The sequence below is a fragment of the Paenibacillus durus genome (assembly GCF_000756615.1).
Classification (GTDB): Bacteria; Bacillota; Bacilli; order Paenibacillales; family Paenibacillaceae; genus Paenibacillus_AQ; species Paenibacillus_AQ durus.
In genome coordinates this window covers 5,531,525-5,589,195 of sequence record NZ_CP009288.1, presented here as the reverse complement: position 1 = coordinate 5,589,195, position 57,671 = coordinate 5,531,525, and the positions used below count along the sequence as shown (strand labels likewise).

The 57,671-nt window shown below is 54.2% G+C and carries 56 protein-coding genes and 1 riboswitch (2 of these 57 running past the window's edge); of the genes, 50 read left to right on the top strand and 6 right to left on the bottom strand.

The features are described 5' to 3' along the window. The 7 genes from PDUR_RS24660 to PDUR_RS24630 form a co-directional block, all read left to right on the top strand. Positions 1–546, top strand: the 3' portion of a protein-coding gene (locus PDUR_RS24660; RefSeq protein WP_042208588.1) for an LLM class flavin-dependent oxidoreductase. 477 nt of this gene lie to the left of the window's left edge; only the last 546 of its 1,023 coding nucleotides appear in the window; its start codon lies beyond the left edge, outside the window; its stop codon occupies positions 544–546. 391 nt (positions 547–937) lie between these two features. Then, a complete protein-coding gene (locus PDUR_RS24655) occupies positions 938–2,572 on the top strand; it encodes a formate--tetrahydrofolate ligase (protein WP_042208587.1) in 1,635 nt (544 codons plus the stop codon). 337 nt (positions 2,573–2,909) lie between these two features. Further along, on the top strand, positions 2,910–4,274 hold the full coding sequence (locus PDUR_RS24650; protein ID WP_042209695.1) for an FAD-dependent oxidoreductase: 1,365 nt from the start codon (positions 2,910–2,912) through the stop codon (positions 4,272–4,274). 281 nt (positions 4,275–4,555) lie between these two features. Then, positions 4,556–5,383: a formate/nitrite transporter family protein gene (locus PDUR_RS24645; RefSeq protein WP_042208586.1), complete on the top strand. Its 828-nt coding sequence runs from the start codon at positions 4,556–4,558 to the stop codon at positions 5,381–5,383. 314 nt (positions 5,384–5,697) lie between these two features. Then, entirely contained in the window at positions 5,698–7,764 is a 2,067-nt protein-coding gene (locus PDUR_RS24640; protein WP_081949643.1) for a molybdopterin-containing oxidoreductase family protein, read from the top strand. 214 nt (positions 7,765–7,978) lie between these two features. After that, a complete protein-coding gene (locus PDUR_RS24635) occupies positions 7,979–8,479 on the top strand; it encodes a GNAT family N-acetyltransferase (RefSeq protein ID WP_042208585.1) in 501 nt (166 codons plus the stop codon). A 39-nt stretch (positions 8,480–8,518) separates the two neighbouring features. Beyond that, positions 8,519–9,160 carry an MOSC domain-containing protein gene (locus PDUR_RS24630; protein ID WP_081949960.1) on the top strand — a complete coding sequence of 214 codons (642 nt, stop codon included), beginning with the start codon at positions 8,519–8,521 and terminating at the stop codon, positions 9,158–9,160. Positions 9,161–9,353: 193 nt separating this feature from the next. Here the strand turns inward: PDUR_RS24630 and PDUR_RS24625 are convergent, their stop codons facing one another. Continuing rightward, positions 9,354–9,902 (bottom strand): GNAT family N-acetyltransferase, encoded by a 549-nt coding sequence (locus PDUR_RS24625; RefSeq protein ID WP_042209689.1) that lies wholly within the window; start codon positions 9,900–9,902, stop codon positions 9,354–9,356. 55 nt (positions 9,903–9,957) lie between these two features. After that, positions 9,958–10,206: a DUF2164 domain-containing protein gene (locus PDUR_RS24620; RefSeq protein ID WP_042208584.1), complete on the bottom strand. Its 249-nt coding sequence runs from the start codon at positions 10,204–10,206 to the stop codon at positions 9,958–9,960. A gap of 178 nt (positions 10,207–10,384) precedes the next feature. Between PDUR_RS24620 and PDUR_RS24615 the strand changes: the two genes are divergently transcribed. Beyond that, positions 10,385–12,088, top strand: a complete 1,704-nt coding sequence (locus tag PDUR_RS24615; RefSeq protein WP_042209687.1) for a glutamine--tRNA ligase/YqeY domain fusion protein — start codon at positions 10,385–10,387, stop codon at positions 12,086–12,088. Positions 12,089–12,158: 70 nt separating this feature from the next. Here PDUR_RS24615 and PDUR_RS24610 read toward each other — a convergent pair whose 3' ends face one another. Then, positions 12,159–13,382: an MFS transporter gene (locus PDUR_RS24610; protein ID WP_042208583.1), complete on the bottom strand. Its 1,224-nt coding sequence runs from the start codon at positions 13,380–13,382 to the stop codon at positions 12,159–12,161. A gap of 187 nt (positions 13,383–13,569) precedes the next feature. Between PDUR_RS24610 and mobA the strand changes: the two genes are divergently transcribed. From mobA to PDUR_RS24590, 4 genes are read left to right on the top strand one after another with little or no spacing between them, the layout of a single operon-like run. Then, positions 13,570–14,319 carry a molybdenum cofactor guanylyltransferase gene (mobA, locus tag PDUR_RS24605; RefSeq protein ID WP_042208582.1) on the top strand — a complete coding sequence of 250 codons (750 nt, stop codon included), beginning with the start codon at positions 13,570–13,572 and terminating at the stop codon, positions 14,317–14,319. A gap of 59 nt (positions 14,320–14,378) precedes the next feature. Further along, positions 14,379–16,241 (top strand): ABC transporter ATP-binding protein, encoded by a 1,863-nt coding sequence (locus PDUR_RS24600; RefSeq protein ID WP_042208581.1) that lies wholly within the window; start codon positions 14,379–14,381, stop codon positions 16,239–16,241. Further along, a complete protein-coding gene (locus tag PDUR_RS24595) occupies positions 16,171–16,845 on the top strand; it encodes a response regulator transcription factor (protein ID WP_042208580.1) in 675 nt (224 codons plus the stop codon). The genes PDUR_RS24600 and PDUR_RS24595 overlap by 71 nt, the downstream gene beginning before the upstream one ends. After that, positions 16,842–18,017 (top strand): sensor histidine kinase, encoded by a 1,176-nt coding sequence (locus PDUR_RS24590; protein ID WP_233277428.1) that lies wholly within the window; start codon positions 16,842–16,844, stop codon positions 18,015–18,017. The genes PDUR_RS24595 and PDUR_RS24590 overlap by 4 nt, the downstream gene beginning before the upstream one ends. Before the next feature lie 81 nt (positions 18,018–18,098). Here the strand turns inward: PDUR_RS24590 and PDUR_RS24585 are convergent, their stop codons facing one another. After that, a complete protein-coding gene (locus PDUR_RS24585) occupies positions 18,099–19,604 on the bottom strand; it encodes an aminotransferase-like domain-containing protein (protein ID WP_042208579.1) in 1,506 nt (501 codons plus the stop codon). 203 nt (positions 19,605–19,807) lie between these two features. Between PDUR_RS24585 and PDUR_RS24580 the strand changes: the two genes are divergently transcribed. Next, entirely contained in the window at positions 19,808–20,422 is a 615-nt protein-coding gene (locus PDUR_RS24580; RefSeq protein ID WP_330217226.1) for a LysE/ArgO family amino acid transporter, read from the top strand. Here PDUR_RS24580 and moaA read toward each other — a convergent pair. Then, entirely contained in the window at positions 20,419–21,420 is a 1,002-nt protein-coding gene (moaA, locus tag PDUR_RS24575) for a GTP 3',8-cyclase MoaA (RefSeq protein WP_042208577.1), read from the bottom strand. The two genes, PDUR_RS24580 and moaA, sit on opposite strands and share 4 nt — an antisense overlap. A 348-nt stretch (positions 21,421–21,768) precedes the next feature. Here moaA and PDUR_RS24570 point away from each other — a divergent pair, with 348 nt between their 5' ends. From PDUR_RS24570 to PDUR_RS24530, 8 genes are all read left to right on the top strand, one after another. Beyond that, on the top strand, positions 21,769–22,461 hold the full coding sequence (locus PDUR_RS24570; RefSeq protein ID WP_042208576.1) for a TorD/DmsD family molecular chaperone: 693 nt from the start codon (positions 21,769–21,771) through the stop codon (positions 22,459–22,461). A gap of 406 nt (positions 22,462–22,867) precedes the next feature. Then, positions 22,868–24,376 (top strand): cardiolipin synthase, encoded by a 1,509-nt coding sequence (cls, locus tag PDUR_RS24565; protein ID WP_042208575.1) that lies wholly within the window; start codon positions 22,868–22,870, stop codon positions 24,374–24,376. 215 nt (positions 24,377–24,591) lie between these two features. Then, positions 24,592–25,662, top strand: coding sequence for a type 2 isopentenyl-diphosphate Delta-isomerase (gene fni / locus PDUR_RS24560; RefSeq protein WP_042209685.1), 1,071 nt, complete (start codon positions 24,592–24,594; stop codon positions 25,660–25,662). A 121-nt stretch (positions 25,663–25,783) separates the two neighbouring features. Continuing rightward, positions 25,784–26,254, top strand: coding sequence for a GNAT family N-acetyltransferase (locus tag PDUR_RS24555; protein ID WP_036598516.1), 471 nt, complete (start codon positions 25,784–25,786; stop codon positions 26,252–26,254). Positions 26,255–27,079: 825 nt separating this feature from the next. Beyond that, positions 27,080–28,180 (top strand): redox-regulated ATPase YchF, encoded by a 1,101-nt coding sequence (gene ychF / locus PDUR_RS24545; protein WP_042208573.1) that lies wholly within the window; start codon positions 27,080–27,082, stop codon positions 28,178–28,180. Between the two features lie 228 nt (positions 28,181–28,408). Continuing rightward, on the top strand, positions 28,409–29,476 hold the full coding sequence (gene prfA, locus PDUR_RS24540; RefSeq protein ID WP_042208572.1) for a peptide chain release factor 1: 1,068 nt from the start codon (positions 28,409–28,411) through the stop codon (positions 29,474–29,476). Between the two features lie 4 nt (positions 29,477–29,480). Then, entirely contained in the window at positions 29,481–30,425 is a 945-nt protein-coding gene (gene prmC / locus PDUR_RS24535) for a peptide chain release factor N(5)-glutamine methyltransferase (RefSeq protein ID WP_042208571.1), read from the top strand. 111 nt (positions 30,426–30,536) lie between these two features. Beyond that, positions 30,537–31,718 (top strand): FtsW/RodA/SpoVE family cell cycle protein, encoded by a 1,182-nt coding sequence (locus PDUR_RS24530; RefSeq protein ID WP_042208570.1) that lies wholly within the window; start codon positions 30,537–30,539, stop codon positions 31,716–31,718. Between the two features lie 372 nt (positions 31,719–32,090). Here the strand turns inward: PDUR_RS24530 and PDUR_RS24525 are convergent, their stop codons facing one another. Further along, a complete protein-coding gene (locus tag PDUR_RS24525) occupies positions 32,091–32,852 on the bottom strand; it encodes a DUF4878 domain-containing protein (protein ID WP_042208569.1) in 762 nt (253 codons plus the stop codon). Between the two features lie 322 nt (positions 32,853–33,174). On the opposite strand from PDUR_RS24525, the gene spoIIR reads away from it, so the two are divergent. The 29 genes from spoIIR to PDUR_RS24380 all read left to right on the top strand — a co-directional run. Continuing rightward, a complete protein-coding gene (spoIIR, locus tag PDUR_RS24520; protein ID WP_042208568.1) occupies positions 33,175–33,936 on the top strand; it encodes a stage II sporulation protein R in 762 nt (253 codons plus the stop codon). A gap of 187 nt (positions 33,937–34,123) precedes the next feature. Further along, positions 34,124–35,293: an L-threonylcarbamoyladenylate synthase gene (locus PDUR_RS24515; protein WP_081949642.1), complete on the top strand. Its 1,170-nt coding sequence runs from the start codon at positions 34,124–34,126 to the stop codon at positions 35,291–35,293. A 93-nt stretch (positions 35,294–35,386) separates the two neighbouring features. Further along, entirely contained in the window at positions 35,387–35,956 is a 570-nt protein-coding gene (locus PDUR_RS24510) for a manganese efflux pump MntP (RefSeq protein ID WP_081949957.1), read from the top strand. A 41-nt stretch (positions 35,957–35,997) separates the two neighbouring features. Next, positions 35,998–36,585, top strand: a complete 588-nt coding sequence (locus PDUR_RS24505; RefSeq protein WP_042208566.1) for a low molecular weight protein arginine phosphatase — start codon at positions 35,998–36,000, stop codon at positions 36,583–36,585. Between the two features lie 87 nt (positions 36,586–36,672). Next, positions 36,673–36,754: riboswitch (ZMP/ZTP riboswitch) on the top strand. Between the two features lie 170 nt (positions 36,755–36,924). Then, positions 36,925–37,524, top strand: a complete 600-nt coding sequence (locus tag PDUR_RS24500) for a TIGR01440 family protein (RefSeq protein ID WP_042209683.1) — start codon at positions 36,925–36,927, stop codon at positions 37,522–37,524. A 50-nt stretch (positions 37,525–37,574) separates the two neighbouring features. After that, the gene (locus PDUR_RS24495; protein WP_042208565.1) at positions 37,575–38,822 is read left to right on the top strand and encodes a serine hydroxymethyltransferase; all 1,248 of its coding nucleotides are present in this window, start codon (positions 37,575–37,577) and stop codon (positions 38,820–38,822) included. Between the two features lie 359 nt (positions 38,823–39,181). Next, on the top strand, positions 39,182–39,811 hold the full coding sequence (gene upp / locus PDUR_RS24490) for a uracil phosphoribosyltransferase (RefSeq protein ID WP_025688634.1): 630 nt from the start codon (positions 39,182–39,184) through the stop codon (positions 39,809–39,811). Between the two features lie 34 nt (positions 39,812–39,845). Continuing rightward, on the top strand, positions 39,846–41,015 hold the full coding sequence (wecB, locus tag PDUR_RS24485; protein ID WP_042208564.1) for a non-hydrolyzing UDP-N-acetylglucosamine 2-epimerase: 1,170 nt from the start codon (positions 39,846–39,848) through the stop codon (positions 41,013–41,015). Between the two features lie 179 nt (positions 41,016–41,194). Next, on the top strand, positions 41,195–41,449 hold the full coding sequence (locus PDUR_RS24480) for an AtpZ/AtpI family protein (RefSeq protein ID WP_042208562.1): 255 nt from the start codon (positions 41,195–41,197) through the stop codon (positions 41,447–41,449). Next, on the top strand, positions 41,442–41,843 hold the full coding sequence (locus tag PDUR_RS24475) for an ATP synthase subunit I (protein ID WP_042208560.1): 402 nt from the start codon (positions 41,442–41,444) through the stop codon (positions 41,841–41,843). The genes PDUR_RS24480 and PDUR_RS24475 overlap by 8 nt, the downstream gene beginning before the upstream one ends. Before the next feature lie 5 nt (positions 41,844–41,848). Beyond that, entirely contained in the window at positions 41,849–42,667 is an 819-nt protein-coding gene (gene atpB, locus PDUR_RS24470) for a F0F1 ATP synthase subunit A (RefSeq protein ID WP_042208559.1), read from the top strand. 84 nt (positions 42,668–42,751) lie between these two features. Further along, positions 42,752–42,982, top strand: a complete 231-nt coding sequence (atpE, locus tag PDUR_RS24465) for a F0F1 ATP synthase subunit C (RefSeq protein WP_042208557.1) — start codon at positions 42,752–42,754, stop codon at positions 42,980–42,982. A 113-nt stretch (positions 42,983–43,095) separates the two neighbouring features. Further along, a complete protein-coding gene (gene atpF / locus PDUR_RS24460; protein ID WP_042208556.1) occupies positions 43,096–43,584 on the top strand; it encodes a F0F1 ATP synthase subunit B in 489 nt (162 codons plus the stop codon). After that, complete coding sequence (locus PDUR_RS24455) at positions 43,581–44,132, top strand: F0F1 ATP synthase subunit delta (RefSeq protein ID WP_042208555.1); 552 nt, start codon at positions 43,581–43,583, stop codon at positions 44,130–44,132. Before atpF ends, PDUR_RS24455 begins: the two co-directional genes overlap by 4 nt. Before the next feature lie 12 nt (positions 44,133–44,144). Beyond that, positions 44,145–45,656 (top strand): F0F1 ATP synthase subunit alpha, encoded by a 1,512-nt coding sequence (gene atpA, locus PDUR_RS24450; protein ID WP_042208554.1) that lies wholly within the window; start codon positions 44,145–44,147, stop codon positions 45,654–45,656. 168 nt (positions 45,657–45,824) lie between these two features. Then, complete coding sequence (gene atpG, locus PDUR_RS24445) at positions 45,825–46,703, top strand: ATP synthase F1 subunit gamma (RefSeq protein WP_042208553.1); 879 nt, start codon at positions 45,825–45,827, stop codon at positions 46,701–46,703. 224 nt (positions 46,704–46,927) lie between these two features. Then, positions 46,928–48,328 carry a F0F1 ATP synthase subunit beta gene (atpD, locus tag PDUR_RS24440; RefSeq protein ID WP_042208552.1) on the top strand — a complete coding sequence of 467 codons (1,401 nt, stop codon included), beginning with the start codon at positions 46,928–46,930 and terminating at the stop codon, positions 48,326–48,328. A 26-nt stretch (positions 48,329–48,354) separates the two neighbouring features. After that, positions 48,355–48,771, top strand: coding sequence for a F0F1 ATP synthase subunit epsilon (locus PDUR_RS24435; RefSeq protein WP_025688599.1), 417 nt, complete (start codon positions 48,355–48,357; stop codon positions 48,769–48,771). Between the two features lie 239 nt (positions 48,772–49,010). Then, positions 49,011–49,271: a DUF1146 family protein gene (locus tag PDUR_RS24430; protein ID WP_179945171.1), complete on the top strand. Its 261-nt coding sequence runs from the start codon at positions 49,011–49,013 to the stop codon at positions 49,269–49,271. A gap of 195 nt (positions 49,272–49,466) precedes the next feature. Continuing rightward, complete coding sequence (gene murA, locus PDUR_RS24425) at positions 49,467–50,843, top strand: UDP-N-acetylglucosamine 1-carboxyvinyltransferase (RefSeq protein WP_042208551.1); 1,377 nt, start codon at positions 49,467–49,469, stop codon at positions 50,841–50,843. Positions 50,844–51,043: 200 nt separating this feature from the next. Further along, the gene (gene spoIID / locus PDUR_RS24420) at positions 51,044–52,249 is read left to right on the top strand and encodes a stage II sporulation protein D (RefSeq protein ID WP_042208550.1); all 1,206 of its coding nucleotides are present in this window, start codon (positions 51,044–51,046) and stop codon (positions 52,247–52,249) included. Positions 52,250–52,309: 60 nt separating this feature from the next. Continuing rightward, positions 52,310–53,065 carry a M23 family metallopeptidase gene (locus PDUR_RS24415; protein WP_042208549.1) on the top strand — a complete coding sequence of 252 codons (756 nt, stop codon included), beginning with the start codon at positions 52,310–52,312 and terminating at the stop codon, positions 53,063–53,065. A 205-nt stretch (positions 53,066–53,270) separates the two neighbouring features. Continuing rightward, positions 53,271–53,558: a sporulation transcriptional regulator SpoIIID gene (gene spoIIID / locus PDUR_RS24410; RefSeq protein ID WP_042208548.1), complete on the top strand. Its 288-nt coding sequence runs from the start codon at positions 53,271–53,273 to the stop codon at positions 53,556–53,558. A 96-nt stretch (positions 53,559–53,654) separates the two neighbouring features. Continuing rightward, positions 53,655–54,653 (top strand): rod shape-determining protein MreB, encoded by a 999-nt coding sequence (mreB, locus tag PDUR_RS24405; protein WP_042208547.1) that lies wholly within the window; start codon positions 53,655–53,657, stop codon positions 54,651–54,653. A gap of 72 nt (positions 54,654–54,725) precedes the next feature. After that, entirely contained in the window at positions 54,726–55,598 is an 873-nt protein-coding gene (locus tag PDUR_RS24400; protein WP_042208546.1) for a flagellar hook-basal body protein, read from the top strand. A 12-nt stretch (positions 55,599–55,610) separates the two neighbouring features. Next, on the top strand, positions 55,611–56,432 hold the full coding sequence (locus tag PDUR_RS24395; RefSeq protein WP_042208545.1) for a flagellar hook-basal body protein: 822 nt from the start codon (positions 55,611–55,613) through the stop codon (positions 56,430–56,432). An 8-nt stretch (positions 56,433–56,440) separates the two neighbouring features. Further along, on the top strand, positions 56,441–56,680 hold the full coding sequence (locus PDUR_RS24390) for a DNA-directed RNA polymerase subunit beta (protein ID WP_042208544.1): 240 nt from the start codon (positions 56,441–56,443) through the stop codon (positions 56,678–56,680). A 284-nt stretch (positions 56,681–56,964) separates the two neighbouring features. Further along, positions 56,965–57,387, top strand: a complete 423-nt coding sequence (fabZ, locus tag PDUR_RS24385) for a 3-hydroxyacyl-ACP dehydratase FabZ (protein ID WP_042208543.1) — start codon at positions 56,965–56,967, stop codon at positions 57,385–57,387. Between the two features lie 27 nt (positions 57,388–57,414). Continuing rightward, on the top strand, positions 57,415–57,671 hold the 5' portion of the coding sequence (locus tag PDUR_RS24380) for a phospho-sugar mutase (RefSeq protein ID WP_042208542.1). 1,468 nt of this gene lie beyond the right edge of the window; 257 of the gene's 1,725 nt are visible here — the first part of the coding sequence; it begins with the start codon at positions 57,415–57,417; the stop codon falls past the right edge of the window.

The following is a 57,671-nucleotide window of genomic DNA, read 5'->3' as shown; positions in this document are numbered from 1 at the left end:
ACCGGCAGTTCAGCGCCGGAGATTTGGCTGCTCGGTTCAAGCAAGGACAGCGCATTATTGGCCGCCGGGCTTGGAACGGGATTTGCTTTTGCCCGCTTTATTAACGCTCATGATGGCGAGGAGGCGATGGCATCCTACCGCAGCCGTTTTTGCCCATCGCCATTGTCACTGAAGCCCCAGGGAATGTTCGCCGTGTTCGCGGCCTGCGCGGAGACAACGGAAGAGGCGGACCGGCTCGCCTCAAGTATGGACCTCTCGGCGGTTCTGCTGGACAAGACGCATGTGTCTGCGCCGACCCCCTCCGTGGAGCACGCGCTGTCCTATCCGTATACGCCTTACGAAAAGCATATCGTCCAGGAGAACCGCAGATCCCTGCTGGTCGGCTCCCCGGAAGAGATTAGAGATCAGCTGCATGACCTCTGCGCGCGGTCCGGCTGCGAGGAAGTGATGATCGGCACTGTGATGCACCGCTTTTCGGATAAGCTGAAGTCGTATCGGCTGATCGCAGAAGCCTGCGGGCTGACCCCGCGTATGTCTCCGTCCTGACAGCCGTCCTGCCGCCTTTCCACTGTTGAAATTCGCCAAATATAAGGTAAGATGGGAAGGAAACGTAAAAACACGGCTCCGGTCGGTAGTCCGGACGCATGAAAGCGGCGCGGCGAGAGGTATGCATATCGTGCCGCCGCCGCCAATACCTCCATGTCGGTAATTGTGCACCCGCGGCGAAGCCTTCCGGAACATGGGTCTGCCCTTACCGGAAGGCTTTTTTCATCGTATGGAGTTCATTAGAGAACGGGATAAAGCCTGAAAATAAGGCTTGACGCTTCCCAAAGACCTTGTATCCTGTAATAAGAGCTTAATGTACGGCATGCTGATGAAATAGGATGGCTGGCGGACAGGTTTAGGATATTATGTTTCAGGGGGTTAGTATACTGTCATGAAGTTAATTACGGAAGTTGCGGCAGAGACGGGAATTCATGAAGAACATTTGGAATTGTATGGCAAATATAAGGCCAAGCTGGCTCCATCCCTGTGGGATGAGATCAAGGGCCGTCCGGACGGCAAGCTGGTGCTGGTCACCGCAATCAACCCAACCCCTGCGGGGGAAGGCAAGACGCTGACGACGATCGGCCTGGCGCAGGCCATGAACAGAGCAGGAGTCAAGACAGTGGCTGCGCTGCGGGAACCGTCGCTTGGCCCTTGTCTTGGCATGAAAGGCGGAGCTACGGGCAGCGGAAAAGCGCAGATTATTCCGGCTGACGAGATCAATCTGCATTTTACGGGCGATATTCATGCAGTGACGTCGGCCCATAATTTGCTGTCGGCCATGATTGACAATCATATATTCCAGGGCAATGAGCTCGGGCTGGACCCGCAGAAGATCGTATGGAAACGGGTTATGGACATGAATGACCGCAGTCTGCGCAGCATCGTGACAGGGCTTGGCGACGGCAACGGGACGGTCCGGGAGAGCGGATTTCTGATCACCACCGCCTCCGAAATCATGGCCGTGCTGTGTCTGTGCAATAATCTGGCCGATTTGCGGGAGCGCCTTGGCCGGATGCTGATCGGCTATGATCGCGAAGGGAAGCCGGTAACGGCGGGCAGTCTGAAAGCGGTGGACGCCATGACCGCCCTGCTGAAAGAGGCGATTAAACCGAATCTGGTGCAGACGCTGGAGGGAACGCCGGTCATCGTGCACGGCGGACCGTTTGCCAATATCGCACATGGCTGCAGCAGTGTGATCGGCACCCGTTACGCGCTGAAGCTTAGCGAAGTTGTCGTGACGGAAGCAGGCTTCGGCGCCGATCTCGGAGCGGAGAAATTCATGGACATCAAATGCCGGCAGGCAGGCCTTAAGCCTTCCGCTGCCGTACTGGTCGTTACGGTGAAATCGCTGAAGTATAACGGCGGTGTCCCTAAGAGTGAGCTGTATGCCGGGAACCGGGCTGCGCTGATTGCCGGACTTTCCAATATGCAGCGGCATATCAAGAATTTGCGGAAATTCGGCGTCCCGGTGCTGGTGGCTCTCAATCATTTTGAAGGCGACAGCCAAGCGGAGATTCAGGAAGTGCTGGCGGCCTGCCGACGTCTGAATGTGCCTGCCGCGATTTCCAAGGCCTGGGCCGAGGGCGGCGCCGGAGGGCTGGAATTGGCCACCGCACTCAAGAAGCTGTTGTCCGGCTCGGATACTTCCGCTTATGCGCCGCTGTACAAAGACAATCTGGACATCCCGTCCAAGATCGGCAAAATCGTCAAAGAAATTTACCACGGCGCCGATGTCGCCTTCAGTCCGGCGGCCAAACGCAGTCTGGCGCTGATCGAAAGGCTGGGCTTAAGCCATCTGCAGGTATGCATGGCCAAGACCCCTTATTCCTTCTCCGACCAGCCGCGCCTGCTTGGAGCGCCCGAGGGCTTCACTGTTCAGGTTCGCGACATAACGCTCTCGCTGGGAGCGGGATTTGCCGTTGTGATTACCGGCAGCATTGTGACAATGCCGGGACTGCCGGCCAAGCCTGCCGCCGAGGGCCTGCAGATTGACAGGGAAGGAACACTGATCGGCCTTTTATAATATAAAATTTTTAAGTTTTTAGTAAAATTTACAGCCCCCGGGTTCGCCAGCGAATCCGGGGGTTATTTTTTTGAAGATCGCTTAAAGAGTTGTACACACGGATACCGACCGGCTGCTTCGGCTGTCACTGACATAATGAGCGGGCAAGCGGGCAAAACTAATACGGACTTTTTCCGAAATTGAATATTTTAAATTGTGAACAATCTGTTAAAAAACGGAAAAAAGATTGAAATGTGATTATTATCACAATATAATAATGGCATTAAGTGAAATAAGTCACAGTCACTTAATATTCCTTAAAAAAAGAGAATTTTTAAAAATGGAGGAGGAAGAAATCATGAAAGTAGCTGTTATTGGGTGTACCCACGCAGGAACCGCCGCTATTGTCAATACCGCCCAGCTGTACCCGGAAGCCGAAATTACCGTGTATGAGCGAAATGACAACATTTCGTTCTTGTCCTGTGGCATTGCGCTTTATGTCGGAGGCGTTGTGAAGGACCCGCAGGGGTTGTTCTATTCGTCCCCGGAGAAGCTGGCCGAGCTTGGAGTCAAGACCAATATGCGCCATGAGGTTGTCTCCGTTAATACGAAGAACAAAACGCTGCGCGCCCGCGACCTAAGCACAGGCAAGGAATTCGACGACACCTACGACAAGCTGATTGTAACGACAGGGTCTTGGCCCATTATGCCGAAGCTTGAGGGAATTGAACTTGATAACATTGTGCTTTCGAAAAACTTCCAACATTCCAATACGATTATCGAAAAAGCTCAGCACGCCAAGCAGATCGCAGTTGTTGGAGCAGGCTACATCGGCGTCGAACTGGTCGAGGCATTCCAGCTTAACGGTAAAAAGGTTACATTGATCGACGCCGAGACGCGCATTCTCAGCAAATATCTCGACGCCGAATTTACGAATCCGATTGAACAGTCTCTAAAGGATCACGGCATTGAACTGGCGCTGGGCGAAAAGGTCAGCTCCTTCAAAGGCGAGAACGGTAAAGTCACGACAATCGTTACGGATAAAGGCGAATACAAAGCCGATCTGGTCATCCTCTGCATCGGTTTCCGTCCGAACACGGAACTGCTGAAGGGGCAGGTCGATATGCTCGGCAACGGAGCGATTATCGTGAACGAGTATATGCGCACCAGCGCGCCAGATGTGTTTGCAGCAGGAGACAGCTGCGCCATTCACTACAATCCTACCGGTAAAAAAGCCTATATCCCGCTGGCGACCAACGCCGTACGGATGGGTACGCTAGTTGCACGAAATCTGGTGAACAACACGATTCCATATATGGGCACCCAGGGTACTTCGGGCATCAAAATTTATGAGGATAACATAGCCGGAACCGGCTTGACCGAAGCCGCCGCGAAAAACGAGGGAATCGACGCCGAAGCGGTGATGATTACGGACAATTACCGTCCGGAATTCATGCCTTCCTTCGAAGAGGTTCAGCTCAAGGTAGTCTTTGAACGCTGCACGCGCCGTATTCTGGGAGCACAGATCATGTCTAAGGCGGATCTGACCCAGTCGATCAATACGATTTCGGTCTGCATTCAGAACGGCATGACGGTCGACCAGCTTGCCTTCATCGATTTCTTCTTCCAGCCGCATTACAACAAGCCGTGGAACTTCCTGAACACCGTCGGCCTTCAGGCGCTGCCGAAGACTGTAGACAGCAGACAGCCGGTCAGAGTATAAGGGGAAGTTTCCCGAATTTAAACATCTTGATACTTCAAAATATCGCTTGAAAACCGGAGCCTGGCGGCTCCGGTTTTTGCTTATTCGAGGCGGCTAAACGCGTATTTTCATACATAACTTTTCCCAATTACCGGAAGCGGTTTAAAGTTTGACACACCAGTGAAAATTTTCACTTGTTATTTTTCTCAAGTGATAATTATCACGTAAATGTAAGGGGCGAAGCGCTACAATGAGACCCAAAGGAAAAATTTAAAGTAAATGATTAGAAGGAGACAGGAACAATGGCTTATAACAAACCGCAGCAAATAGCCGAAGTTACGGTGGAGAACGGCATAAAGAAGGCTCATAACCCTCTGGCCACCGTGCTTATCCTCGGTTTTTTGGGAGGAGCGTTCATCGCTCTAGGGTATTTGCTTGATATTCGCGTCATTGCCAGCGCGCCGAAGGAATGGGGGTCCATCGCCAGCTTTATCGGGGCGTCAGTGTTCCCGGTCGGACTCATTCTCGTACTTCTCGCAGGGGGCGAACTGCTGACCGGCAATATGATGGCTGTGCCGCTCGCAATGTTTTCCAAGAAGATTTCGTTCGGAGAGACGATTAAGAATCTGATTCTGATTACGCTGAGCAATTTGGCGGGAGCACTGTTTGTGGCTTATTTCTTCGGCCATGTCGTCGGTTTGACCGCCGATGGCGTCTACCTCGATAAGCTGGTTGATCTGGCGGAACACAAACTGGACGCTACATTCCTCCAGGCTTTCATCTCGGGTATCGGTTGTAACTGGCTCGTCGCGCTGGCTGTCTGGCTGTCCTACGGTGCCGACAATTTCAGCGGCAAAATTATCGGTATCTGGTTCCCGACCATGGCTTTCGTTGCCATCGGATTCCAGCACGTTGTCGCTAATATGTTCCTTATTCCAGCAGCCATTTTCGAAGGCCATTTCTCTTGGGGACAGTACATCGGCAATTTCGTGCCGGTCTGGCTGGGCAACCTGACAGGCGGAGCCCTCTTTGTAGCAGGCGCTTATTGGAATGCCTACCTGCGCAAATCCCCTGCAGCGGTTCAATCGCTTGACAATGTAGCGTCCGCAGGTGTGAAGAAACACGCATAATACCCGCCGTTAACGGCAATAATCTTCTATATCTCAATATGAATATCCAACCAACCAAGGTACCGTCTCCAGTGGAGCGGTGCCTTTTTATGTCCGTATGGCAGACAATTACGACAAAACAAAGTTCGCCGTAACAGCTAACGGTCCGGGGGAACGAAACCGAAGCTTACGGCGAAATCAATAGGGAGTATTTCATGTCTTCTATTACCCGGCAATTACCGGAATGAATCAGTTTTCCCGTGCATGATTCACCTTTACGTAAGGGAACGTTCAATTATACAATAACAGCAGTGAAAATAAGGAGGGCTGCGAGTATGAGAAAATTAGAGAACGGCGTATTTCCGGCGGTATGCTCACTGGATTGTCCCGATACATGCGGTCTTCTTGTCCATAAGCTAGATGGGAAGATTGTGAAAGTTGAAGGAGATCCTAAGCACCCGGTGACCCGGGGAGCCATTTGCAACAAGGTCAGGCATATGGCGGAGCGCGTCCACCATCCGGAACGGCTGTCGACTCCGCTTCGGCGCGTGGGACGCAAAGGCGAGGCCCTATTCGAACCGATCAGCTGGGATGAGGCGATTGCCGAGATAGCCGACAAATTCCGCAGTCTGTCAGAAGAATACGGGCCGGAGAGCATTCTGCCTTACAGCTTCTACGGCAATATGGGTGTGCTCAGTGTGGAAGGCATGGACCGCCGGTTCTTCAACGCGCTTGGAGCAAGCCGTCTGGAGCAGACCATTTGCAATGCCGCCGGAAGCGCGGGCTGGAAATATACGATGGGCTTCAGCGGCGGGACAAGCCCGGAGGATATCGTGAACGCTGATCTGATCATCGTCTGGGGCGGAAATATCGTCAGCACGAACATGCATCAGGTTGTGCTGGCCGAGCAGGCCCGGAAGAAGGGCACCAAGATCATCGTCATCGACGTTCACAAGAACCGTACGGCGCAGTGGGCCGACTGGTTCCTGCCGCTCTACCCCGGGACGGATGCGGCGCTGGCGCTCGGCATCATGCATATTTTGTTCCGCGACGGGATGACGGACGCGAATTTCCTTAAGACTTATACGGTGGGGCATGAAGAACTGCGGAAGCAGGCGGAAGAGTATACGCCGGAGGCCGTGGCGGCCATTACGGGCATCCCCGCAGAAGACATTGAACAGTTGGGCAAGCTGTACGGAGAGGCTGGGGTGTCTTATATCCACATCGGCAACGGGCTTCAGCATCATGACAACGGCGGCATGGCGGTGCGCAGCATCGCCTGTCTGCCGGCGCTGACCGGACAATGGCTGAAGACGGGGGGAGGCGCGACCAAGGGGAACGGCGGGTATGCCGGGATGAATTCCCGGGCGCTGGAGCGTCCCGATCTGCGCCCGAATCCGCGGGCGCGCAGCATAAATATGAACCGGATCGGCGAAGCGCTGGAAATGACGGAGCAGCCGATTAAGGCGCTGTTCGTCTACTGCAGCAATCCGCTCGTCGTCGCGCCGGACGCGGAGCGGGTGCGGCGCGGATTCGCGCGCGAGGACCTTTTTACGGTCGTGCATGATCTTTTTCTGACTGATACGGCCAAATACGCCGACATTGTGCTTCCCGCGACGTCGACTTTTGAAAATACCGATTTGTACAGCTCTTATTGGCATCACTATATCCAGCTCCAGGAACCGGTGCTGTCCGCTCCGGGAGAGTGCAAGAGCAATGTTGAGCTGTTCTCGCTGCTTGGCAAGGCCATGGGCTTTGACGAGGAAGCCTTCGGGCAAAGTGAAGAAGACATGATCCGCGAGGCGCTGGACTATCCGCGCAATCCGTATCTGAACGGAGTGACGCTGGAGCGGCTGAAAGCCGAGCGCCATGTCAAACTGGATATGACGCCTAAAGAACGGTATCTGGATAATCTGCCCACGCCTTCCGGCAAGATTGAACTGTATTCGCGGGCAATGGAGAATGCGGGACTGCCGCCGCTGCCAACTTATACTCCGCTTGCCGAAGGCTTTGACGGCATCCGGCGGCCGGGCAAGGAAGAAAAGTATCCGCTTATGTTCATATCGCCGCCGAACCATAATTACCTCAACTCCACGTTCTCCAATGTCGGGAAGCATCAGACTTTAGAGAAAAGGCCGACTCTGCAAATTCATCCCGCAGATGCGGCGGAGCGGGGAATTGCCGACGGGGATGAGGTCAAAGTGTACAATGATCGCGGATTGATACAGATTTGGGCGGCGGTAACCGACCGGATGCTGCCCGGCACCGTCATCAGCCAAGGGCTGTGGTGGGAAGGAAAGGACCGCGCGCAGCGGAGCAATGTGCTTACCCCGGACCGGCTGAGCGATATGGGGAAGGGAGCGACCTTTTTCTCCGCAACGGTCCAGGTTGAACTGCGTTAAAGCGTCAATGCATAGGCTTGCCCCAAACGTCGGTTAGGCGTAATACTAGGATAGCAATAACTGACATGCAGATCACAGGGGATATATAGGCAGATGAGGTTTTTGGACAACCATCGGCATCCGGTTCGCCGGGCGGCGGGCCGAGCTGTTCAATATCGTCTATGTCGGAACAATATTGGAGTGGCAGTCGTTCAAATGCAAGGGGGATACGAAAATGCTTCACATAGACAGAGAGACGCTGTTCATCCGGTTCTCGGAATTTCGCGACGTTCGCGAGCTGATTATGCTGGATCATCTGATATGGACCGAGGATACGGCTCCTGCAGCCTTGACGTGGCGGTCGAACGAGGACTTTTTGCTGCATGCGCCTCCCGGCTCCCAGCTTGTGGCGATGAAAGGGGACACGCTATGCGGTTATGTCGGCTTCGGCTGTCCTACCGGAATGAAGAGCAACCGGCATGTCTATGAGATTCATATCGCCGTCCATCCAGGTTGGCAGCGCCTCGGAATCGGCCGAAGCCTGATCGAAGCCGTTAAGGCGCTGGCGGCGGAACGCGGTATCCGCAAGCTTCGGCTGCGCGCGCTTTCCTGCAACGCTGCGGCCCTGGCATTTTATGCGCAATGCGGGTTCGATGAAGAAGGGCGATTGCGGGAGGAATTTTATCTTGCAGGCCGCTACGTGGACGAGGTATTTATGAGCTGCTATCTCGTATAGCCGCCTATTGAAGTAAACGAAATGAAAGCGGGGATGGTCATGAAGATCATATCATTGAATGTGGGGCTGCCGATTACGACCCTTTATCGCGGAAAGTCGCTGGAGACGGGCATCTACAAATCCCCTGTCGAAGGGCCTGTGCATGTATCCGCCGGCGGGCTGACCGGGGATGGACAAGCTGATCTGGTCAATCACGGAGGGCCGGACAAAGCCGTCTGCGTGTATCCGTCGGAGCATTACGCCTACTGGGAGGAGTGGCTGGGCAAGAAGCTGGACTACGCCGCCTTCGGCGAGAATATGACAACCGCCGGGCTGCTGGAAACGGAGGTGTGCATCGGCGACATCTACGAGATCGGCAGCGCCCTTCTTCAAGTGAGCCAGCCCCGCTATCCCTGCTTCAAGCTCTCGCAAAAGCATGGTCCTGCGGATATGCCCGCGCAGGTGCTGAAGTCGGGCTTCAGCGGCTTCTATTTCCGGGTGCTGCGCGAAGGAGAACTGGCCTCCGGCTCAGCGGTCGTGAAGGTCTCCTCCGGAGACGGCGGAGTGCCAGTGTCGCGCGTGCTGCATATGATGGAAGCCGGGCGCAGGGACAAGCAGGGCCTTGAAGAGCTAGTCCGGCTAAGCAGCCTTTCATCCGTCGTCCGGTTGAAGTTTCAGGCGTGGCTGGACGGGGTGGAATAAGAGGCGGGGCCCTGATTTATCCGATAAGCCAAGCTGCCGAACCCCGCATTTTGCGGGGCTTTTTCTAAATATCAGAAAGTATAAGCTTCGCGCTTATCCTTGACCTGATATTTCTACGAGAAACGGATGCCCTCCTCCTGCGAGGACGGCGCAGCCGTTTATTCTTGTTTCGGCGGATCCTTCACCCCAGGAACTATCTCAGCATCTTCCACTCGCTGCGCAGCAAACCGTATACGGCATGATTGACATAGCCAGATGGCAGCAGTTCGGCTTCCCGGATTACTCCTTCCAGCACGAAGCCCAGGCGCTGGGGAATAGCACGGCTTGAGGTATTGCCCGTTGCGCAGCGGATTTCTACCCGGTTCAGCTCCATCTCCATCAGGGCATGGTCGATAAACACCCGGCAGGCGCTCGTCATGTATCCCTTGCCGCAATAACCCTCGCCAAGCCAATAGCCGATGCCGACAGACCGGTTATGCCAATCGATTTCATGAAATCCGATAACGCCGGCGAATTCGCCTCCCACCCACAGGCCAGCGGTGAAGCCGCCGTTCTCGCTGCCCTGCTTAACAGCATTCTTAATGTAGCTTGTGATATGAGCTCGCTCCGTCACGCTGTCCACCCAAGGAAGCCACCGGCTCAGACGGGTCCTCGAGAGGTCGACCAGCTCAAACATGGGTAAGGCATGCTCAGGCGCCAGCGGCTTAAGAACAAGCTCATCATCTATGACAAAATGGAACAAGCTGCGGCCTCCCTTTTTTTCTGTCGTGCTCTTTGCAAACCATGAATGCCGGTTATTACCGCCCTTCTTTCCATTCCAGGGCATATATATCCTCTTCCAGCCCCTGCATCCGCTGCGCCGTCAGAATCCGGCAGTCGCTCAGCGCCTGGTTATAGACGGCAGGTCCAAGCTCCTTCAGGAAAAATTCCAGCAGGTTGTCCGCCGCGAGGCGTCCGATGCTTTCGCCGCGTTCAAGCTCGAAAAATTCCTGAATATGATCAAGCATCGCTTCCCGATGCTCTTTTGGCATTTTAATCGGTTTCATCCGCTCGCCTCCTCCTGAACCTCATGCTACTCCATGAACCGGCGGGAAGTCAAAGGGAACCGGCGCCCTGGGCGGATATGCCATTTTATTGAACAATCCCAGCGTAACGGGTATATTAAGAGGAAACATGTTTATACAAGAACAAGGACAAGAACTATAGAATGAAAGGTTGATTGCTGTGGAGAACCGAAGCACCCCCTCCAATTTCATTAAAAATGTCATTACCGAAGATCTCCGCTCCGGCAAAGTGAAAGAAGTCGTCACCCGGTTCCCCCCGGAACCGAACGGCTATCTGCACATTGGACATGCCAAGGCGATTTGGATCAGCTTCACGCTGGCCGACGAGTTCGGCGGCAAGACGAACCTGCGGTTCGATGACACAAATCCGCTCAAGGAAGATACGGAGTACGTCAAATCGATCGAGGAAGACGTAAAATGGCTCGGTTATGATTGGGAGAATTTACGCTTTGCGTCCGATTATTTCGAGGAAATGTACCAGCGGGCGGAGCTTCTCATTAATAAAGGCAAGGCCTATGTGGACGATCTCAGCGCGGACGAAATCCGCGGGCTGCGCGGCACGCTGACCGAACCGGGCAAGAACAGCCCGTACCGTGAACGCAGCGTAGAGGAGAATCTGGATCTGTTCCGCCGGATGCGGGCTGGAGAATTCAAGGATGGGGAAAAGGTGCTGCGCGCCAAGATCAATATGGCTTCGCCCAATATCAATCTGCGCGATCCGGTCATTTACCGGATTGCCCATGCGCATCACCATAACACGGGCGACAAATGGTGCATTTACCCGATGTACGCGTACGCGCATCCGATTGAGGACGCTATCGAGGGTGTGACGCATTCCCTCTGTTCCCTGGAGTTCGAGGATCAGCGTCCGTTCTATGACTGGGTTATCGCTGAGTGCGAAATGCCTGCCGTGCCGCATCAATATGAATTTGGCCGGCTGAATCTGGCGCAGACCGTAACAAGCAAGCGGAAGCTGAAGCTGCTGGTGGACGAAGGTCATGTCGACGGCTGGGACGACCCGCGGATGCCGACGATTTCCGGTCTCCGCCGCCGTGGGTACACGCCGGAAGCGATCCGCGCCTTCGTGTATGAGACGGGCATTTCCAAGAGTCAAGGCCTGGTCGATCTGCAAATGCTGGAGCATTTTATCCGCGAGGATCTGAAATTGAAGGCTCCGCGCACGATGGCGGTGCTTCGTCCGCTTAAGGTCGTTATTACCAACTATCCCGAGGGACAAGTCGAATGGCTGGAAGCGGAGAATAACAGTGAGAACGAGGAAATGGGCAGCCGGCAAATTCCGTTCTCCCGCGAGATTTACATTGAACGCGACGATTTTATGGAAAATCCGCCGAGTAAGTATTTCCGGTTGTTCCCGGGCAATGAGGTGCGCTTGAAGCATGCCTACTTCATTAAGTGCAACGAAGTAATCAAGGATGAGAACGGCGAAGTGACCGAGCTGCACTGCACCTACGATCCGGAAACGAAGAGCGGCAGCGGCTTTACCGGCCGTAAGGTGAAAGGAACGCTGCACTGGGTGGAGGCGAGCCACGCCGCTGCGGCGGAATTCCGCCTGTATGAACCGCTGATTCAGGCGGAGGAAACCGACAATGAAGGGGAGGCCGAAGAACAGGAAGCCGCTGATAAGGCGGTAGGGTCCTTCCTTGACCAATTGAACCCGAAATCGCTTGAAATCCTGCACGGCTTCGTGGAGCCTGAACTGAAGGAGAGCAAACCGCAGGACAAGTTCCAATTTTTCCGGCATGGTTACTTTAACGTGGACAGCCGGTACTCCGAGCCTGGTAAACCTGTCTTCAACCTGATCGTTTCGCTCAAGAGTTCGTATCAGCCGCCGAAGCAAGGTTAAGCTGAGATCATATGAAAAAACGGCTGCCGCCCGAAAGCGTGTCAGCCGTTTTTTTTGCAGGCACGAAAGCCTAAATTCCATCTTCTTCAAGTTCATCATGGGTCGCCGATGTGGGCCGGTAACCGCCTCTGTTGACAAAAAACCACATTCCTCCGTACCCCAGCGCGCCGATTAGCGACAGGAAGACACAGAATTCGTACATGCTCTGGGCGCCGAGATACTGAAACAGCCATCCGCCAAGGATACCGCCAATCATGCCCGAAATTCCGCCCCAGGACAGAGTGTAGAGCGCCTGTCCGCAGGAGCGGTACGGTCCAGGAATCAGCAGCATCGTCAACTGAGTCCCTACGTAGAAGAAGCCGCCGAACGTTACGGAATGTAAAATTTGAATAAAAGCCACCTCAAGCGGCAGCGTTGCCTGAGACATCAGCCACCACCGCAGCACGAACAGAATGCTGACCAGCGCCAGCCAGCCGACGAGAACGGAGATTTTACGCCGCAAATAGCGTTTGCACAGCATGAACACACCCGCTTCAAGGATGGAGGAGAGGAACACGGCCAGACCGATCATCGTCTTGGAGCCGCCCATATCGTTGATATACAGCGACATAAACGTATTATTTATGGTGTTAGGAATAGATACCAGTATGCCGAAAAAGATAAAAAACAGGAAATAAGGATTCCTGAACAGCAGGCGAAACCCTCTAAGCGGCAAAGGCGCTGTTCCGATAGAGCTGCGCAGCTTAGGCATGGCGGCAAGCGATACGATGGATAGACCCAGCAGGACCGCGAACAGATAAGGCAGCACCGAGACGCCGCCGTACTGAATAACCGGGCCCGCGGCTAGAGCCGTCAGCGCCCAGCCAAGCGATCCGAAGAGACGAAAGGACCCGAAGCGAAGAGGCGTCCCCTCGATATAACTTAAGAGGAGCGTATTGCTCTGCGCGAACAGCGGAGTCTGGCAGAAATAGAACAGAACCATCGCAGTATATATCATTTCATATGTATTTGCCTGAAAAATAATCTGGGAGAACACAAGCGTCCCTGCCAGCATCAGCAGTACAACGCCCCTGTTATTCTGATATCGGCCGGTCCATATTCCCCAGAACGGGTTGGCGAAGACCGACACGAGCGGTCCGATTGACATTAAGACACCGATTTCCAGCTTGTTCATCCCTACGTCCTGCAGATAAAGCTGAAAGAAACTGGTGAATAGAACCATTGTCCCGTATACAAAAAAGTTGAACCATTTCAAGGATGTGAAGGTTGATGGATTTCCAGTATTCTCCCGCAACTTGGGTGCTCTCCTCCCGCAAATGCCGTGTATGATAAATAAGAGCCGGCCATAGCCGCTAATATCATCGTATCATTTGTTGAAAAGGTGTACAAACCAGCATTTTCTCATTTTGCTAAATCTATAGGATTTTAAGGATTTTGCTTCCATTTAATATGATACTATTGTCAAAAAAGGCGGTGGCGTTATGCATATTGCCGGCATTCTGATCGCTGGAGGGCGCTCCAGAAGGATGGGCGCCGATAAGTCTCTTCTGAAATTCGGGGGTATTCCCGCTATTGCCCGGGTTGCCGCTGCGCTAGGTGAAGTCGCGGAGCCGGTCACAATCGCCTGCGGGACGGAGGAGCGGGAGGATTACCGCTTCCTGGGGCTTTCGCAGGCCGCCGACCGCTTTCCGGGCTGCGGCCCGCTGGCGGGGCTTCATGCGGGAATGACCGCTTCGGACGCGGAGTGGCATCTTGCCGCTCCCTGCGATTTGCCATTCGCTTCCGCAGCGTTTATGCGGTACATTGTGGACGCTTTGAAGCGGGGCGAAAGGCATTTGGACTCAGATTCAGCGGGGCAAGGCGCCGGGCGGCTTGCGGAAGATGGCGGAGCGAAGAAAGATACCTTGGCGGATAAGGCCCGCTGCGGGCAATCTGTATCCGGAGCAGCACCTGGTCCTTTGGCAGCAAGCTGCCAAACGCTTGCGGTGGTGCCGGTATCACTCTCCGGCAAAGTGCAGCCGCTGCTGGGACTGTACCATAAGGATACCCTTCCCGGCTTGGAAAATGCCCTGCTGCACGGAAGGTTAAAGGTCATGGAATGGCTGGAAAGCATGGAGGTTCTGTATGTACCGGAAGCAGGCTTTGCGGGCGCCTTGGACGGAGCGCCGTCCCCGCTGCTTAATATCAATACTCCGGAGGATTACCGTGCCGCCGCAGAGTGGCGAGTTTAACTTCTGTTTACAATGAGGGAGTATTTTGTGATTATTCGCCAAGAAGGGAAGGATTAACAATGACAACCTCAACGAAGAAGACAGGCAGGAATAATCTCCGTTCATTTCTGAAATTGCTTAAAGAAACGAAACCACCGTATGGCCTGCTTGCCCTGGCTATTACGCTCAGCGTGATATCCACGCTGGTGTCGCTGGTCATTCCGATGTTCACCAAAGGGCTGGTCGACGGATTTTCACTGTCTTCCGTAAGCCGGCTGCAGATCGCCGGAATCGCCGGCGCTTTCATCGCCCAGACCGCCGCCGCGGGCATCTCCGTCTATCTGCTGAACTATGCTGGACAGAAAATGGTTGCCGGCTTAAGGGAACGTCTGTGGCGCAAGCTGCTGCTGCTGCCGGTCTCCTATTATAATGACATCCGGACAGGCGAAAGCGTCAGCCGCATGACAAGCGATACGGGCATAATCAAGACGCTGGTAGCGGAGAATGTCTCGAGCCTGTTCACAGGCATCATTTCCATTGTCGGTTCGATCTCGGTGCTCTTTTATCTGAATTGGAAAATGACGCTGGTTCTGTTCACCGTGCTGCCTCTTTCGGCGCTCGTTCTTGTTCCTCTCGGCCGGATGATGTATAAGATTTCCAAGGGCATGCAGGATGAGACGGCCTCCTTTACGGCGGTGCTTAGCGGCGTGCTGTCGGAAATCCGGCTTGTCAAAGCGTCCGGAGCGGAACGCCGGGAATACGAATCTGGAAGAAGCGTCATTATGAATTTGCTCTCTTACGGCATACGCGAAGGCAAGGCCAGCGCATGGATCACTCCGCTTGTCTCGCTCATATTTATGATGCTGCTGGTGGTCATTATCGGCTACGGCGGGCTGCAGGTGTCCAGCGGCGCGCTGACGGCGGGGGAACTGGTCGCTTTTATCCTGTATCTGATCCAGATCATTATGCCGCTGACCCAACTGACCACCTTCTTTACCCAAATTCAGAAGTCCATGGGCGCTTCGGAGCGGCTGATGGAGATGCTGATGCATGAAGAAGAGAAGTATGAGGGGGAAGAGATGGCGGGAGGGGCGCGGATGCCGATTACGCTTGAAAATGTCTCCTTCGGATACAAGGCGGGTGAACGTGTGCTGAACAAGGTTAGCTGCTCCATAACGCCCGGAGAGGTAACGGCGATTGTCGGCCCTAGCGGCGGCGGCAAGACGACGCTGTTCTCCCTGCTTGAGCGCTTCTATGAGCCGCAGGAAGGCGTGATCCGGCTGGGAGGCAAGCCGATTTCCGATTTCTCGCTATCCTCCTGGCGCGGAGGAATCGGCTATGTCTCCCAGGAAAGCCCGCTGCTGGCCGGAACGATTGCGGACAATCTCCGCTACGGGCTGGACCGGGAGGTTGATTTGGCGGAAATGCGGCAGGCGGCGGCGATGGCGTATGCCGATACCTTCATCGACGAGCTGCCGGATGGTTACGACACTGAAGTCGGCGAGCGCGGCGTGAAGCTGTCCGGCGGACAGCGGCAGCGGATTGCAATTGCCCGGGCGCTGCTGAGAGATCCGAAAATCCTGATGCTGGACGAAGCGACTTCAAGCCTTGACAGCAAGTCCGAAGCGGTCGTGCAGAAGGCGCTATCCAATCTGATGAAAGGCCGGACGACCATCGTCATCGCCCATCGGCTGTCCACGGTGGTGAACGCCGACCAGATTCTCTTTATGGAGAAGGGTGAGATTACCGGCAGGGGAAGACACGAAGAACTGCTGCGGGAGCATAGCCTCTACCGCGAATTTGCACAGCAGCAGCTGCAAGCGGCCGATACGGAATCCCGGGAGTACGGCGAAGGAGAGGAGAGTGCCGGATATGGCCAAAATACTGGTGGTGGACGACGATCCGCACATCCGCGAATTGGTAGCCGTATTTTTGAAAGCTGAAGGCATGGAAGTGTACGAGGCTTCCGATGGGAAAGCAGCGCTGGAGTTTCTTGGGGATCATACCGCCGACATGGTGATTCTCGATGTCATGATGCCGAACATGGACGGCTGGCAGCTCTGCCGCGAACTGCGGAAGGATTACGATTTTCCGCTGCTCATGCTCACGGCCAAAGGCGAAACGTCGCAGATTGTGAAGGGCTTCGAGCTTGGGACCGACGATTATCTCGTCAAACCGTTTGAGCCGCCCGTGTTGATCGCCCGCGTAAAGGCGCTGCTGAAACGGTATCAGATTTCCGCCGCCCAGAGCGTAACCGTCGGTAGGCTGAAGATGAACCGCAGAACCTACGAGATTCAATCCGATGACGGCGTTCTGACGCTGCCCCTGAAAGAGTACGAGCTGCTGTTCAGGCTGGCAAGCTACCCCGGACAGACCCTGCCGCGCGAGCGGCTGATCGAGGAGATCTGGGGCTATGACTACGAAGGCAATGAACGCACGCTGGATGTGCACATCAACCGGCTGCGCGAACGCTTCCCGAGCGAGCGGTACGGATTCGCCATCCGCACCGTGCGCGGTCTCGGCTACCGGCTGGAGGGTGCGGAATGAAGCGGCGGCAGCGAGCGTCAGAGCGGACGGCTCCGGAGCGGGCGGTCCGGGATCGCCGTCCGCGCCGGGAGCGGTCCCGGCAGCCGGTCGGAGGGCGCAGAATGAAGTGCCTGGGGAGAGCCGTCCGGGGATTGCTCGGAATGCTGGCTGGTTTTTCGCTCCTCATCGGCTCGTGGACGGCTTCCTACTTTATCTTGAAGGCGCTGTTCCGGAGATTTGGTGCTCCTTCATCCGACTTTGTGTCGCAGCTCCTGGGTATGCTCCTCGGATTTCTTATTCTGTTCTGCATTGGCGGACTGATTTCCCTGATTACTCACGGGAAGCAGAGAAAATTTTATTCCCCGATTCTGAATGCCGTCCGGCGGATTTCCAAAGGGGATTTTACGGCCAAGGTGGAAGATGTCGAACGTTACGGCCAGATGGGTGAACTCGTGGAAGGAATCAATGAAATGGCCAGCGAGCTGAGCCGGATGGAGACGATGCGGCAGGACTTCATCTCGAATGTGTCGCATGAGATTCAGTCGCCGCTCACTTCCATTCGCGGCTTCGCCCGCGCGCTGCGCAGCGAAGATCTCAGCCGGGAGACCCGGGAGCATTACTTGGATATTATCGAGGCTGAGAGCGCCCGGCTGTCGGGCCTTAGCGACAGCCTGCTCAAGCTGTCGGTGCTGGAGTCCGGCAGCTTTCCGTTTGAAGCGAAGCCTTACCGTCTCGACAGGCAGCTCCGGAACATCCTGCTGGCCTGTGAGCCGCAGTGGATGGGCAAAGGAATCGAAGTGGAGGCGGAGCTCGCTGAAATGACGGTGACGGGGGCCGAAGACCTGCTCAGCCAGGTCTGGAACAACCTATTGCATAACAGCATCAAGTTTACTCCGCCGGGCGGGAAGATCATGATAACGGCGCGCCTGATTGAAACGGGAGCGGAGGTTATTGTCTCTGATACCGGTGCGGGTATTTCCGAGAAGGACCTGCCCCGCATTTTCGAGCGGTTCTACAAGGCGGATAAAGCGAGAGGCGCGGGTGCCGGAGGCAGCGGATTGGGACTGTCACTGGTGAAGAAGATTGTCGACCTTCACCGGGGAGAGGTCCGCACGGAGAGCTGCCCTGGCGAGGGGACAGAGATTATCGTGACGCTGCCATTGTCTGTGAAGAAAGAACGGGAGCGGGAGTAACACCCGTACAAATTGCTGCTGCGGTGAATGATGAAGCCGCAGAAGTCTCGGATCGCACAGGTTCCGGCTGTCCTTCTGGCGTCAGGACAGCCGGCCCATCCGGCGGACAAGCTCCGCCAGCTTGGCAATCCCTTGTTCCAGCCCGGACGGGGAGGCATAGGCATAAGACAGGCGAAGATGCCTTGCGTCCGACCGGTCGTACAGATCGCCGGTGTTCAGCAGCAGCCCTTCCGCAAGCGCCGTGCGGAACAGCTTCGGCAGCGGGAGGGACTTGTTCAGACGCAGCCATACATAGAAGCCGCCGGAGGGCTTGGTCCACTCCGCCAGTCCGGCAAAATGAAGCTCCAGCAGCTCCAGCATCACATCACGGCGCTGGCGCAGCATGAGACGGAGGGCGCCCGTATGCCGTGCGTGGCAGCCGTCCTCCAGCCACTTAGCCGCCGCAAGCTGCGAGAGGGAGCTTGCGCCGTAATCCGTTTGCATCTTGATATCGGCCAGACGCCGGATCACCTGCTCGGGTCCGGCAACCCAGCCGATACGCAGTCCCGGGCTGGCGGATTTCGACAGGGTGCCCAGGTGGAGCACCTGTCCATTCCGGTCCAGCGCTTTGAGCGGTGGAGGCGGAGGCGCGTCCAGCCATAGGTCCTGATAGGCGCCATCCTCCAGTACGGGTAGTCCCAGCGCGGCCGTCTTCTCCATCAGTTCCCGCCGCCGCTCCGCGTCCATAAGCATACCAGTCGGGTTATGAAAGGACGGAATCGTATACAGCAGCGCCGCCTTGGTTCGGGCTGCCTGAGCCTCCAGCCCTTCCGTTACGAGACCCCGCCCGTCCATTGGCAGGCCGTGCAGCTTGACCCCCGCCGACTGGAAAGAATGAATGGAATACAAATAAGAGGGCTTCTCCAATAGAACGCCCGCCCCTTTGGGCAGCAGCCCGAGAGAGATAAGCTGAATGCCCTGAAGCGCCCCGGAGAGAATCAGAATCGAGGATGGCCCTGCCTGAATGCCGGTTCTCCCGAGCTCTTTGCTGACCGCGCGCCGGAGCCGCAGACTGCCGAGCGGCTCCTCATACGCCAGCGGCAGCTCTTCACGGGTCAGCTCCGCAAGAATGGAGCGCATTTGCTCGCCCGGCAGCAGCTCGGGGGCGGGCTCTCCGGTTCCGAGCCGAAGCAGCTCCGGCCTAAATTCCAGGCGGTTGATCGCCTGGACGGCGGGCAAATTGGGATAATGGATGCCCTCCTCCACGTAATCGTTCCAGCTTCCCGCCGTCTTCTGTGTTCTCTCTTTCCCCGCAACCCTTGTGCCCCCTCCTTGCCTTCCTTCAATGAGCCCGAGCGCGGCCAGTTGGCCGAGTGCGGTAACAACCGTGCTGCGATTAACGCCAAGCTGACGGGCCAACTCGCGCTGCGAAGGCAGCTTCATGCCTTCGGGCCAGTCGCCGCCGCCGATTTTGGATTGGAAATATCCGGCGATTTGGGCGTAAATCGGCAGCGGCGAGTCCCGGTCCGGACGCCAATCCGCCAAAGAATCGCCGGCGCTCTGGAGCTGGCCTCGGCTGCTGCTGTACAGCGGTGGCCGGGTCTGCATGAAAAGAACCTCCCTGATTAAGAATTTACTCGCTTGTTCCGGTAAGTTGACCACAGTATAGCATGATTGACAGCAGATGTTTCATTTGGTTGGGCTGTCTGCCCGGCATTTGGCTGGTCACGGAAGGCCGGAAAGGCTGTAATATTCGTTAAGGGTCCGAAGCGGACAGGGCGAATCGCCTTGATAAAGGGAGGAAAATGTTGATGGAAGCTGTCATTCATGGAATGGTGTTGGCTGTAGGCCTTATTCTGCCGCTTGGAGCGCAGAATATCTTTGTATTTAACCAGGGGGCGCTGCAGCTGCGGTACAAAAGGGCGCTTCCCGCTATAATAACGGCGGCGCTGTGCGACACGCTGCTGATCTTCGCAGCCGTTGGGGGAGTGTCCCTGGCTGTACTGTCTCTGAATTGGCTGACGCCCTTCATTTACGGGGCGGGGGTCGTCTTTTTGGCCGTGATGGGCTGGAAAATCCTGCAGGGGGGCCGGGCGGATGAACGCGCCGTTATTCTCCCTTCCAAAGAGCAGATCGCCTTTGCGTTGTCGGTGTCGCTGTTGAATCCGCACGCTCTGATGGATACGGTGGGCGTCATCGGTACAAGCTCCCTGCAGTATGGCGGCACGGAGCGCTGGGCGTTCGCCGCAGCCGCCGCCGGGGTATCATGGCTGTGGTTCATGGTCTTGGCTGCCGCCGGAAGCGTGCTCGGCAAGGCCGATCCCTCCGGCAGGCTGGTTCGGGCGCTGAACATTGCCTCTGCGATGCTGCTGTGGGCGATGGCAGGATATATGGCCCGGCAGCTGTGGAGCTTGCTTGCGGCTTAACCGCCGATTTGCGACATGCGGCGGCTCGTAGGCGTATGGCTCTGGGCTTTCTTCTCCAGCGCCAGTGCCATTTCGTGGTTATGAGGCTTGCCTCTGAGGGCCTTGCGGAATAAACTGCGCACCGCCTCCGGATCACCGGTCAGCGGCCGCACGTTGTATTCGTCGGACCAGTACAGGCAGGCTTTGATATGGCCATCAGCCGTAAGACGCAACCGGTTGCAGTTGTCGCAAAAATGCTCGCTTACCGGATGAATCAGACCGAATGTGCCTTTGGCGCCGACGACACGACTGTCTTGGGACGGGCCGTTTCCGGCAGGCGCATGCGCTTTCTCGGTCTCCCATCCGGCTTCGCGGCAGGCTTCGAGCACTCTTTCCAGCGGCAGGTACGACTGCCGCCAGGCGTCGGTCGCGCTGCCGATCGGCATATATTCGATAAACCGCACATTCAGCGGACTATTTATAGTAAGGGCGATAAAATCCTTGATTTCGTCATCGTTGATGCCCTTCATGAGCACCACATTAAGCTTAATGGGCGAGAGCCCCGCGGCGTGCGCCGCCTCGATTCCTTTCAGCACCTTGGCTACATCGCCGCCCCGCGTAATCATGGAGTAACGCTCCTGCCGCAGGGAGTCGAGGCTGATATTTACCCTCGAAAGACCGGCTGCCTTGAGCGCCGCCGCTTTGGCGGGCAGCAGCAGGCCGTTGGTGGTGAGTGAAATATCCTCAATGCCCGGAATAGAGGACAGCATGGCGAGCAGCCGCTCCAATTCTTTGCGTACCAGCGGCTCTCCCCCGGTAAGGCGCACTTTGCGCAACCCGGCCGGAGCAAGCGCCTTCACGACAGCGGCGATTTCTTCATAGCTCATGATCTCATCATGCGGCTGGAAATGCATTCCTTCCGCAGGCATACAATAAATACAGCGCAGATTGCAGCGGTCCGTAACCGAAATGCGCATATAATCGTGTACGCGTCCAAAAGGGTCTGTCAGCAGTTCCATGGCGGGAGATTCCCCTTTCGTCGTTCGGTATAATATTTCAAATTTTAAAGTTTATCAGAGCTGCCGTCAATGCGGACTCTTTGGTAATTCTTTATACGGTATCATAAGGAATTACGGGAAGAGGAATAAATTTGACAGTAATGCGACAATTCAGCCCAATCGCCATAGAATGCTCACGAAAAGCGTTTTCAACCCGGGCTATAATAAAAACATAAAGCCGTGATAACTTTTCATTATCAGAAGTGGTTGGTAAAATGAGGTGGAACCGTTAGAGCGGCATGCGAGGTCATAGACCAAGGACAGCCGCTGAACGTGCGGCGGCGGATTATTTAAAGGAGGATTTTGTAGATGACCATTATGACCGTTTCTCCCCTTAACGTTTCGGAAGCCTTCAATCGTTGGCTGGAAAGCAGGGGATTTATATACCAGATGTTTACTGATTTTTTCGGAAGAAGACCGACTCTGTCGCTAATCGCGCAGTGGAGCGGCAACCGGCCAATCGGCGCTGCTGCGGAGATGTCGGAGGGAGGGCGTGAGCTGAAGCGCTATCTGCATGGCCAGAATCCGCATGATCTTCTTAAGGTCTGCGAGAAAGAAGCCGCAGAATACGACCGGCTGATGTGTGACGAAACGGTGATCGGCCTTAAGCCGAGAGAAGCCGCTCTGCTGGGAGAAGCGGAGGAATTCTGCAACGTCATTTCCGATGTGTATGCATCAGCAGGTATCGTGTTCAAAAAATGCGGCAACGAAGCCGACGATCACATTGCCATCGAGCTGGAGTTTATGGCCGTGCTTCATGATCGTATGCTGTATAACAGCTTTTCTGCCCAAAGCGCGATGGAACAGCTGAGCACCCAGGAGAACTTCCTCAGGGAGCATTTACTTCGCTGGGCGCCTGAATTCTGCGAAAGATTGAAATCGGCGACCGACAGCCCGCTGTACCGGGGATTATCCCGCATGCTGGAGGAGTTTCTTCCTTATGATCTGCATATGCTAGAGTCCTTGAAAGCTTCATTGGAGAGCACCGCAGCAGCGATGTAGCGCTGTTCTCTGCCAGTGATGATAGCCCCCAAGCTAGAACAACCGCCCGTATAACGCGAAGCTGTATCCGCTGTTCAAGGATATTTACCTGCGGCTGTAGCCCGTGTTTCCGGTGCTGACCTCAATGCAAGGCCGTGTATAGCTAATATACAAAAAGCCATCCTCATCGCGGAGGATGGCTTTTTGCCGGTTATGCGGCAGCTGCGGCCAGGTTGACAATGCCTGAAGCGTATCCTATGCAGGATACGGCAGCGTGTTCACCCGCCCTTTGAATCCTTGATGAGGTTACAATTTTGTCGTATTTTCGGTTTTTGGGTCGATGATGATAGGAAGAAAGTCGTCTATCATGTAAAATGTATGATGGTATTCCATAGCTGTTGTGATTAATTGAAGAGGTAGGGTGCCAATGAGAAGAGGAATACAGTCAACGATCATCATAGGAGCTTTGCTCGCCTTTTATTATTTTGGCTTTGGCATTTTCGGCAGCACCGGCGGGACGATTATCAGTATTTTTTCCACGCTGACGGTTGTTTCGATCGGACTCGCCATTTTTATGGAGAACCGCAACCCGTCGGCGACGATGGCCTGGATCCTGCTGCTTGCGCTGATTCCGGTAGTGGGACTCGTGTTCTATTTCCTGTTTGGGCAAAATGTGTTCAAGCGCCGTAAATATGACAAAAAAGCCCAACGGGACCTGATGGCCTATGAGCGGATTGAGAACGACGCCCTGCGCCTTCATCAGGACTGGTCGATGTTTAATTCCACGCAGCGCAAGCTGCTCGGCCTGTCCCAGCGTCTGGCGCGTTCGCCGATCTCTTTCTCTTCGGAGACGCGGGTGCTGACCAATGGCGAGGAGACGTTCGGAACGCTCCTAATGGAGCTGCGCCAGGCGAAGCACCATATCCACATGGAGTATTATATTTTCCGCGCTGACGAGATCGGGACCAGAATTCAGCAGATTCTCATTGAAAAGGCCCGCGCCGGCGTCAAGGTCCGCTTCATGTATGATGCCGTGGGCAGCATCCAGTTGTCCCGGAGCTTCCTGAATGCTTTGAGTGACGCGGGGGTGCAAGTAGCGGCGTACGGCAGATCCAAGAGCTTCTTCTCCAGCCGGGTTAACTACCGGAACCACCGTAAAATAGTGGTTATCGACGGGGATGTCGGCTTTATGGGCGGGCTCAATGTGGGCGATGAGTATTTGAGCCGCAGCAAAACATACGGCTTCTGGCGTGACACGCATATGCTTGTGCGGGGCGAGGCGGTGCGGACGATGCAAATTATTTTTCTGCTGGACTGGATGCACACGACCGGCGAGCGGATTTTGGAGCAGGATTATTTGTCGCCGCAGCTTCGGTACACCGGAGACGGCGGGGCGGTGCAGATTATCGCGAGCGGCCCGGACAATGAGAGGCAGACGCTCAAAAATATCTTCTTCTCCATGATCACCTCGGCCAAGAAGTCGGTGTGGATAGCCACGCCGTATTTTATCCCCGACGAGGACATTTACACGGCGCTGCAAGTGGCTGCTCTTTCTGGGCTGGATGTGCGCTTGCTGTTCCCGGCCAAGCCGGACAAGTGGCTGCCGTTTCTTGCGTCCCATTCCTATTTCCCGGCTTTGCTGGAAGCGGGCGTTAAGATTTTCGAGTATGAAAAAGGATTTATTCATTCCAAGCTGCTCATCATCGACGGCGAAATCGCCACCATCGGCACGGCCAACATGGATATGCGCAGCTTCCATTTGAACTTCGAAGTGAACGCGCTGCTGCTTCAGACCGAGAGCGTTAAGCGAATCGTCTCCGATTTCGAGCGCGATCTGCTGTCCACATCGCAGATTGTCCACGAGAAGTTTATGGATAAGCGGCTGCCGGAGCGGCTGCTCGAATCGGCCGCCAGGCTGATGTCGCCGCTTCTGTAAAGGGCGTAAGCAGACAGCAGCGCCTCCGAAACTGGTGAAGCAGCGAAGCTCTGCCCTGAATGGCCGCTCATTCTACTGTTGCCCGATCGGCTGTCAAAAAAACGCGATGAACGTGTGATGAAGCCGCAAATTCACCTGGCCGGTTGTGTTATAATATGACGGCGGCAACAAATAAATCGAGGAAAGGCCATGTGCCGATTAATATGAATGATGAAATGAAGACGACAGCCAAGGATTCGGTCTCCCGTCCGCATCTATTGGAAGGAAAGACGGGGGAGCGGAAGATCGAGCATGTACGCCTGTGCCTGAATGAAGACGTAGGCGGCAGAGGAGTTACTACAGGTTTTGAACGTTACCGGTTCCGGCACAATGCGCTGCCGGAAACGAACTTTGACGATATAACGCTGGACACATTGTTTCTAGGCCGGAGTCTGCGGACTCCGCTGCTGATCAGTTCGATGACCGGCGGCAGCGCCGCTACCGGAGAGATTAACGCGCGGCTCGCCGAGGCGGCGCAGCGGCGGGGCTGGACGCTGGGCGTAGGTTCGATCCGGGCCGCACTAGAGCGCCCGGAGCTTGAGTCTACGTTCCGGGTGCGGGAACGGGCCCCGGACATTCCTGTCATCGCGAACCTTGGAGCGGTTCAGCTGTCTTACGGTTTTGATGCAGGCGACTGCCGCAGGGCGGTGGAAATCGCCGAAGCCAATTGGCTGGTGCTGCATCTGAACGGCCTTCAGGAGGTGTTCCAGCCGGAAGGGAACACAGGGTTCGGCTCGCTGCTGCCGAAGATCGAGCAGGTGTGCCGCAGTCTGGAGGTACCGGTCGGCGTCAAGGAAGTCGGCTGGGGCATCGACGGCGAGACGGCGCTTAAGCTGTACGGCGCCGGAGTGTCATTCATCGATGTGAGCGGAGCGGGCGGAACGTCATGGAGCCAGGTAGAGAAGTTCCGCAGCGCCGATCCGGTGAGGCGCGCCGCCGCCGAGGCGTTCGCGGATTGGGGCATCCCGACCGCCGACTGCATTGCGGATGTACGCGCCGCTGCTCCTGAAGGCGCATTGATCGGCAGCGGGGGCTTGCAGAGCGGCGTTGACGCCGCCAAGGCGCTGGCGCTCGGCGCGGATCTGGCCGGCTTCGGCCGGAGTCTCCTCGGCCCGGCGGTGGAATCGGAGGCGGCGCTGGAGGCGGCGCTACAGCAGGCTGAGCTGGAGCTGAGGACGGCGATGTTCGGCATCGGCGCCTCCTCCGTGGGTGCCCTTCGCGGCACGCCGAGGCTTATGCGCGTTTAACGCGAAGCGGCAGCGCCGGCCGGCACTGCGCTGTTCATTCCGCCTCCCAAGCGAGAGGCGGATGTTAAAATTCAGATGCCCGTAACAAGGGCATGAATACCGAAATAAGGAAGGTCTAATTATGATAAAACTGGTTCAAATGGACGAAGCGACGTTTCAATTTTTCCTCAGTCAATCGACCAGCGACTTTGCCGAGGAGAAGGTGAAATCGGGAGCCTGGGAACCGGATAACGCGCTGAAGCAGTCCAAAGAGGCGATGACGCGCTTTTTGCCCGCCGGGCTGAATACCGAAGGCGCTTATCTGTACTCGGTCGTCGAGGAAGAGAGCGATACCCATGTCGGTTACATCTGGTTCAACGTTACTGAAGGCCGCCGCGGCCGCGAAGCATTTATTTACGACATTTATATTTTTGAACCGTTTCAGGGAAAGGGCTATGGCAAGCTGGCCATGCAGGCGCTCGACGAAGAGGCCCGCAGCATGAACGTCCGCAAAATCGGTCTGCATGTGTTCGGCCAGAACCAACGCGCATTCGAGCTGTACAAAAAAATGGGCTACGGCGTAACCGACATTACGATGTCGAAAGAGCTGTAGACGTATTGGTTCGCCGCGTTCGGCACCGCCTAATAAACGGGGAGTCTGCCGAGTGGTCGCCGCCTATATGGCAGGATGCATGGAAGGGATCTCCAATGAGGAGGTCCTTTTTGCTCCTAATAATAAACTGGGTTTCAGCACAGGGACAGATCTTTCGATACATATGATGTGTCCGCTACATGAGGACGTTATGAGGGCAGTGTCTTTTAAAAGGTGGACATGGGCAATAGGCTGACACTTCCGCAGTGAGATTCAATATATTGATGATAAGAAGCTGATTCACTCAATATATAGGCGAAATTCTGCGTTAAAGCCGCTGCGACTCGTATATCCGATTTTTGTGGGAGTGTCCACGCTTTGAAAGACATTTTACCGATAAAGTCTGCGAGGTAAGGACATAAGCTGTGGTATTAAGAAAGTTTCGGCGCTGCCAGAAGAAAATCATGCTTCTGTGTAAAGGATCTGTCGGCCTGAATGGATGCGGCTAGTCCGTCATTTTGATGCGAGGGCTCATTGCACCGGGTTAAAAGGTTCGTTCTCTCAATAATACAGGTTGTGGATGGGACATTGGGGAGTATAGCGCTTCCAGATATAAAAAGTTTGTTATCGCGCGGCATGGAGGCCCGTTGTGTGAGGGTTGTTGCTTTATCATGTGCTTACGGTTCGTTGTTCGGGTGTGAACGGTCCCTTAAACCGAGCTTATGCGCTGATTCCCGTCTCCCTCTTAAGTCTCTCCGGTATTGCTGGGGCGTTTGTTCTAATATATAATAGTTTAGATCACTGGGTTTATTGGTCAATTAACGGAAAATAGGAGTTGTCATATAAATGGCTTTGAAAGCGGGTATTGTTGGTCTTCCAAATGTCGGAAAATCGACGCTGTTTAACGCAATTACGCAGGCGGGCGCGGAGTCGGCGAACTATCCTTTTTGCACCATCGACCCGAATGTCGGGGTAGTGGAAGTGCCGGATGAGCGTCTGGATAAACTGACTGAGCTGGTTGTGCCCAACAAAACGGTGCCGACCGCATTTGAGTTCGTCGATATTGCCGGACTGGTTCGCGGGGCGAGCAAAGGCGAGGGGCTGGGCAATAAGTTCCTGGCGCATATCCGCGAGGTTGACGCCATTGTTCATGTCGTGCGCTGCTTCGAGGATGAGAACGTGACTCATGTCGACGGAAAAGTAAATCCGATCAGCGACATCCAGACGATTAATCTGGAGCTGATTCTGGCCGACGTGGAGAGCGTGGAGAAGCGGATCGACCGCTCCCGCAAAAACATGAAGGGCGGCAACAAACAGTACGCCCAGGAAGTGGAAGTGCTCGAGCGCGTCAAAGAAGCGCTGTATAACGACATGCCCGCCCGCAGCGTAGAGCTGTCGGACGAAGAGCGGCTGATCGTGCGCGATCTTCATCTGCTTACGCTGAAGCCGGTGCTGTACGCAGCCAATGTGGGCGAGGATGAGGTTTCAACGGCCGAAGAGAATCCGTACGTCAAGCAAGTGCGCGAGTTCGCTGCTGCCGAGAACGCGGAGGTCGTGCCGATCAGCGCGAAGGTGGAGGCGGAAATCGCCGAGCTGGAAGGCGAAGACAAGGCGATGTTCCTGGAAGAGCTCGGCCTCGCAGAGTCGGGCCTGAACCGCCTGATCAAAGCGGCTTACAAGCTGCTTGGTCTGTACACGTACTTTACGGCGGGCGTGCAGGAGGTTCGCGCCTGGACGATCCGCAAAGGGACCAAAGCGCCCGGAGCGGCGGGCGTGATTCACTCTGATTTCGAGCGCGGCTTTATCCGCGCGGAAGTAGTGGCTTATGATGATCTCGTCGCCGCGGGCTCTATGAATGGAGCCAAGGAAAGAGGGCAACTGCGCCTCGAAGGCAAGGATTATGTCGTGCAGGACGGCGACGTTATGCATTTCCGGTTTAACGTGTAAGAACTGCGGCAAAAGATTAAGGCGTGCTCTGGGCGGGAAAATAGTTGCCATCCGGAGTACGCTTTTTTAATATCCCGCAGGAAATAAATTTGATTCATCAAGTAGCCAATTCGGTGAGAAGATGGTATAATGTAAAGTCGTGTATACCTGTTTATGATCGACAGGGGATAGACGGTTTTTTTATAGGATTTGACTATTTAGACTTTAGATCAGGAGAGGTGAATTCCCTTGTTGGACCGATTGCAATCTCTGGCGGACCGCTATGAGAAACTCAGTGAACTGCTTTGCGATCCGGATGTTGCAAGCGATAGTAAGAAATTGAGGGACTATTCCAAAGAACAATCCGATTTGCAGCCCGCCTATGAGGCTTATAGCGAATATAGAACTGTAATGGAAGAGCTGGGCGCGGCCAAAGCGATGCTTGGCGAAAAGCTCGACGACGAAATGCGCGACATGGTGAAGATGGAAATCGAGGAATTGTCGCAGCGTCAGACTGAGCTGGAGGAGAAAATCCGCATCCTGCTGCTGCCGAAGGACCCGAATGATGACAAGAACGTCATTGTGGAAATTCGTGGGGCGGCAGGCGGTGACGAGGCGGCTCTGTTCGCATCCGACCTGTACCGTATGTACACCCGCTTTGCAGATACCCAGGGCTGGCGCGTGGAACTGATGGACGCCAATACGAACGACCTTGGTGGTTTTAAAGAGGTCATCTTTATGATTAACGGCCGGGGCGCTTACAGCAAAATGAAGTACGAGAGCGGCGCGCACCGCGTGCAGCGCATCCCGACAACGGAATCCGGTGGACGGATTCATACTTCCACCTCCACGGTGGCGGTAATGCCCGAAGCTGAAGAAATCGACATCGAAATCCTTGACAAGGATATCCGCGTGGATACCTTCTGTTCCAGCGGCGCGGGCGGCCAGTCGGTCAACACGACCAAGTCTGCTGTGCGCGTAACGCATATTCCTACGGGAATCGTGGCGACCTGTCAGGACGGCAAGTCGCAGAACTCCAACAAAGAGAAGGCTCTTCAAGTGCTGCGCGCCCGGATATCCGACATGATGCGCCAGGAAGAAGAAGCCAAATATGCCGGCGAACGCAAGAGCAAGGTCGGCACCGGCGACCGCAGTGAACGCATCCGGACCTACAACTTCCCGCAGAGCCGGGTGACGGATCACCGGATCGGCCTCACACTGCATCGCCTGGATGCGGTCATGAACGGTGAAATCGAAGAGATTATTTCGGCGCTCTCCATTGCGGAGCAGGCAGAGCTGATGGAAAAAGGAGAATAATGCTTTGAAACAGAGCGCATATATCATGCCGCAGGTGCAAAGCATCCGGGAAGCCTTTGCGGAGGCTTCTTCTTTTTTAAGCGGTCTTGGCGTCAGCGAGCCGCAGCGCAGCGCCCAGCTTCTGCTGGAGCATGTGCTGGGATTATCCGGCGCGGCATACTATATGGCTATGGCCGACTCCTTTCCGGCGGATAAACGGGAGGAGTGGGAGGCCGCTATGACCCGTAGGGGAAGCGGCGAGCCGGTGCAGTATATCACGGGAGAGCAGGAGTTCTACGGCCGTCCCTTTGAGGTGACGCCGGATGTGCTGATTCCCCGGCCGGAGACGGAGCTGCTCGTCGAAGCCGTGCTGCGGTATGCGGCGGAGCTGTGGCCGCAGGGAGCGGCGGGCGAGCCGGGTGCGGGCGGCGAATACGCTGCGGCGCGCCCGGGGCGGCGCCTGACCGCGATCGACATCGGCGCGGGCAGCGGCGCGATCTCCGTCACGCTGGCGGCCGAAGCGCCGGCGTGGCGGGTGCTCGCCGGCGACATCTCGCCGGCGGCCCTGGCCGTGGCCGGCCGCAACGCGGAGCGTCTCGGCGCGGCCGTGGAGCTGCGGCTCGGCGACCTGCTCGAGCCGTTCAAGGGCTTGGAGACGGACATCCTCGTCTCCAACCCGCCCTATATTCCCGGCGGAGACATCGCCGGGCTGCAGCGCGAAGTGCGCGACCATGAGCCGCGCACCGCGCTGGACGGCGGCGAGGACGGGCTGGACCCGTATCGCCGCATGATGGAGCAGCTGCCGCTGCTCCCGGCTCCGCCGCGCCTCGTCGGCTTCGAGCTCGGGCTCGGGCAGGCGGAGCAAGTGGCCGCCCTGCTGGAGGCGGCCGGACATTGGAACGAGATCGTGACCGTACCCGATCTCGCGGGCATTCCGCGCCATGTGATTGGCATTGCTCGTCAGCCGTAAGCGGGGCGACGAAATTGGTATTTTTCATTCCATTCCCTTACAATAAAGTCAACGGCCCGTTAGATGCGTTAAGCGCGGACAAAGCCAGTAAAACCATGGGGAGGCAGAGCATTGCTTCAAAAGTTTAAAAAAATCGACGGCGTTATCGTCGTTATTCTTGTGCTGTTGATGGTGATCAGTCTTCTTGCGATATACAGTGTGACTCATGGGAGACCGACGGCCGGTTTTCATATTAGAATGTTAAAATTTTATATCTTGGGATTTGTCGCTTTTTTCGGCTTGACGTTTTTGGATTATCGCCTGCTAATCAAGTTCGCGATGTATATTTATGTGTTCGGGATCGCTCTGCTTGTGTTGGTCACCTTCATCGGTGCGGAGGAGAATGGCGCCAAGGGCTGGATCAAGTACGGAGGCTTTAGTCTTCAGCCGGCTGAGTTGTTCAAGCTGATTCTAATTCTTTTTCTGGCTTCTGTTCTTGTGCGGAAGAACAAGCAGAAACTGCTTTTCTGGCGGGATATAATTCCTATTGGCCTGCTGACGCTGCTTCCGTTTGCAATCGTTATTTCCCAGAACGACCTAGGCAACGCATTGAGCTATATTGTCATCCTAGGGGGTCTTCTTTGGATCGGCAATATTAAATTTTCTCATGCCCTTATTGGCGTGACACTTATCGGCGGAATGACGTTTGCGGGAATCTGGAGTTATACTAATTACCATGATCAGGCTGTGGCCCTTATTAAGGAACTGCCGGGCCGGGATCATTTGATCAGCCGTTTCGATCCTTGGCTTATGCCCGAGTTGGCTTCATCCGATCATAACTATCAAACGAAAAATGCCAAGCTGGCCATAGCTTCCGGCGGCATGAGCGGGGAAGGGTATTTAAAAGGAAGCACCGTGCAGGCCAATCGGGTACCCTATACCTATGCGGATTCGATATTTGTCCAGATTGCGGAAGAGTTTGGATTCGTCGGTTCTGCCGTCCTGCTGCTTCTGTACTTTATTCTGATTCACCGGATGATTCTGATTGCGCTCGAATGCAGGGACAGAGGCGGACCGTTCATTATTGTCGGCATTGTGGCAATGATGCTTTACCAAATTTTCGAAAATATCGGAGCATTTACCGGACTTATGCCGCTGACCGGAATTACCCTGCCTTTCATCAGCTACGGCGGAACCTCGCTGCTGATCAATATGGCAAGCATTGGCATTGCAATGAGCGTGCGGCTGTACGGGCAGGAGGAAGAAGAAGATTTGCCAAAGGGAACGTATACGGCTCCGGTAAAACAGGGTTAGCGCGTTGATGCGTAGATTTGTCGAAGTCTTAAAAAATAACCGTCAGGAGCTTCCTTCATTCGAAGGGGACCTGGCGGTTATTTTTTTAATTAAGTGACTTTTTTGATAACTATAATTTGTAATCTTTATTTTAGTATTAGAGCAAAACCAAAGTGACTTTTATCCGCTACCTACCTTAGAAGATCCGGTAAGATCGGTTGACCATTTTCCGTATCCCTAAAGGCTTAGATGGCTCTCCTCGGTTTCCGCAATCGAAACCATAAACGTAAAGCACCTATCACAGGGGTCTTAAGTAGTCGGATAAAGTGTAAAATTAGAATCGGTTTACCTGCTTTTTAATTTATGAAGAACTATCTGGTAACTTAAATATATTTAAGGATTATACATCACATTACCAGCACCATTTATTTGTGAACTATTCCCGACGAAAATTCTTATACAAAAACCACTACCCTCAGAAGCGCCAGAGAGAGTTATGTTATAGTCTCCTTTTTTATCAACATCAACAGGGGTACCGTACGTAGAATAACCTAGCCAAGTAGATCTTGCAAGTTGATAAGAGGCACTAGCAGGATATTCATTACTAGAGTATTGCCAACCTTGTATAACCACGTTACTAACGCCGCTAGGGATTGTAAATGTATCATTAGTATAATGTGGCCCATATTGGAAATTAGTAAATTCGAAGTGGTCAGCCAATGTGTTAATTGAAAAGTCGGATGATTTACCCGACTCTTTTTCACTACTGCCTAATGAAATTTTCCATTGGCCGCTATAATTCTTAACGTTTATAACCTCTCGTGAATCGGATGATGTTGAAGTATCCTTTAGGTTAACAAACAACGAACCTTCATTCTCAATATCTACAGAAACGATTTCAAGGGAGTGGAAGTTTTTGGTGCCGCTATACTCTTTATATTCTTTAATCTGTTCGTCTATGTTTGAAAAACGTGTATCAACAACTAACTCTAAAGCCTTATTAATATCTCCTTTATCCATCGCAACAAGAAACTCTTTAACGACTTCCTTGGCTTTAGATTCAGGTGACTCTTTAGCAAAGCTTGTGCTTCCGAAAGAAAAAGATGCTAGTAGAACCATTACAAGTAGAATGAGATTGGATTTTTTTACAAACATAACTTACCTCCATTTTTTTGATTTTAATATAATTATTTCTATCCTTTCTTTTTTTTGGAAACAATTAAACGATACCATATCTGTTATGGAAGTTGAATAAGACGGAAAAACTAATAAATTTTCGTATAAATGAAATATTTTGTGGTAAAAGCAAAAAAATGAAATTGGGAAATGGAATTTTGACCGCTTACACGAATAGATATGGCTTTTAGTAATATAGAGTCGGCTCGCACTGCAAAAATAAATAGATTCATAGGTTTGCGGACTCCGCTTTCCGGGGATACTGACTGACATGAAGCCGAGTGGAGAGGGGTATCCCAACATGAACGCCAAAAAAGGAATCGACGGAGATTCGCTGCGTAAGACCTTTACGTATACTGCCATTTTAATTTGTATCCTTATGTTTGTCATGATGGCCTGGGAAGGGCAAAAAACCGATGCTGCCGTTAGCGGCGGCCCCATTCCGAAGGAGTCGATCCGTCTGCGGATTCTCGCCAATTCGGACGGGGCGCAGGATCAACTGGTAAAGCGGCAGCTCCGCGATAAAATTGTAGAGCAGATGAACGGGTGGGTCGCCGAACTTGAGGACCCGCAGAGTCTGGATCAGGCGCGTGCCGTTATACGCGAGCATTTGCCGGAACTGAATAAACTGGTTGGCAATGAACTGGACAAGCGAGGCATCGGCTACAGTTATAAGGTGGAGCTGGGAATTGTTCCGTTCCCGACCAAGCTGTACGGAGGGACGGTTTATCCCGCCGGAGAATATGAAGCACTTCGCGTAACACTTGGAAAAGGAGAGGGTCAGAACTGGTGGTGCGTGCTGTTCCCTCCGCTCTGCTTCATTGATGCAGGGTCGGGCGATGCGGCGGCCAAGCCTGCCGGTGAGGCCAAGGCCGTGAAGGTGTCTGCGGATGGAAAGGGCGGCGCCGGGAAGGCAAAGGAGGGTAATGCGGTGCTGACTGGGGAGCGGCAGCCGGATGCCAAGGCCCAAGCGGCGCCCGCTGCGGAGCAGCCGAAGGTACGGTTCTTTATCTGGGATCTGCTGCTCAAAATCGGAAGCTGGATCAGGGGCTTGTGGGCATAGGTTCTATTGTTTTGCCGCCGGATATGTTACTATTTTCATATAGATAAGCGGCCCCACGCGGTGGGGCCGTTATTTTTGAAATATGAAGAGAATCAATTATTTCGCAGTCCCGCAGAAGCATCTAAAGCAGGCTTTAAATTGAGGGTTTCATCATGCGGGGCTGTCTTGCAACGGGGGCTTGTGAACAATGGAGACAAAATATTGGAAGCTGAGCTGTGCGGAGAGGAAAACCGGACGGGAGCGGAGCGATAGCGAGGCGGACCTTAAGGCGATTGCGGAAGCGGCGGAGCTGCTGAGGGCGGGGAATACGGTCGCTTTTCCGACCGAGACGGTGTACGGCCTGGGAGCGGACGCGCGTAATACGGAGGCGGTTGAGGCGATTTTCCAGGCAAAAGGACGTCCTTCGGACAATCCGCTCATCGTCCATATTGCCGACCGAGCGGTGCTTGAAGAGCTTGTGACGGATGTGCCCGCAGCGGCGGCGGCCTTAATGGACGCCTACTGGCCCGGTCCGCTGACCGTGGTGCTGCCGCTTCGCCCTAGCGTGCTGTCGCCGCGCGTAACTGCAGGCCTGGACACGGTCGGCGTACGCATGCCGGACCATCCGGTGGCGCTGGCGCTGCTGTCGGCGGCAGGTTGTCCGGTTGCCGCTCCCAGCGCCAACCGCTCGGGGCGGCCAAGCCCTACGCTGGCCGTCCATGTGCTGGACGATCTTGCCGGCAAGATCGGCGGCGTGCTGGACGGCGGGGCCGCAGGCGTCGGCCTGGAGTCGACCGTCGTGCAGGTGCAGCCGGACGGCTCCGTCGCCGTGCTCCGTCCCGGCGGCATCACGGCGGCGCAACTCGCCGCCGTCGCCGGAGACGCCGCCGTCACGGGCGCTTCGGCGGCGCCCGATTTCACGCCTCCGCAGGAAGCCGCGGAGGCTCTAAACCACCCCGCCGCCCCGAACGCGGCGGGGAAGAGCAGCCCGGCGCCGCGCGCGCCGGGCATGAAGTACGCGCACTACGCGCCGCAGGGCTGGCTCGGCGTCGTGCGCGGCTCTTCGCCGGCTGGCGCGGCGAAGACGGCGGCGGGCCTGCTGGCGTCGGCCCGCAGGCGCGGCGAGACGACGGGGATGCTCCTCTTCGAGGAGCATCTGCCCCTGTATCCCGCCGGCGCCGCTGACTGCATCGTCTCGCTTGGCCCGCTGGCCTCGCTGGAGACGGCTGCCCGCTCCCTGTATGCCGCGCTGCGGCGCTTCGATGAAGCGGGAGCGACATATATCTTAGCCGAGGCTTGCCCGGAGACGGGGCTTGGCTCTGCGATCATGAACCGGCTGATGAAAGCCGCAGCCGGCCGCGTGATCGACGCCGAATAGACCCGCTATTTTTATGATGACAGCATGATTGCCCTCTTGTCCGCATATTGTGATTGTACAAGATATTCGGACTTGGGGGTAATGGTGATGGGCATGGGAGAAGTACCGGCCGGATGGGGCCAGATCGTAACCATTGCAATCATGGCGCTCGCTCTGGGAATGGATGCCTTTTCGCTTGGCGTAGGGATCGGGATGAAAGGCATCCGTCTTCTTCATGTGCTGCAAATGAGCCTGCTCATTGCTTTTTTTCATGTGCTGATGCCTCTGCTGGGACTTGTTACCGGAAGCTATGTCGGGCACTTGCTGGGCCGGGTGGCGGGGATTGCCGCCGGGGTGCTGCTCGTTGCGCTGGGCGGGCATATGGTGCTCGGTTCGTTCCGCACCGGAGAGGGCGCTGCAATGAGAGGGGTCGACCACCGCACTCTGTGGGGGATGCTGCTCATTTCGCTCAGCGTCAGCATCGATTCGTTCTCGGTCGGCGTCTCGCTCGGCGTATTTGTGAGCAATGTTTTGCTGACCGTACTGGCCTTTGGGGCCTGCGGCGGGCTGATGTCAATCTCCGGGCTGCTGCTTGGACGGCATGTAAGCCGTGGACTCGGAGAATACGGGGAGGCGCTCGGCGGGGCGATTCTGCTCGGGTTTGGCTTGCTGTTCATCTTCTGATACAATAGCGGCAAAAGAATTATCCCATGGAGGTGATCTGCATGCTTCATATTTTGTTCGTCTGCACCGGCAATACATGCCGCAGTCCTATGGCAGAAGGGCTTCTGCGCAAACTGGCGGCGGAGCGGGGATTTGATCTGGAGGTGCGGTCAGCCGGGGTTTCCGCGATCGCCGGAACGTCGATGTCAAGGCATGCGGCGGCCATATTGCGGGATGAGGGCATCAATGATCATATTACTTCCTCCCAGCTTTCGGGCGAACTGCTCACTTGGGCTGATCTGGTGCTGACCCTTACCCAGAGCCATAAAAGGCATGTACTGCATTATTTTCCGAACGCCGTATTGAAGACGCATACTCTCAAGGAATACGTGCAGAATGAGGAAGCGGTGCGCAGGGATCTGGAAGAGCTGGACAGTCTCTATGCCGGAACGGAGCTGTCTGCTTCGCTGGGGCAAGAACCAAAGGCAGCCGACCTGCAGCGGATTATCGAGATCCGCCAGCGGATACCGAGCGCAGATATTATGGACCCGTTCGGCGGAAGCCGCGAGGACTATGAATATGCGGCCGCTGAAATCCGTTCGTCGCTTCATAAGCTGCTGGATAAGCTTGAAGTCTTACGCCGTTTGTAAAATGTCTCCCCGAACGGACGGCAAAGAGCTTTCTTCTCCTAGATGGTTGATTTTCCGAGCATGATGATTTAAGATATAGACAAATATCGGTTCCGGTGTAACTGGCGACAAGTGTGGATAAACCACGATGGAGCATCGGAGTAGACGGCCGGTCGCCTGGGCGAAAGAGCAATTCCGCAGCTGTCTGCGGACTGCTCTTTTTTGTTTAAATGCTGAAATTTATAAGAGTCGCGCATATCATCCTGATCCGTATAAGACAACTTTGGTTTTCTTTTAGGAGGTAAAGCGGTGAAACATTACGAAAACCGGGCGGAGGAACTTATTCCTTCGGCCAAGGATTTGGCTGGAAGCGGACATGCTGCCAAGGCAGATCCATCTATTGCCGAACAGACTTATCTCGTGCTGCGGGAACTGGCGGAAGCCGGCGGGATTGGACAAGGCAAAGTGCTCATTGTCGGCGCCAGCACGAGCGAGGTAGCCGGCGTGCGGATCGGCACCGGGGGTGCGCTTGAGGTAGCGCAGCAGCTGCTGTCCGGCGTCCGCCGGGCTGCCGAGGAGTTTGGCTTCTCACCGGTATTTCAGTGCTGTGAGCATTTAAACCGGGCGATTGTAATGGAGCGAAGACTGCTGGAGCAGCTCGGTCTAACTGAGGTGTCGGCAGTGCCGATTCCCGGAGCGGGAGGGTCTCTCGGTGCGGCGGCATACCGCGAGATGACCGATCCCGTGCTTGCCGAAACGGTGCAGGCCCATGCTGGCGTCGATATCGGCGAGACTCTGATTGGAATGCATCTCCGCCGCGTCGCGGTGCCTTTCCGGACATCGCTGCGCTATATCGGAGAAGCCCGCGTCAATTCGGCCTACACCAGACCGCCGCTGATCGGCGGCGAACGCGCGGTGTACCGGCAGCAGGAGGATAACGGGTCGAAGCTGTGTGATTAGGGAAGAATACCCCCATCTCATAAACTAAATTCAGGGAGGAAACAACAAAAATGGAACAATTGCGCAAGAGTGACCCGGAAGTACTGAAAGCGATGGGACTGGAACTTAAGCGTCAGAAGGCCAATATCGAGCTGATTGCTTCGGAGAATATCGTGAGTGAGGCTGTCATTGAGGCCATGGGCTCCGTGCTGACGAATAAATACGCCGAAGGTTACCCGGGGAAACGTTACTACGGCGGCTGTGAAGATGTGGACATCGTGGAGAATCTGGCCCGTGATCGCGCCAAGCAGCTGTTCGGCGCCGATCATGCCAACGTGCAGCCGCACTCCGGCGCGCAGGCGAACATGGCTGTGTACCTCGCCGCGCTCAATCCGGGAGATACGGTGCTCGGCATGAACCTGGCTCATGGCGGTCACCTGACGCATGGCAGCCCGGTTAACGCTTCCGGCCTTCTCTATAATTTTGTCGCTTACGGCGTTCAGGAAGATACCTTCCTTATCGACTACGACGAAGTGCGCAAAGCCGCTTTCAAGCATCGTCCGAAGCTGATCGTCGCCGGCGCAAGCGCCTATCCGCGTACGATTGATTTCGAAGCTCTGGCTTCGATCGCAAGCGACGTCGGCTCGCTGTTCATGGTCGATATGGCGCATATCGCCGGCCTGGTAGCCGCAGGACTTCACACGAGCCCTGTTCCGCATGCCCATTTCGTGACCACGACCACCCACAAGACGCTGCGCGGTCCGCGGGGCGGCATGATTCTCTGCAAACAGCCGTGGGCTGCTGCGATTGACAAGGCCGTATTCCCGGGCTCGCAAGGCGGTCCGTTGATGCATGTCATCGCTGCCAAGGCCGTATCCTTCGGCGAAGCGCTTCAGCCGTCCTTTAAGACTTATGCGGAGAATGTAGTTAAGAATGCTAAGGTGCTGGCGGAAACACTGCTGGGCGAAGGCGTCAATATCGTCTCTGGCGGAACCGACAACCATCTGATGCTGGTTGATACGCGTAATTTGAACATTACCGGCAAGGATGCGGAAAAAGTGCTCGATTCCATTGGCATCACCGTTAATAAAAATGCGATTCCGTTCGATCCGACCAGTCCGTTCGTTACAAGCGGCATCCGGATCGGTACGCCAGCGGTTACCTCGCGCGGCATGGATGAGCAGGCGATGACCGAGATCGGCAAGCTCATCGCTGCCGTGCTGAAGAATCCAAAAGATGAAGCCACGCTGCAAGACGCTGCCCGCCGGGTCGCTGCGCTGACGGAGCGCTTTCCAATTTACCCTTCTTTACAGTACTAATCACTAAAACGCGATGCGGTCCACTGCCGCCCGACGCCTCGTTTCCAGCCCCTGCATGTCCGACTTTCGGCTTGCCGGGGCTTTTTTTGACAGAATGTTCACAGAAACGCATGGTAAATACATGAAAGTTGCAGAAAGCGAATGAGAATGTTCAACTAACTTTCATGAAATATCGTGAAAATATTGTGAAAAGTATGCAAAACCTGAAAACGGGAACTCAGATTTTCCCAGATCGGCAATCCCTCCTTTCCTAGATGAAATGAGCCATCAGTGATGATATAATATTACAGGATTTAGCTGAGAAAGGGTTAGCCCGGGCTCGCCTGGACAAAACTTACTGCTACCGGAGGGACAAACGAATGGGAAAACTGGTGATTTGCGATCATCCTTTGATTCAGCACAAACTGACTTTTATACGCGATGTGCGAACCAATACGAAGGAATTTAGGGAACATGTAGATGAAGTAGCGACTTTGATGGCCTATGAGATTACGCGGGATATTCCTTTGGAAACAATTACTGTGCAGACTCCGGTCGCTGAAACCGAAAGTAAGGTCATCTCCGGCAGAATGCTGGGACTTATCCCGATCCTGCGCGCCGGCCTTGGGATGCTGGAGGGTGTTCTGAAGCTGCTTCCGGCGGCGAAGGTGGGCCATGTCGGCCTGTTCCGTGATCCGGAGACGCTTCAGCCCGTCGAATATTACATCAAGCTGCCTACGGATGTGCAGGAGCGTGAACTGATTGTCATCGATCCGATGCTGGCGACCGGCGGGTCCGCAATCGCGGCTATCACTTCGCTCAAGAACCGCGGCTGCACTCAGATCAAGATGATGAATCTGATTGCCGCTCCCGAAGGCGTTGCCGCCGTTCAGGAAGCCCATCCGGATGTTGACATTTATGTTGCCGCGCTTGACGATCATCTGAACGATCATGGCTATATCGTGCCGGGTCTTGGCGATGCCGGAGACCGGCTGTACGGAACGAAGTGACAAACGTAAAGCAGCAGAAGAAAGGATAGGGGTTATGTCCAAGATTAAAGTAATGACGATTTTCGGTGTCCGTCCCGAGGCAATCAAGATGGCGCCTTTGGTTCTTGAGCTTCAAAAGCATCCCGAACATATCGAATCGCTGGTTTGCGTCACGGCGCAGCACCGGCAGCTGCTTGATCAAGTGCTTGAAGTATTTAACATTGTGCCCGACTACGATTTGGACGTCATGAAGGACCGGCAGACGCTGAACGAGATTTCCATTCGCGTTCTTGCAGGGCTGGAACCCGTACTGCGGGAAGCGAAGCCGGATCTGGTGCTTGTTCACGGAGATACGCTGACGACATTTCTTGCCAGCTACGCCTCTTTTTTGCAGCAGATACAGGTGGGACATGTGGAAGCGGGGCTGCGAACCTGGAACAAGCTCTCTCCATATCCTGAAGAAATGAACCGTCAATTGACCGGCGTGATCGCCGACCTGCACTTCGCTCCGACCGACTGGTCGGCTGGAAATTTGAGACATGAAAACAAAAAAGAATCAAGTGTTTATATCACAGGCAATACGGTGACCGATGTGTTTCAATATACCGTACAGCCGGGCTACCGGCATCCGGTACTGGAATGGGCTGAAGGAAAAAGACTTATTCTGATGACGGCGCACCGCAGGGAGTCTCAAGGCGAACCGCACCGTCATATTTTCCGTGCCGTCAAAAGGATTGCTGATGAATTCGAAGATGTCGCCATCTGTTATCCCGTGCATCCGAGCCCGGCCGTTAAGGAGCCGGCATACGAGATTTTGGGCGGGCATCCCAGAATTAAGCTGATCGATCCGCTGGATGTCGTGGACTTGCACAATTTTTATCCGCATACCCACTTGATTTTGACCGATTCAGGCGGCTTACAGGAAGAAGCCCCCTCCTTCGGAGTTCCTGTTCTTGTGCTGCGCGACACGACGGAGCGTCCGGAAGGCATCGAGGCCGGAACGCTGGAACTGGTAGGTACGGACGAGGAGAAGGTGTATCAACGGACACATGCCTTGCTGACGGATCAAGACCTCTATCAATCCATGAGCCGGGCCGCCAACCCGTACGGAGACGGCAAAGCGTCGCAACGCATTGTCAATGCGATTTTGCACCACTTCGGAGTTATTGAAGAGCGCCCTGACCAATTTCACAGAATGTTCACAAATAATTTAGAATCAGAATAGGCTTAGTTGTGAAAAAGTTTTTGTGAGCATACAGTACAACTGTACGGTTGATATGGTTTTGGAATGATTTACTGTGATTTTTTTCATACTTTCAGCCGTTTTTCGAGCCTGTTTATGACACGTTGACAAACTCTTGTTACATTCAGTAAAATGAATTGGAATTCCAAGGGTGGGGTGCTATGAAACATCCTGAACAACCGAATGATGAGAACCGGAAATTACGTAAATCCTTTCAGGCTATGGGTCTTGTCAGTGCCATCGGTATCGATCTTGCCGGCTGTACCATAGGCGGTTATTTTTTCGGGAAATGGCTTGGGAGCATGTGGGGTAACCAAGGTTTGTGGGTTGGTCTAGGTGTTCTTTTCGGCATGCTGTCAGGAGCCGCAGCTATTGTGAGTCTTATCAAAAAAGTGACGAGGGATAGCGATGAATGATGCAGCCAGAATGAACAAACTGATGTTGATGAGCATTGCGGGGATTATTGTCGTTTGTGCTATCATCGCCGAATTGATGCCCCATCGCCGCACCGTCCTTCACGGTATCGTGCTTGGCGCCAGCGTAAGCTGTCTCAATGTTTTTTACATGGCTTACAAAGTGAAAGGAATTGCAAAATCCGCCTCCGGTGAAAGTAAAGCCCGCGCTACGCTGGGTTTCGGGTTGAGGATAGCAACCTCCATCTTGGCGGTTGTACTCGCGCTTGAATTTCCTCATTATTTCAATGAGATCGCCGTATGCGCCAGTCTTGCGACCGGTTATTTCGTACTTCCTATCATGGGATTTATTTTGCTGCAAATTGAGGAACGCAAACATACTGACGGAAAGGGGTGAGAAACATGCATTTATCACCAAATATTAAACTCGCTGGACTCGAATTTGATCTGTCCATCGTGTTGATGCTGATCGTTACCTGTACAATCGTCTTGATTATTGCTCGTCTGGCGACGCGGAATCTTTCCGTGGAGAACCCCGGCAAAATGCAAAACTTCATGGAATGGCTCGTTGAATTTGTACAAGGCATGATGTCCAGCACAATGGATTTGAAGAAAGGCAAGCCTTTCCTCAGTCTTGGACTAACGCTGATCCTGTTTATATTTGTCGGAAATATGCTTGGCTTGCCGTTCGGGATTGTTACCGAGTACCACGATGCAAGCAAAGCGACGTTCTTTAACCAACCGCTTGTAAATGTTGTGGAGGAAATCCATAAGGTCCATGCCGCTAATCCGGCAGGGGAGGCAGAAGTCGGAGTAAGCTGGTGGAAATCGCCTACAGCCGATCCTGCCGTGTCCTTGGGACTAGCTGGATTGATCTTCCTGATCGTCCATTTTCTTGGGATCACTCGCAACACGAAAGCGTATTTCAAACATTATCTTCAACCATTCCCTGTCTTCCTGCCGATTAACCTGATTGAGCAGTTCTCCAAGCTGCTTACACACGGTATGCGTCTTTTCGGTAATATATTCGCCGGGGAAGTGCTGATTGCGCAGCTCGTTAAGCTGGGTTCTCTCGGAGCTCTTGGATTTGTCGCCTCCATCCCGCTGCTTATAGTGTGGCAGGGCTTCAGTATCTTCGTCGGTTCAATCCAGGCATTTGTCTTTACCATGCTGACATTCCTGTACATATCACAGGCGATAACCACGCATGAGGATCATTAGTTTCAATCAAGGCGCACGCAAGTACGTCTGATCTTTAAATATATTAAAGTACAAATCACACACAATTTAAGGAGGATTCATCAAATGGGAGTTATGGCATATATCGCGGCAGCAATCGCGATAGGTTTGGGCGCACTTGGCGCAGGTATTGGTAACGGTCTGATTGTCAGCAAGACGGTTGAAGGCATCGCCCGTCAGCCTGAGGCTAGAGGGACGCTTCAAACGACAATGTACATTGGTGTGGCTCTGGTAGAAGCCCTGCCGATTATCGGTGTCGTACTTGCCTTCATTTTCTATGCAGGAGCAGGCTCCTAATAAATTTTACAAAAAGTTTGGCGGGGAAGGCCATGGCCCTCCGCGCTTTCTTTTTGGCTTAAATAGTATGTCTTTGGTTGGTTATCGAAGTTACCGGAAAGGAGTGACCCTAAGTGAATTTTTCATACACATCGCTCGTCCTGGCGCTGATCGCTTTTCTTATCTTGTATTTCCTGCTTAACAAATACGCGTTCGGCCCCTTGTTCTCCGTTATGGAGAAACGGCGGGAGCTGGTATTGCAGCAAATTAATGAAGCTTCGCAGACGCGGGAGCAGGCGGTCGCTTACGTAGAGGAACAGAAGCAGGCTCTCCAGGATGCCCGCAAAGAAGCTTATGACATTATCGAGCAGTCCAGACAGACTAGCAACAAGCAAACCGAACAACTGCTTGAACAAGCCAAAGCGGAAGCGGCTCGAATCAAGGATGAGGCTGTCCGCGACATTCAGAACGAAAAGAACAAGGCCGTCGAGGCGCTGCGCAGCGAGCTCGGTTCGGCTTCCGTAAAAATCGCATCCAAGCTGCTTGAGAAGGAAGTCAGCTCGGACGCCGCGCAGGAGGAACTCGTTGATCAATACCTCAAAGAGGTTGGGGGCAGATCATGAGTCAGGATACGGTAGTTGCCAAAAGATACGCGAAGGCATTGTTTGAGGTGGCTGTTGAAGAGAAGAAGACGCTGGAAGTGGAGCAAGAGCTAAAAGCCCTGGTTTCCGCTCTGGATTCGAACACCGATCTTCAAAGGTTCATCAGCACTCCGAAAATTTCGGGGGAGGACAAGCTGGCGGTGCTCAAACAAACGCTTGAAGGCAAGCTGTCGAATGTCGTAATTAACACGCTTGAACTTCTCGTAGAGCGCGGCAGAATGAGCATCCTTTCCGAACTGCTAGACAGCTATGTCAAGATTGAGGGCGAGAGCCTGGGTCTTGCCGACGCTACCGTTTATTCCATGTATGAGCTGAACGAGCAGGAAAAGAAAGCTGTCGCCGAAGAATTCGGCACCTTGACCGGCCGTAAGATTCGCGTTGCCAATGTAGTGGATAAAAGCTTGCTGGGCGGACTGAAAGTTATCATCGGCGATACGCTGTACGACGGCAGCCTTGCCGGCAAGCTGGAACGTCTGGAAAAATCCTTTAACGATAAGCACAGAAGATAGGGGTGAGCGTACTTGAGCATCAGACCTGAAGAAATCAGCACTTTGATTAAAAGTCAAATCGAACAATATAAATCCGATATTGAAGTAACCGAAATCGGAACCGTTATTCAAGTCGGCGACGGGATCGCCCGCGTATACGGTCTGGAAAATGCGATGGCGGGCGAACTGCTTGAGTTCTCCAACGGCGTAGTAGGCATGGCGCTCAATCTGGAGGAAAGCAACGTCGGTGTCGTTATCCTTGGTGAGTATACGGAAATCCGTGAGGGCGACCAAGTTAAACGTACGGGCCGCATTATGCAGGTTCCCGTTGGCGAAGCTCTGCTCGGCCGTGTCGTTAACCCGCTCGGCCAGCCGCTGGACGGCAAGGGACCGATCGAGACGACGGAATTCCGTCCTGTCGAGAACAACGCGCCGGGCGTTATCGAGCGTAAATCAGTGCATGAGCCTATGCAAACCGGCCTTAAGGCGATTGACTCCATGGTGCCGATCGGCCGCGGTCAGCGCGAACTGATCATCGGCGACCGTCAGACCGGTAAGACGGCAATCGCCATCGACGCCATTATCAACCAGAAGGGCAACGGCATGAAATGTATTTACGTTGCCATCGGACAAAAGCAATCCACAGTAGCACAGGTCGTGGAAACACTGCGCCGCCACGGCGCGCTGGACTATACGATCGTCGTTACCGCATCGGCTTCCGAACCGTCGCCGCTGCTGTATATTGCTCCATATGCGGGCTGCGCGATGGGCGAATACTTCATGTACAAGGGCGAACACGTTCTGGTTATCTATGACGACCTGTCGAAACAGGCTGCTGCTTACCGTGAATTGTCCCTGCTGCTCCGCCGCCCTCCGGGCCGCGAGGCATTCCCTGGCGACGTATTCTATCTCCATTCCCGTCTGCTGGAACGCGCAGCGAAGCTGAGCGACGAGCTCGGCGGCGGTTCGCTGACCGCTCTGCCGTTCATCGAGACGCAGGCTTCCGACGTATCGGCATACATCCCGACGAACGTTATTTCTATTACTGACGGCCAGATCTTCCTGGAATCGGACTTGTTCTACTCCGGCCAGCGTCCAGCGATTAACGTCGGTATCTCCGTATCCCGCGTAGGCGGATCGGCGCAGATCAAAGCGATGAAGAAGGTTGCGGGCTCGCTCCGTCTGGACCTTGCACAGTACCGCGAGCTGCAGGCTTTTGCCCAATTCGGCTCCGATCTGGACAAATCGACCCAAGCCCGTCTGAACCGCGGCGCGCGGATGATGGAAATTCTGAAGCAGGGTGTCAACCAGCCTCTTTCCGTTGAACATCAGGTCATCAGCTTGTATACGGCGGTCAAAGGATATCTGGATGAGATTCCGGTTAAGGATGTAAGACGGTTTGAAAAAGAATTCCTTTCCTATATGGACAGCAATGCGCCGGAAGTGGCTGCATCCATCACGGAAACGAAGGACCTGACGGCTGATAACGAAGAGGCCCTGAAGGCTGCTATCGAGAAATTCAAAAAAGGCTTTGCGGCCAGCTAAGGATTAACCTTGGACGCAAACCATTAACAAAGACTAGTAATATGCCGGGCTTGCGGATTCTCCCAAGCTTGGCATATGCTCATGAAGCCGGCTTTGGCTTTGCCAAAGCACAAGATTATGCTTACGAAGTCAGCTTTGGCTTCGCCAAAGCTTATAGGTGGTGAAATCATGGCAAGAAGCATGCGTGATATTAAACGTCAAATCAAGAGCGTTCAGAACACCAGACAAATCACCAAAGCGATGGAAATGGTCGCCGCCTCCAAGCTGAGAAAGGCGCAGGAGAAAGCGGAAGCGGCCCGCCCCTATTCGCAGAAGCTGAAAGAAGTCGTGTCGAATATAGCTTCCGGTACGAAAGGAATCAAGCATCCCATGCTGGTGAGCCGCCCCGTCAAGAAGACCGGCTATATTGTCGTTACTTCAGACCGCGGTCTTACCGGGGGTTCCAATGCCAACATCTTGCGAAAGGTGACGACGCTAATTCAGGAACGCCACAACTCCAAGGACGAATACGGCCTGTTTGTTATCGGCCGCAAAGGGCGGGATTTCCTGCGCCGGCGCGATTATCCGATTGTCGAGGAAGTCACCGAGCTGTCCGATACCCCGTCTTTTGCCGACATCAAGGAGATCGCTTATGCGGCGGTGGGACAATTCGAGGAAGGCGTGTTCGACGAGATCTATATCTGCTATAACGTGTTTGTGAATCCGATCAGCCAGGTTCCGACTGTAGTACGGCTGCTGCCGATGGACGGAGTAGGACAGGCGGAAGAATCTCAAAGTCATGAGCTTAAAGCGGGCTACGAATATGAACCGTCGCCGGAAGGCGTATTGGAGGTTCTGCTGCCGAAGTATGCGGAGACTTTGATTTACAGCGCTATTCTTGACGGTAAAGCCAGCGAACTGGGCGCCAAGATGACGGCAATGGGCAGTGCGACCAAGAACGCCTCGAAAATGATCGGAAATCTGACGCTTACGTACAACCGTGCCCGTCAGGCGGCAATTACGCAGGAAATTACCGAGATCGTAGCGGGTGCGAACGCGCAGTCTTAAAATATAAGGGAGGAACATAAGCTGACCGCTTATCCTTGCCTTTTTATGAGACAGCGATACCGCCCTCTAAAAGGACGGCGCAGCCGTATCTTCTTGAAATATAAGCAAGTATAAGCTGCGCACTTAACTTCTGCCCTTATGTTTTACGAGAAACGGTTCCGTCCCTTAACCAGGACGGCAAGCTGTTTCTTCTTAGGTAACAGTTTTCAAGGAGGGAAACATAGATGAACGTAGGACGCGTAGTAAGCATTATGGGTCCGGTTGTCGATATTGAGTTTGAACGCGGCCAACTGCCCGAAATCTTCAATGCGATCAAGATCGGCGCCGACGCAGCTCAAGGACGCCAGAAAGAGCTGACACTTGAAGTATCCAATCATCTCGGCGACAATCTGGTTCGCTGTATTGCCATGTCCTCCACGGACGGACTTGTTCGCGGATTGGATGCAGTAGACCAAGGAGCCCCAATTTCGGTTCCTGTCGGAGATGTAACGCTTGGCCGGGTGTTCAACGTGCTCGGCAATACGATTGACAACGGAGCGGAAATTGGCGATTCGCAAAAGAACCCGATCCACCGGATCGCGCCAACGTTCGACGAGCTGTCAACGCAAGCGGAAATTCTGGAAACCGGGATCAAGGTTATCGACCTGCTCGCCCCTTATGCCAAGGGCGGTAAAATCGGCCTGTTTGGCGGCGCGGGTGTTGGTAAGACGGTAACGATTCAAGAACTGATCAACAACATCGCTCAGGAGCATGGCGGTATTTCCGTATTTGCGGGCGTCGGAGAGCGTACACGCGAAGGTAATGACCTGTACCATGAAATGACAGATTCCGGCGTTATCAAGAAGACGGCGATGGTGTTCGGACAGATGAACGAACCGCCGGGCGCGCGTCTGCGCGTTGCGCTGACGGGTCTGACGATGGCGGAATATTTCCGCGATGTGGAAGGCCGCGACACGCTGCTCTTTATCGATAACATCTTCCGCTTCACGCAAGCGGGCTCCGAAGTATCCGCCCTGCTGGGCCGCATGCCGTCCGCGGTAGGTTACCAGCCTACGCTGGCAACGGAAATGGGCCAATTGCAGGAACGGATTACTTCCACCAAAAAAGGCTCCGTTACTTCCATTCAAGCGATCTACGTGCCGGCGGATGACTACACTGACCCCGCTCCGGCAACGGCGTTTGCCCACTTGGACGCAACGACGAACCTGGAGCGTAAAATCTCCGAGAAAGGCATTTTCCCGGCGGTGGACCCGCTGGCATCCAGCTCGCGGATGCTGAATCCGGAAATCGTTGGCGAAGAGCATTATAATGTGGCTCAGGGCGTTAAGCAATTGCTGCAGCGCTATACCGAGCTTCAGGATATTATCGCCATCCTTGGTATGGATGAGCTGAGCGAGGAAGATAAGCTGATCGTGGCCCGCGCCCGTAAGGTGGAACGCTTCCTGTCGCAGCCTTTCCACGTGGCGGAGCAGTTTACCGGCTTCAAAGGCGCATATGTACCAGTCAAAGAAACGGTCCGCAGCTTCAAGGAGATCCTGGAAGGCAAGCATGATGATCTTCCGGAAGCGGCATTCCTGTTCGTAGGTACGATCGAGGAAGCTGTAGAAAAGGCGAAAACGTTGTAACCTGATGCTTTAAGGAGGAATTCGCAGTGAACACCTTTTTGTTGGAGATTGTCACGCCGGATCACCTCGTATATGCCAAGCAGGTTCACAGCTTGACCGTACGGGGGGCAGAAGGCGATCTGGGCATTTTGCCGGGACATATTCCGCTTGTAACTCCGCTTCAGGTTGCGCCGATGATCATCAAATCGGACGACGGTACGACGACAGTTGCCGTGCATGGCGGTTTTATCGAAGTGCATAAGGATAAAGTGACCGTGCTGGCTGAGAGCGCCGAGCTGCCCAGCGATATCGATCTTGAACGCGCCGAGGCGGCCAAAGAACGCGCACAGCGCCGTTTGCAGTCCAAGGGCAAGCAGGACGAGATTGATCATCGCCGCGCTGAGCTTGCGCTGCAGCGTGCGGTTACACGGATTAAAGTGTCCACCAAAAAAGGACAACAATAACATGAGAAGCAGTCTGGCCTTGAGCCGGACTGCTTTTTTGCTTGAATCCAAAGTGAATATAGATGACAATAATTTAACAAACGATGTCATTTTGTAATATATGAGTGGACATTGAAAATAAGAGCGTTTTCTTAAAGACTTTTAGCCAAAAAAGTTGTAAAAGTACTGGATTCTTTTTCATTACGCAAGTATGATGTAAGAGTCGATTTCCAAGGGCAAGAATAGGTTGGGGGTTTAGGATGGATGAAATCATGACAGCCGAACTTACCGGTTCTATAGGGATTAGCGGTTTGATGTCGATGGTTGTGTCGCTATTGTGTGTTGCAATATCCTGGTGGGCCTTGCAGAACCTTAAGCTGGATTTGATCATAAGATATCCCAAGAGCCCGCAAGGGCGGCTGCTTCATTTGCTTCTGGCTATCGTACTGGGACATTTTGTAGCAGGTTTTCTGCTGGATTATTTGGGATACAGCACTCAAATCCGCCATATGCTATATTGAACAGGCGGTCCGCATAATAACATTTTTTTATGTTAAAACTTAATCTAAAGAAGCGTCCCGCGCTAATCCGGGGCCAAGCAGCGGAATCGAAGTATTTTAAAAATTGACTATTACATGTAATTGTACTCAAACAAGCAAGGATATGGAGAATGATATTAATGTCAGAGAAAATAATGGACGCGGAGGGAAATGAAAATGAGTAAATTTATCGTCCGCGGTGGCAAAAGATTGACCGGGAGCGTAAAAGTAAGCGGCGCGAAAAATTCCGTACTACCGATCATAGCCGCCTCTCTATTGGCTGAAGAAGGAGACAGCGTTATTGTTGACGCTCCTCCGCTAGATGATGTATTAACGATCAGTAAAGTATTGGAATCTCTGGGGGCGGGAGTTACATATCAGGATGATATTATTCAGGTCGATGCCCGAAAGCTAACGACTTGTGAAGCGCCCTACGAGTGGGTGCGCAAAATGCGGGCTTCTTTTTTGGTGATGGGACCTCTTTTATCCCGGCTGGGCCATACGCGAATTTCTCTGCCAGGCGGCTGCGCAATCGGAACGCGCCCCATCGATCAGCATCTTAAAGGCTTTGAAGCGCTTGGCGCCGAAATCAGCTTGGGGCAGGGCTATATCGAAGCAAAGAGCAATGGCCGGCTGCGCGGGGCCAAGATCTATCTGGACGTTGCCAGCGTAGGAGCAACCGAGAATATCATGATGGCTGCGGCTTTGGCCGAAGGCGTGACGATGATCGAGAATGCCGCTAAGGAACCGGAGATTGTTGATTTGGCCAATTACCTGAACAGTATGGGAGCCGTCGTTCGCGGTGCGGGCACTGGCGTCATCCGTATTGAAGGGGTAGAGCGTCTGCACGGTGTAAGACATCATGTGATCCCTGACCGGATCGAAGCGGGCACATATATGGTGGCTGCGGCGATTACCGGCGGAGACGTATATGTGGAAGGCGCCATTGCCGATCATCTCGGACCGGTTATTGCCAAGATGGAAGAGATGGGCGTAACGATTATTCCGGATGAGAACGGCGTCCGTGTCATCGGTGACAAGCCGCTGAAGGCTGTGGATGTGAAGACTTTGCCTTATCCGGGCTTTCCTACCGACATGCAGTCCCAGATGATGGCGCTGCTGCTTCGTTCGGAAGGAACGAGCGTAATTACAGAGACGGTTTTTGAGAATCGCTTTATGCATGTGGATGAATTCCAGCTTATGAACGCGGAAATCAAGATCGAAGGGCGTTCCGCCATCGTTACCGGTAATGGACGTTTGATGGGAGCGAAGGTCTGCGCAACGGATCTGCGCGCGGGAGCGGCGCTAATTCTGGCCGGTCTGGTCGCGGAGGGAACGACGGAAGTGGGCGGCACGCATCATATCGACCGCGGCTATGTGCATTTGGCAGAGAAACTGTCTGGCCTGGGTGCGGACATTTGGCGCGTCACGCTGGATGAAAGTTCAGTGGAAGCAGCCAAAGAAGAAACGCTCAAGCCGGAAGCAGCCAAGAACGCCGCTGTTAAGAACGAGGAGACGAAGCCCCGGTTTCAGATTCAACCGACTTGGGTATAACTCGCTGACACAATAAATTGAAGATTGCAATGGGAAAAGACCTGTCCGTGCGGTGCGGCCGGGTCTTTTTATTTGAGTAGCCCCCTTTTAAGTCTCTGATATGGAGTACAACTCTTCCTTCTCTCGAATACTTCGTTCTAGCAATTGTCCGAGACTCATAATATTAAGTATGAGGACAAAGGAGAAGGGAGACGGAAGAGATGAAAGATTTCCGCCTTTGGCGCCGTAAAGCGGCGCGGTGGAGACCCGGGCGCCGGAGACGCCAGCTTTCGGCCCGCGTGTGGACCGGGCGGCTTGTGCCCGCCGCCTGGCTGGCCGCGCCGCTGCTGGCGGCGCTGCTGCTGCCGCTGGCGGTCGTGCAGCAGCGGCAGCACGACCCGTCGCCGCCGCCGGCCGCGCCGACCGCGCCGGACGCGCCGCGGCGCACTGCCGCACCAGCGGCGCGGGAACCGGCTGCGGCGGAAGCCCCGCAGCCGAAGGTGTCCGTGTATTTGTCGCATACTGGACAAATCGAGACCCTGCCGCTGGAGGACTACGTCACCGGCGTGATCGCGGCCGAAATGCCGGCTGATTTTGAGCTCGAAGCGCTCAAAGCACAGGCGGTCGCGGCCCGCACCTTTATCGTACGCCGCCTGCGGGCCGGCGACAGAAGCGGGGTTCCCGCTGCATCTGCGGATGTGACCGACACCGTAAGCCATCAGGCTTACGTCTCGTCCGCCGTGCTGCAGCGGGACTGGGCGAAGGCCGGCCGCAGCGCCGACCTGGCCAAGCTCCGCCGCGCGGTACAGGAGACGCGCGGCATCGTGATGACGTACAAGGGAGAGCCGATTACGGCCTCTTTTTTCGCCTCGAGCGGAGGGTATACGGAGAACTCGGAGGATTATTGGAAGGCGGCCGTGCCTTACTTACGCAGCGTGGCGAGTCCCTGGGACCGGGAAGTAACGCCGGGTCTTAAGGTTACCGCTACCTTCAGCGTATCCGAATTGAGAGAGAAGCTTGGAATCGAGGGTGATTCCAGATCGGGTGCGCAGAAAGTATTCGCCCCCTCGGGCGTTACGGCGGGGAAGGTCATGCCGCTCTCAGCGGAGCATACTTCCATAGGCGTGCCGCGAATAGAGGTACTGTCGGTTACCGCAGGCCACCGGGTAAAGGAAATTTCGATTGACGGCCAGGTGTTTACGGGACGTGAAGTGCGAGAGAAGCTCGGGCTGCGCTCCAGCCAGTTCACCTGGAAGATGGGTAACGGCCAGATCGCCATTACAACCTACGGCAGCGGTCATGGCGTCGGCATGAGCCAATGGGGAGCGAATGGAATGGCGAAGCAGGGCAGCTCGGCAACGCAGATTCTCAAACACTATTACAGCGGAATATCGTTTACGCAAGTCTCAACTCTTTTGAAAAAATAAAGTGAAAGAAACGTATAAAAGCGAATCGCTCGGTAACACTGATTACTGAGGTGATAGCAAATGAATGAACAAGACAAAAACAAACTGTCCAATGAAGAATCTCTCAAAACCAAACCGGGAGAAACCGGCAGCCAGCCTTCTTCATTGAACAAACTGTTCTCTAAACGTTGGGTATTTCCGGCAGTCTACACAGCGGCAGCGGCAATTATACTAACCTTGGTATGGGTCTATCAGGATGCCGGCCAAAAGCCGCTTTCGACAGACACCGCCGCCGTTGTCTCTGAGGATGTCGGAGGTTCCGGCGATACGGCCGGGGCTGCGGATGCAGGAAAAGAACCGAATGCGCTGGAGGTCGCCGCTTCGGCGGAGAGCCTGGCTTGGCCGGTGGCCAACCCAAGCGATGTGCAAGTCGTTAAGCCGTACTATGACGAGAATGGGACCCAGGAGAACCACATCGAGGCTATGGTGCAGAACGGCGATACCTTTACGCCCAATACCGGCATCGATCTTGCCCGTGAAGACAACAAGACTTTTGACGTTAAGTCCGCCATCAGCGGCGAAGTGACCCGGGTCGAAGACGTGGCTACGCTCGGCACAGTGGTTGAAGTGACCCAAGGCAACCTGAAGACCGTCTACCAAAGTCTCGGCGAAGCCAAAGTGAAGCAGGGCGATCAGGTGAAGCAGGGTGATACGCTAGCAAGCGCTGGACGCAATGAAATCGAGAAGGATCTGGGCAACCACCTGCATTTTGAGGTGTACCAGGACGGCAAGCCAGTCAACCCTTCGGAACAGCTTCCGCAAAAAGCGCAAAAATAATATTTGAACGTAAGGCAGGGGGACGCTCGTCCTCCTGTTTTTTCGTTTCCGGTATAGGAGCATAGTCCCCGCTTTCTAGGGCTATTTTACGGTTGTCCCGCAAATAAAATGAGCCTGCCCCGGCTTGTCATCCCGTTAAAGCGCGAATATATAGGCCCGCCACTCATATAATGTACCAAACTATCCACAGTTGGGAGGCGGGAGCGTGCACGATTATATCAAGGAACGTACGATTAAAATCGGACGCTGCATCGTGGAAACCAGGCATACGGTCCGGACTATAGCCAAAGAATTCGGCGTTTCCAAAAGCACGGTGCATAAAGATCTAACCGAGCGGTTGCCGGAAATCAATCCTGATCTAGCCGATCAGGTGAAGCACATTCTTGAATACCACAAATCGATCCGTCATCTCCGGGGGGGCGAGGCCACAAAAATCAAATATAAGAAAAACACGGGGAAGAAGCGGGAGGTGGCCGTAGCGATAAAACAATAAAATTTCATTGAACTCTTCCCCTAAAGTATGGTAATTTTAAATTTGGTACTAACTTATCTCTCTCATCTAAAATAATACTTTGGGGGCTCTTTCATTATGCTTAGCAAGGACATCGGAATCGATCTCGGCACAGCCAATGTGCTTATTCATGTTAAAGGAAAAGGAGTCGTTCTGGATGAACCTTCCGTGGTCACGCTTGAAAGCGACACGAAGAAGGTCCTTGCGGTGGGAGAACAGGCGCGCCGTATGGTCGGCCGTACCCCGGGAAACATCTCAACGATTCGTCCGCTCCGAGACGGCGTTATTGCCGATTTTGAAATCACGGAGACGATGCTGAAATATTTCATCGACCGCGTCGGAGGCCGCACCTGGTATGCGCGTCCGCGCATTTTGATCTGTGCCCCCACGAATATTACCTCGGTTGAACAGAAATCGATCCGTGAAGCGGCGGAGCGCAGCGGGGCGAAGGAAGTCTTTATGGAAGAGGAGCCGAAGGCCGCGGCAATCGGAGCGGGCATGGATATTTATCAACCTAGCGGAAATATGGTCGTCGACATCGGCGGCGGAACGACGGATGTAGCCGTATTGTCCATGGGCGACGTCGTTACCGCCTCCTCCATCAAAGTAGCAGGGGACAAGTTCGACGAATCCATTTTAAAATATATTAAGCAGAAATATAAACTGCTCATCGGTGAACGGACGGCTGAAGATATCAAGCTGGCCATCGGGAATGTGCGTCCTGGCGGTATACAGGCTGAGATGGATATTCGCGGCCGTGATATGGTAAGCGGGCTTCCGCAGACTCTGACGATCACCTCGGTCGAAGCGCAGGAGGCGCTTTGGGACCCGGTGTCGTCCATTGTGGCTGCGGCGAAGACGGTGTTGGAACGGACGCCTCCGGAGCTGTCCGCCGATATCATTGACCGTGGCGTCGTGCTGACCGGAGGAGGAGCGCTGCTGAGCGGACTTAGCGAGTTGCTCTCCGAAGAACTGCATGTGCCCGTATGGGTGGCGGAGGATCCGATGCACTGCGTCGTGAAAGGAACGGGTATTTTGCTGGATCATTTGGACAAAGTGGTTAAGAAAAAGTTCTGAGCAGCCGATATATAAATAAAGGTTTGTAAGTTGAGCTCAGACTTCTGCGGTTTAGGAAGGGGAAACGCCTTTATGATAAGAGGTTTATATACGGCCGCTGCCGGCATGGTCACGGAGCAGCGCAGACATGATACGGCAACGCAAAATATCGCCAATCTGAATACGACGGGGTACAAGCAGGTCGAAAGCATCAGCCATTCATTTCCGAATGTGCTGATCTCCGCCATGCAGGGCGGGATTGTGAAGCCGATTGGCAGAATGAACACGGGGGTATTCGCCGAGCAGTCCATGTCCAAATTTCTGCAAGGCGATCTGGTCGAAAGCGGCAAGTCAACCGATTTTGCACTGTCGGCCGACCTTCGTCTGGCTGATCCAACAACAGGCGCTAACCTACCCTTTGACGCATCGGGCAAGTATATAAGCGATCAAGGTGAGATTATTTACCAGCCGCAGGCTTTTTTCACGGTGCAGGATAATGATGGGAATACGCTTTATACACGCAACGGCGGCTTTACTGTAACTCCTGCCGGTGAACTGCTGAGTTCCGGAGGGTACAAGGTGCTTGGCGCCGATGGCAGACCGGTAGTGTTAAACGGTACGGTGGACAACCTCAAGGTTGACGAGAAAGGCAATCTTCTTGATGCAACCGGCGCTCCAACCGGCGTTCGTCTTGGAATCAGCATTGTAACCAGGCCGGAGAATCTGGTGCGCGATGGCAACGGTGTATTTCACGCAGAAGATGCACAGGCGGCGGGAATCCGGTATGCGGCTGCGGGAGATAATATGCAGGTCCGCCAGGGATATATCGAAGGCTCCAATGTGGATGTGACGCAGGTTACCGTTGATTTGAACGCGGCTTACCGGGCGTATGAAGCGAACCAGAAAGTGATCCAGTTCTACGACAGCAGCTTGCAAAAGGCTGTAAATGATGTCGGCAGAGTATAGGAGGAGTGACCGATGAACAATTCGACAATCGGCGCGGCCGTCTCGATGACCAGTCTCCAGCAGCGTCTTGATCTTATCGCCGATAATATTGCCAATATCAATACGGCAGGCTACAAGAGCAAAGACGGGGCCTTTGAAGACGTGCTGACCCGGGTACAGCAGCAATCGCAGGAATATAAGCTTGAGGGGCGCAGCATGCCTTTGGGCTTTGATATCGGCTTCGGCATGCGGATTCCCCAGGTTACCACCAGTTGGGAACAGGGAGCGCTTAAGGAGACCGACAATGCCAGCGATTTGGCACTGCAGGGCAGCGGGTTGTTCGCTGTACAGGTTAACGGCGTTACTTCCTATACGCGTCAGGGCGATTTCCATTTTACGCCTGATGCAGCCAATCAAGGTAATATGATTTTGGTGGACAATGAGAACCATCCGGTGCTGAACGCGCAGGGCAAGCCGCTGACGGTTCGCTCGGGTGTAAGCGTGGCATTTAACGAGGCAGGCGTGGTATTGATGAAGGAAAGTGAGAACGGGCCGGTAACCGAAGCAGGCCGGCTGATGCTTGTGGAACCGAAGAACAGCGAGGTGCTTCAGGCAGTGGATGGCGGAAGATTTGTTCTTAAGGACGGAGTGACGGCTGAACAGGCCTTCGTGCAGCGGACGGCTGGTGAGAGCCGCGAAGTGGCGGTGCGCTCCGGCTGGCTTGAGCAGTCCAATGTCGATCTGAACAAGGAAATGACGGATATGATGCAGATTCAGCGGACGTATCAGCTTGTCGCCCGGGCTTTTTCCTCCAGCGATCAAATGCTTGGGCTGGCAAATAACATGCGCGGGTAGGTGAAGCGATGAGCCGTCACAAAGAAGATCGTTTGAAACAAGAACAACAGACAGAAGATAACGTGCCGATAAAGCGCAAGCGATCGAAATGGACGGTAGTTAGGTGGTTTCTGATTCCTTTGCTGCTGCTGCTTGCCCTTGGCGGCGGCTTGGCAGCCGGTTATGTTGTCCTCGGCAAAAAGGAGCTTAGCGATGTGTTTCACTGGAGCACGTGGAAGCATGTATACGATCTGGTCTTTGCCCCATAATGTCGCAAGAACCGCTATGCGAAACTCCCTTGTATGAGGGAGTTTTCTTTTTTATACTGGAAAATGTATAATGATTGGGAGCTTTCGAGATCAAAAAGGGCCCTCTCCGCTTTTGCAGCGGGAGAAGCCCCTTATCTCAACCTCCACTTCTGCAGCCGGTGAAGGATAAATATAGTTCTTGCCAAAAGCATCTATATTTATGCACTCCGGCAATAATAAAGTGCCTTTATATCGGGGGGCTGTTTTTTCGAGGCCTTTCTCTCGAACTGGAAGGAGTAAGTTACATGCTGGATGTCAATCAAATTCAGGAAATTATCCCCCATCGTCCGCCTTTCCTGCTGGTGGACAAAATTATCGAAATCGAAATGGGGAAACGGGCGGTAGGCATTAAAAATGTCACGGTGAACGAGCCCTTTTTTATAGGGCACTTTCCAGGATACCCCGTTATGCCCGGCGTACTGATTACGGAGGCGCTCGCACAGGTTGGTGCTGTAGCGATTCTGGGCGTCGAAGCCAACCGTGGCAAAATCGGCTTTTTGGCGGGCTTGGACGGTTTTCGTTTCCGTGGACAGGTGGTGCCGGGGGATACCCTAAAGCTCGAAGTGGAGATTACGCGTCTTAAAGGAAGTATCGGCAAAGGGAAAGCGGTTGCCAAAGTGGAAGACAAGGTTGTGGCCGAAGGCGAAATTATGTTTGCGCTGAATTAAATCATACCTGGAGAAGGAGAGATTTTTATGACCCAATTGAGTCCAAAAGCTGCAGAAACATTGGAACGCTGGCTGCAAGACCCATCCGTAGACGAGACCACCAAGCAGGAACTTCGCGGACTGACGAGTGATCCGCAGGAACTTGAAGAACGCTTCTACCGGGATTTGGAATTCGGGACAGGCGGTTTGCGCGGCGTGATCGGCGCAGGCAGCAACCGGATGAACCGATACACGATAGCAAGAGCGACTCAGGGTTTTGCCAATTTTATTTTGGAACAGTATAA

Excerpts from the sequence above, each read along its gene's own strand:
- PDUR_RS24635 (WP_042208585.1), top strand. The coding sequence starts at position 7,979 with ATGCTTCACATAGACAGAGAGACGCTGTTCATCCGGTTCTCGGAATTT.
- PDUR_RS24580 (WP_330217226.1), top strand. The coding sequence starts at position 19,808 with ATGGAAGCTGTCATTCATGGAATGGTGTTGGCTGTAGGCCTTATTCTG.
- PDUR_RS24645 (WP_042208586.1), top strand. The coding sequence starts at position 4,556 with ATGGCTTATAACAAACCGCAGCAAATAGCCGAAGTTACGGTGGAGAAC.
- PDUR_RS24455 (WP_042208555.1), top strand. The coding sequence starts at position 43,581 with ATGAGTCAGGATACGGTAGTTGCCAAAAGATACGCGAAGGCATTGTTT.
- atpD (WP_042208552.1), top strand. The coding sequence starts at position 46,928 with ATGAACGTAGGACGCGTAGTAAGCATTATGGGTCCGGTTGTCGATATT.
- PDUR_RS24395 (WP_042208545.1), top strand. The coding sequence starts at position 55,611 with ATGAACAATTCGACAATCGGCGCGGCCGTCTCGATGACCAGTCTCCAG.
- PDUR_RS24480 (WP_042208562.1), top strand. The coding sequence starts at position 41,195 with ATGAAACATCCTGAACAACCGAATGATGAGAACCGGAAATTACGTAAA.
- PDUR_RS24555 (WP_036598516.1), top strand. The coding sequence starts at position 25,784 with ATGATAAAACTGGTTCAAATGGACGAAGCGACGTTTCAATTTTTCCTC.
- PDUR_RS24525 (WP_042208569.1), bottom strand. The coding sequence starts at position 32,852 with ATGTTTGTAAAAAAATCCAATCTCATTCTACTTGTAATGGTTCTACTA.
- PDUR_RS24585 (WP_042208579.1), bottom strand. The coding sequence starts at position 19,604 with ATGCAGACCCGGCCACCGCTGTACAGCAGCAGCCGAGGCCAGCTCCAG.
- PDUR_RS24510 (WP_081949957.1), top strand. The coding sequence starts at position 35,387 with ATGGGAGAAGTACCGGCCGGATGGGGCCAGATCGTAACCATTGCAATC.
- PDUR_RS24655 (WP_042208587.1), top strand. The coding sequence starts at position 938 with ATGAAGTTAATTACGGAAGTTGCGGCAGAGACGGGAATTCATGAAGAA.
- PDUR_RS24620 (WP_042208584.1), bottom strand. The coding sequence starts at position 10,206 with ATGAAACCGATTAAAATGCCAAAAGAGCATCGGGAAGCGATGCTTGAT.
- fni (WP_042209685.1), top strand. The coding sequence starts at position 24,592 with ATGAAGACGACAGCCAAGGATTCGGTCTCCCGTCCGCATCTATTGGAA.
- PDUR_RS24505 (WP_042208566.1), top strand. The coding sequence starts at position 35,998 with ATGCTTCATATTTTGTTCGTCTGCACCGGCAATACATGCCGCAGTCCT.
- PDUR_RS24430 (WP_179945171.1), top strand. The coding sequence starts at position 49,011 with ATGGATGAAATCATGACAGCCGAACTTACCGGTTCTATAGGGATTAGC.
- PDUR_RS24650 (WP_042209695.1), top strand. The coding sequence starts at position 2,910 with ATGAAAGTAGCTGTTATTGGGTGTACCCACGCAGGAACCGCCGCTATT.
- ychF (WP_042208573.1), top strand. The coding sequence starts at position 27,080 with ATGGCTTTGAAAGCGGGTATTGTTGGTCTTCCAAATGTCGGAAAATCG.
- atpG (WP_042208553.1), top strand. The coding sequence starts at position 45,825 with ATGGCAAGAAGCATGCGTGATATTAAACGTCAAATCAAGAGCGTTCAG.
- PDUR_RS24390 (WP_042208544.1), top strand. The coding sequence starts at position 56,441 with ATGAGCCGTCACAAAGAAGATCGTTTGAAACAAGAACAACAGACAGAA.
- PDUR_RS24590 (WP_233277428.1), top strand. The coding sequence starts at position 16,842 with ATGAAGCGGCGGCAGCGAGCGTCAGAGCGGACGGCTCCGGAGCGGGCG.
- PDUR_RS24400 (WP_042208546.1), top strand. The coding sequence starts at position 54,726 with ATGATAAGAGGTTTATATACGGCCGCTGCCGGCATGGTCACGGAGCAG.
- wecB (WP_042208564.1), top strand. The coding sequence starts at position 39,846 with ATGTCCAAGATTAAAGTAATGACGATTTTCGGTGTCCGTCCCGAGGCA.
- PDUR_RS24495 (WP_042208565.1), top strand. The coding sequence starts at position 37,575 with ATGGAACAATTGCGCAAGAGTGACCCGGAAGTACTGAAAGCGATGGGA.
- spoIID (WP_042208550.1), top strand. The coding sequence starts at position 51,044 with ATGAAAGATTTCCGCCTTTGGCGCCGTAAAGCGGCGCGGTGGAGACCC.
- atpE (WP_042208557.1), top strand. The coding sequence starts at position 42,752 with ATGGGAGTTATGGCATATATCGCGGCAGCAATCGCGATAGGTTTGGGC.
- spoIIR (WP_042208568.1), top strand. The coding sequence starts at position 33,175 with ATGAACGCCAAAAAAGGAATCGACGGAGATTCGCTGCGTAAGACCTTT.
- murA (WP_042208551.1), top strand. The coding sequence starts at position 49,467 with ATGAGTAAATTTATCGTCCGCGGTGGCAAAAGATTGACCGGGAGCGTA.
- fabZ (WP_042208543.1), top strand. The coding sequence starts at position 56,965 with ATGCTGGATGTCAATCAAATTCAGGAAATTATCCCCCATCGTCCGCCT.
- PDUR_RS24515 (WP_081949642.1), top strand. The coding sequence starts at position 34,124 with ATGGAGACAAAATATTGGAAGCTGAGCTGTGCGGAGAGGAAAACCGGA.
- PDUR_RS24570 (WP_042208576.1), top strand. The coding sequence starts at position 21,769 with ATGACCATTATGACCGTTTCTCCCCTTAACGTTTCGGAAGCCTTCAAT.
- atpB (WP_042208559.1), top strand. The coding sequence starts at position 41,849 with ATGCATTTATCACCAAATATTAAACTCGCTGGACTCGAATTTGATCTG.
- PDUR_RS24475 (WP_042208560.1), top strand. The coding sequence starts at position 41,442 with ATGAATGATGCAGCCAGAATGAACAAACTGATGTTGATGAGCATTGCG.
- mobA (WP_042208582.1), top strand. The coding sequence starts at position 13,570 with ATGCATATTGCCGGCATTCTGATCGCTGGAGGGCGCTCCAGAAGGATG.
- cls (WP_042208575.1), top strand. The coding sequence starts at position 22,868 with ATGAGAAGAGGAATACAGTCAACGATCATCATAGGAGCTTTGCTCGCC.
- PDUR_RS24415 (WP_042208549.1), top strand. The coding sequence starts at position 52,310 with ATGAATGAACAAGACAAAAACAAACTGTCCAATGAAGAATCTCTCAAA.
- PDUR_RS24630 (WP_081949960.1), top strand. The coding sequence starts at position 8,519 with ATGAAGATCATATCATTGAATGTGGGGCTGCCGATTACGACCCTTTAT.
- moaA (WP_042208577.1), bottom strand. The coding sequence starts at position 21,420 with ATGGAACTGCTGACAGACCCTTTTGGACGCGTACACGATTATATGCGC.
- mreB (WP_042208547.1), top strand. The coding sequence starts at position 53,655 with ATGCTTAGCAAGGACATCGGAATCGATCTCGGCACAGCCAATGTGCTT.
- PDUR_RS24600 (WP_042208581.1), top strand. The coding sequence starts at position 14,379 with ATGACAACCTCAACGAAGAAGACAGGCAGGAATAATCTCCGTTCATTT.
- upp (WP_025688634.1), top strand. The coding sequence starts at position 39,182 with ATGGGAAAACTGGTGATTTGCGATCATCCTTTGATTCAGCACAAACTG.
- PDUR_RS24640 (WP_081949643.1), top strand. The coding sequence starts at position 5,698 with ATGAGAAAATTAGAGAACGGCGTATTTCCGGCGGTATGCTCACTGGAT.
- PDUR_RS24595 (WP_042208580.1), top strand. The coding sequence starts at position 16,171 with ATGGCCAAAATACTGGTGGTGGACGACGATCCGCACATCCGCGAATTG.